The sequence below is a fragment of the Rhizobium sp. 01T417 genome, assembly GCF_056398905.1.
Genome location: NZ_JBFTQH010000011.1, coordinates 113,108 through 160,114 on the forward strand (window position 1 = coordinate 113,108; position 47,007 = coordinate 160,114).

Here is a 47,007-nt window from a genome sequence, read left to right on the forward strand (position 1 = left end):
GCCGATCGCCCCGCCCAGATTACGCATCAGATTGAAGAGGCCGCTTGCGTCGGGCACCCGCGATGCCGGCAAGGTTCCGAGGGCGAGGCGTGTCGGCGGCAGGAGGCAGAACATGATCGCGGCACCGCGCACGACCTGCGGCCAGAACATGGCATCGAAGTCGGAGCGCGGATCATGGAATGCGCTCATCCCCAGTCCGATCGCAAACAACCCGAAACCTGCGGCCGAGAGCAGACGCGGATCTGTCCGCTTTTCCAGCGCAACGGCGATCGGTGCGGTGAACAGCTGCGTTATGCCTGTGACCAGCATCGTCATCCCGATTTCCAGGGCATTGTGCCCTCTGACGAAGGCAAGGAACACCGGCATGAGATAGACCGAGCCGAACAGGCCGATCCCGAGCACGAAGCTGAGGGCGGATCCGACCAAGAAATTCCGATCTCGGAAATGATGCAGGTCGACGATGGGACGCGTTCTGCGCAGCGACCGGGATGCAAATGCAGACCCCGATACCAGGCTGAATGCTAGCAAGCTCAGGACGTACGGCGAGATCCAGCCGCTCGTCGGCGCCTCCTTCAATCCCAGTTCCAGGCTCGCCAGCGCCAGCGCCATCATAAGGAGCGACAGACCATCGAGGTGCCGCAGTTCGGACACGTCGCCCTTCTGCCGGGGCAGGAACTGCCACGCCACCAGCGCCGAGACAATGCCGGGAACGATATTGATGAGGAACAGCCAATGCCACGAATAGGTTGACGTCAGCCAGCCGCCGATGATCGGTCCAACCGTCGGTGCCAAGACAGCCAGCACCCCAGCGATTGTCGTGGCGAGTGCCTGCCGCTCATTGGGAAAGAGGATGAAAACGGCCGAAAAAACCGCCGGGATCAGCGTTCCACCTGAAAAGCCCTGAACGACCCTCCAGGCAACCAGTTCGCCAAAGTCGTTGCTTGCCGCACAGCCAGTGGAAGCGACGACAAACAAGCCTATGGAGGCGACGAACAGCCATCTCATCGTCAGGACACGCGTCAGCAAGCCGGTCAACGGTATCGCGATCACCTCTGCGATCAGATAGACGGTCTGGATCCAGCTCATCTGGTCAGGATCGATATTGATGGCCTGCTGAATTGTAGGCAGGGATGTCGCGACCACCTGGATGTCCAGGATCCCCATGAACATCCCGATGCACATCGCAATGAAGCCCACCCAGATCACCGCCGAAGGCGGATGAGAGGAGGCGGGCTCAAGGTGTTGCGACATGCGGTTGCCCTGCGATCGGGATGGTTCAAGACGGCCCGCGCTGCGGGCCTTCACTCAGGACGGCGGAAAAACGCTTCCAGGCGATAGCCGTCCGGATCGATGACAAATGCTGCGTAATAGAACGATCCGTACTCGGGGCGTATGCCCGGTTCGCCGTTGTCAGTCCCGCCGCCTGCCATTGCGTTTGCGTGGAAGGCTCTGACGCCTTCCTCGTTGGGGGCAACAAAACAGAAGTGCAGTCCCGACTCCATGTCGGGAACGACAGGCCGCTCGGCGAGCTTTATCCAGAGCTGGGGCTGTTCAGCACCGTAGCCCAGCCACCTGTCACTCGTTGAAAGCCTCGTATAGCCCAGCGGCTCAAGTGCTGCGTCGTAGAATTTTCGTGCACGCTCGAGATCGGACACGCCGATAGAAACATGATGAAACATCATTCCTCCTTCTATGACGGCGCTCGTGTTTGATGAGCCGCAGCCAATCGGGCCGCTCGCGACTGTACAGCGTCGCATCAGTAAAGCAAATGATGGAGCTCAATTGTCGATCCCGGTTTTGCCCCGAGGACTGACGGCAGCCAGGAACATTGCCAAAGCAGGCTGAAGTCTTTGAAAAGAAACTGATGGATTGTGGCGCCAAGCGAGTTTGATAGGCCCTCAGGAACGCGCAGCGTCGGGCTCAACGACCGAGGCCCACCGCTTGCATTAGTGCAAAGCGGTAGGCCCCGGACACGCTGAAGAGATGCTGGCATTTCGCGTTCAGGTGGTGCTGCACGCGAAAGGTACTCGATGCTAGTTCGCCTTAACCCTTCGCGCGAGAGCCATTACGTAATCGTCGGCGATATCGGCCAAGGTCAGAGCGACCTCGGGTTCCTTCCATCCCGCAGCAACGGCTCGTTGCACGAAAGCTCGAAAAGCCTGTGCAAGGACTTCCTCACGCTCGACGACGCGGTACGGATCATTCGTAGAATATTGAGGGTTGCTGATCTGGATCGTAGGGTTGGTCGGTTCCATGATATGCCCCTGAAAGTTGCCCCATCTGATGACGGCCGCATTTCCTTGTGCGTTCCGTCTCACTGCCTGCACTGCGATTATTCTTCTTTATTAAGGGGTTACTGGGATCTTGTCGTTAGCTACGCATCCGGAAACTTGCAGCAGCGTACATTTCTGCGGCTCCAGGGACGGCCTTGGTGCTCTCGCTGTTGAGCGATATTGGCACAGCCGTGGGTGCTCGCCTTGCACGAGGCATGACCCAAAAACGCGGGAACTTGCGGTGGCGGGCATTCAGCGCGAAAGGGGAGGCGACCGACGCAAGGCGTTAGCGCAATGACCGCGTTCAGGCTCGACGGTTGTGCCCAAGCGTTCTCAGCCATGTGTCGAAGGACTGACCACTCTCAGCCTCGGCTACCGGCTCGACGGAATAGCCAATATTGGACGGCATGCCCGAAGTCCTCGCCTCACGCGGGCTGTAGCCGAATTCCTTGCTGAAGGCGCGGCTGAAATGTGCGGCTGAGGAAAAGCCGGCCGCGAAGGCGATATCGGCGATTTGTTGCCGGTTGGAGGTATCGCTCAATGCGGCGTGCGCGGACAAGAGCCGGCGTCGCTGGATATAGTGATGCACACCGCCGTCTGTCTCGAAAGCCTGGTAGAGCCGCGTGCGGGAGACGCCCAGTTCCCGGCACAAACGGTCGGTCGTCAGGTCGGGTGACATCAGATTGTGCTGGACGAAGCGGTGGACGCGTTCCTTCAGTGGCAAGGCGCTGCTTTGTTCTGGCGACGAGACATGTGCTGACGATGATGAAACACAGGCCAGGATCAGATCGCGGACGGTCTGTACCACATGAGAAAGATCCGCCTCAGCCAGCAGTGCCAGCTTCGTTTCGACGCCATCCAGATAGTCGATCAGCAGTTTGGCGCGTGTTCCGACGAGCGCGATGTTGTTCTTGATGTCGACAGCGGAGGTGGGATGGAGCAATTCGCGAGGCAGGTAGAGGGACAGGGTTTGGGTGTCCGTCGATCGACCACGAAAGGGCTGCCCCAAACTGCGCAATTCGACATTTCCAGGCTCTCCCTCGGAAACATGTCCGCCAACTTCCGTCCATGTTCGGCCGCCGCGCAATACAGAGATATGCCAGTGATCGATCGGGCTTGATCGAACCTTCGCTTCCGAACGCATATAGCTATGGGCGGGCGTGCTTTGCTGAACGACAAGCATGCCGCCGAGGTTCCAGACTGCATGGTCGGCCACAAAACCTGTATCCGCGGGAATGCTGTCCGGGCGCCTGATATCGACAAGTGGCGCGACATAAGACTGCCAGGCGGAAAATTGCTGTGCCGGCTCCAGGTCGCGCGTGGAAAATCGCAGAGGTTTCAATGCCGGAGGAGGCGCAGGGTGCTCGTCCGACGGTTTGGTTTCGCGAGGAAAGCGACGGCGTTCCACCTGCACGGTCTTGCTATCGTCGCGCTTGCCGCCATCAGGGTGTGGAGGGGAGGGGCGAGATCGTTCATCGTCCGGCAATTCGGTCTCCATAGCGGATCAGGGAGCACGGCCTAGCTATCCCACCAGTATTGAATCAGCTTATGTCAAAGCTAGCGCATGTCGCGTTGCAGTCAATGAAAACGCTACCATAGGACGCCGTTATGCACACTCGCGCGATTGTGGATGCGTGCTGCATGCAACGGTGCCGTTTGGGTGATAAGTGGGGCACGCCAGTCGAGCTCACAGCGCGCGGCTATTTGCGAGCCGCCTGCGCTATTCCCGCCAGCCCTCCAGGGTCTGAACGAAAGACGTCAACCAGGCATTTGTCTGGTGGGCGTCCAGCGCGCGATGATCGATCGTCAACGAGACATATGCCATTGGTCGAATCTGGATGGTGTCGACGCCGTCGATCTCTCGTACGACGACGCGCTTCTCCATTTTTCCGACGCCAAGAATTGCCGACTGCGGCTGGTTGATGACGATGGGCGTAGCGACCAGCGAGCCAGACACGCCATGGTTTGAGATGGTGAAGGTGCCGCCGCGCATGTCGGCGTTGGCCAGGCCACCCGAACGCCCGCGATTGGTCAGGTCTTGAAGTCTGGCGGCGACAGCGGGTAACGCGAGGCTCTGCGCTTGCTGGATCACCGGGACGACCAGGCCCCTGTCGCCGAGGGCCATGCCGACGCCGATGTTGATATCGTCGAAGACCTCCAGATGATCCTCATGCCAGCGGCTGTTGATCTCCGGTACTGCCCGCATCGCCACGACGCAAGCGGCGATGATATAGGCCGTATAGGAGAGATTGATGCCGTCGGCGGCCAATGCCGCCTTGTTCCTTTCGCGATGCCTGATGACTGCCGTGAAATCGGCCTCGAAGATCGATGTGACATGAGGGGCAGCCGTAAGCGACTCCAGCATGTGCCGGGCGATGGAAAGCCGCATGGGCGTATGTGCGACCATACGCGACCCGTGACTGATCTGATCGCGGGCGAGAGTGGCCGGCTCGGAGCCGGTCGGCCTGCTCACGGACGACGGTACCCCGTCGCGTCGCTGCTTTTTTTCGAACGCGGCATCCATATCCAAGCGCGTGACACGTCCGTCCCTGCCGGTGCCAACCACCGCAGCCGGGTCGATGTCGTATTGCTCGCCGGCACTGCGTACCGCCGGCGAGAACCGGTCCCCGCCTGCATCGCTTGTCTCGCGGGACGGCAAGGGGAGAGTATCCCGCGCATGGTTGTCACCAGCGGCGGCGGCTTTTAGGCGGATACGGCCAAGAACCGCGCCAGGCGTCGCATCCGTGCCCGACGCCATGACGATCTCGTCAAGTATCCCGGCCGCGGGTGCGGAAATCTCCTGCGTCACCTTGTCCGTTTCAAGCTCGACGAGGGGATCATCAAGGGCGACAGTCTCGCCCGGTTGCTTCAGCCAGTTGCGAACGACCGTCTTCGTACCCTCCTGTTCGACGGGAACGAGGACTTCGGCGAAATCGACCATGATCTAGTACTCCACCAGGGCGGTGATCTTCTGCCGGATGCGGTCCACGGACGGCAGTGCCCATTCGAGCAGGGACGGATTGTGCGGGCTCGGGATGTCAGGCATCGTCAACCGCGAGACTGGGGCGTCGAGATCCAGGAAGGTCTCGTCAGCAACGACGGCGGCGATCTCCGCGCCGAAGCCGGCTGTCTTAAGGTCCTCATGGACGATAAGGCAGCGCCGTGTGCGACGAACCGACGAGATGACGCTCTCGCGGTCCCACGGCATCAATGTTCGCAGATCGATGACATCGGCGGAGATGCCTTCTGCCGCTTCCTCGCAGCGCGGAACCATGGCACCCCAGGTCACGATCGTGATTGCGTCGCCCCTGCGTGTAAAGCGTGCCTTGCCAAAGGGAAGCGCGAAGTTGTCGCCGGGGTAGGGGCGACGGGCCCATGGATGGTCGAGCATGGCGCGATGTTCGAAGAAGATCACCGGATCGTTCCCGCGCAGGGCCGTTCGCAACAGCCCGACTGCGTCTTCGGCGTTCGAGGGAACGGCAACCTGCCAGCCTGGTTGATGGATAAAGGCGACCTCGTTCGTCTGGCTGTGCCACGGATCCCCGCATTTGAAAAAGCCGCCGGGCACGCGCAGCACGACCGGCGCGGCGAACCGGTTGTTGGTGCGCCAGCGGATCGTACCGCAATCGTTGATTTGTTCGGTTGCGGGCTCGGCGTATTTGCGGAACTGGATCTCGGGAACGGGAACGAGGCCCGCGAGCGCCATCCCGACGGCGCGACCGACGATGCCTTCTTCCGACAGCGATGTGTCAAAGACACGGTCCTTGCCGAATTTCTCCTGGAGTCCAAGCGTGACCGCGTGAACGCCGCCCTTCGGGCCAATGTCCTCGCCAAACAGCACCACGCGTGGGTTGGTGGCCAATTCGTGGTCCAGTGTGCGCCTGATCGCCGTGACCATATTGATGCGTTGGCCATCTGGCGCGGCCTCGTTGCTGCATTCCGGAGCCTGGTAGCCGTCGCAGTGCTGACCGCCCATTGACTGCATTTCCCCGTCGAAGAACACATGGCGGGTGACGGTTTCGGGAGACGAGAAAGCTCGACTTTCAGCCTCCGCGCGTGCCTTTTCCGCAGTGTCGCCGGCCTCAAGCCTGCAGGCTTCCCACTCGTCCGCGCTGATTGCCAGGGGGACCAGGTAGTCTCGCAGACGAGGCAGCGGATCGCGGGCCCATTCCGCCTTTACGAGCTCTTCACTCTTGTAGGACTGGGTGTCCTGGAAGCTATGACCCTCCAGCCGCGGAACCGTCAGCCGCAGGAGAGCCGGCATTCTCTGCTCGCGGACGAAACCGACGGCGTTTTGCGTGAGGCGAGCCACGTCAGCGGGATCGCAGCCATCACCTTCAAAGATGGCAAGGCCGCGCCAGCTCGCGAGATTGGCTGCAATGTTTCCGCCCGGCGTTTGCATATCGGAGGGAACTGAGATCCCGAAGCCGTTATCCTCGACGTAAAACAACATCGGCAGCTTCTGCGTTGTGGCGATTGTCAGCGCCGACCAGAAGCCATTCGATGCGACCGAGCCATCTCCACCAAGGACGACCGCTATCGCGTCACTGTAGTCATGCTCCCCGAGGACCGTTGCATGGTAGTGAATAGCCTGGGCCCAGCCCGCGGTCGGGGTGTACTGGGCGCCGACACCGCCGCACATCGGCAGGGCTGAGGCGCCGTCGCGGTTCGGATAGTTGAAGACGACGCCAATATCGCGACCGTCCGAATAGCCGCCGGCGCGCGCCATCGCCGAGCCGAGCGCATCGGCCGGATCGACGCCGAGCGACAAAAGCAGCGGGCGTGACCGATAGTAGCCGCAGGTAGCATCGTGGCGGTTCGTCAGCTGCAGCCCGAGCATGATCTGCGCCATGTCGTGGCCGCGGGCGGAAAACTGATAGAGGATCTTTTTCTCGGGGACGAGCCGCGTTTCTTCCATCTCGTCAAGGACGCGCGAGAGATGCAGGAGATAGGTAACGCGCTTCCAGTCTATTCCCTCATCGGGTGCGTTCCTGCCACGCATTATAAGCGCGGTCGCCTGTGCCATCTTCGATCCTCCCAAATCTCTGATCCACGAGGAGGTTAGTACAGCCTTGGAGAAATTTCGTTTCAGTTTTCCGCGAAAGGCGCGGTGGTATGAAACGTTCATTTCACCAGACGGCGATATTTCACACCATCAATTCGGCATTCTCGATAAGGTTCCAGTTTGGCCGGTATTGCCGGTGGCTGCCTATCGAATCGTCGTGCAGATCCGCGTGTCGCCGAGGGGATCGTGCAGGTTTCCTTCGCAACCTGCATCTTGAGGCTGCAAATTCCAGATGCCTCATATGCGCTTTTCGAAATGCTCATTCATAAAGCAATGCGCTATATAATTGTGCATCGCACAAGGAGATATGACATGAAAATCGGCAACAAGATCGGAGAGTTCCTTCAGCTCCGCAAGGCATACAGAGATCTTTCCAGACTTGACGACTCGGCGCTGAAGGACATCGGCGTCAGCCGTGGCGACATCAAGCGGCTGGTTTACGGCCGCTAAGGCACCGAACGAGACCCAGACCTCAAGGCCCGCCCAAGCGGGCCTTTATTGTTTCAGGGACTGCCTGGCAGGTTCTTGGCGTCCGCTGCCAGCGACACCAGCCCCTTTATGAGAAGGCATCCTACCCCAGAGTGGCGATCCAAGATGCCTGCTGTCAGCGCATTATGGGCTAGTGGCTTCGAATTTGCAGTGAGAGGATTTGCGATCTGTTAATGATCTGGGCGCCCGAAATTAACTATTTGTTAACCAAATCAGACATAGAAATAGTCAACGATTTCTTAACATAGATGACCAAAGTGCTAACTGACGCTCGCTCGATCCGTATCAAGGGCCGCTCTTTTCTGGCGGTCATGCTTTCGCCAGATCTTCCCTTCGATGACTGGCTCGTAAGACTAGACGATCTTGCCGCGCGCTCCGCCGGCTTCTTCCTGGGGCGACCGGTCGTGCTCGACGTCGGCGATCTCCAGATCGACCGGGCGCAGCTGAAGGGCCTGATTGCCGAGCTGGCGCAGCGCAACGTCAGCATCATGGGGATCGAGGGCTGCCGCCCGTCGCTGATCGGCCCCGGCATGCCCCCAGCCCTCAAGGGCGGGCGCCCGGTTTCGGATTTCGAGGTTCCGCAGCAGGAGCCGGTCATCGATGTTCGCGCCGCCCAGCCAGAGGCCGTCGAGGCCCGACCTGCGTTGCAGTCGATCGTCATCCGCGAGCCGATCCGTTCAGGCCAGTCGCTGATCTTTCCGGAAGGCGATGTCACGGTCATCGGGTCCGTCGCTTCAGGTTCGGAAATCATCGCCGGTGGCTCGGTTCATATCTACGGGACGCTGAGGGGGCGGGCCATGGCGGGCTCCGTCGGAAATACATCGGCGCGGATCTTCTGCCGCAAGCTTGAGGCAGAGTTGGTGGCGATAGATGGCATCTACAAGATGGCGGAAGACATAGCGCCGAACCTTCGCGGACAGCCCGTTCAGCTTTGGCTGGAAGGCGAATCGATCAAGGCAGAGAAACTTATCTAGGCCCGAAGCTGGCTATCACACAGGAGAGAAAGATGGGGAAAGTCATCGTCGTCACTTCGGGCAAGGGCGGAGTGGGCAAGACCACATCCACCGCAGCCCTCGGAGCAGCCTTGGCTCAAAGAAACGAGAAAGTCGCTGTTGTCGACTTTGACGTCGGCCTGCGCAATCTCGATCTCGTCATGGGCGCTGAGCGAAGGGTCGTGTACGATCTGATCAACGTCATCCAGGGGGACGCGAAGCTTTCGCAGGCGCTGATCCGTGACAAGAGACTTGAGACGCTCTTCCTGCTGCCGGCATCCCAGACGCGCGACAAGGACAACCTGACGGCCGAAGGCGTGGAGCGCGTTATCAACGACCTGAAGCGTCATTTCGACTGGATCATCTGCGACAGCCCGGCCGGGATCGAGCGCGGTGCCACGCTTGCCATGCGCCACGCCGACGTCGCCGTCGTCGTCACCAATCCCGAAGTCTCTTCAGTCCGTGATTCCGACCGTATCATCGGGCTGCTCGACTCGAAGACCGCGAAGGCCGAAAGCGGAGAACGGATGGAAAAACATCTGCTCCTGACGCGCTACGACCCCAACCGTGCAGAACGCGGTGACATGCTGAAAGTCGATGACGTGCTGGAGATCCTCTCCATCCCACTTCTCGGCATCATCCCAGAAAGCTCGGATGTGCTTCGCGCATCCAACATCGGTGCCCCCGTGACCCTGGCCGATAGCCGCAGCGCGCCGGCGATGGCCTATTTCGATGCTGCGCGCAGGCTGGCGGGTGAGGAGTTTCCAGTCGTCGTTCCGGGAGAAAGGCGGGGCATCTTCGGTAAGATCTTCGGACGGAGGGCCGCTGCATGAGCATCTTCAGCATCTTTGGCAAGCAAAGGACCGCGCCAGCGGCCCGGGAACGACTACAGATTCTACTCGCGCATGAGCGCGTTTCGGCAGGATCCGATCTCGTATCGTTGCTGCGCGAGGAGATCCTCGCCGTGATCGCCAAACACGTGCAGGTCGATAGCGAACGGGTTCGCGTGACGATGGATCGCGACGAGCATATGTCGATCCTCGAGATCGACGTCGAAATCCCACTGGGCGCGACCGTCCGGGCAGCATGAGCAAGGGGCGGCGCCACGAGCGCCGCCTCCCGCTTGGCGCAAAGCCTGGCGATGGCGTTACTTCTTCGTCCGCAACCCATCCATCAAGAGACCGATCAGCCGGTTCGAGCGATCCCGCCACTCCGCAGATGCCGGTAGCGAATAGATGCTCGAAAGGGCGTGCAGAAGGTCGCTCGTGTCGATATCGTTTCGAATGAGGCCCTGATCGGCTGCCGCTCTCAGGAGCCGTTCAACGGCGCCGCGCAGGATGCCGCTGCCTTCGGCAAACAACGAGGCGTTGGAGTCCATCAGGATTTTCAAGCTGCTTGCCATCCCCCGCTTTGCGGCAATGTAGCCTACAAAGCGGCGCATCCATTCTTCCAGCGCAGCGTCAGGCGCGTGACTTGCCGCGAGATCCGCCGCCGCCGCGGCGAGGCTTTCCAGTTCCCGCCGATAGACCACCTCAACCAGATGCTCGCGCGTTGGAAAATGCCGGTAGAGCGTTCCAATGCCGACGCCGGCCCGGCGGGCAATGTCTTCCAGCGATGTTTCGACGCCAGCTTCCGCAAAGACGGCGGCGGCGACTTCGACGAGCCTCTCACGATTACGACGGGCGTCGGCGCGCAGTGGCGGCGGTGTCGACTGTGCTGTGTTCGGCGGTGCCGAGGCCAAAATAAGCTCCAAGCGCATTCCGGACTTGACGGCAACCGGCAAGTCACTAGATTAAACGGAGGCGCCTCCGTTTGTGAGGAGGTGCCTTTTACCTCTTAATCCAGAAGGGGGCAGGATGTCATGTCGAAACGTGCCCAGACTTGCTTCCCGTGAGTTTAGGTAGCGCTCCTATTCCCGGCGGCCACCCTCTTTCTGGATTTACCTCCAATCTCGTGACGATAGCAGGAGCTTATCATGACACGAACGGTTCATCTTTCCCTGGACATCAACGGACGGCGGCATGATCTCGATGTCGAACCGCGCGTGATGTTGCTCGACGCACTGCGTGAGCAACTTGGCCTTACTGGCACGAAGAAGGGTTGCGACCAGGGGCAGTGCGGCGCATGCACCGTCCACGTCGACGGCAAACGCGTACTCGCCTGTCTGACGCTCGCCGCCCAGGTCGAAGGGCGAAGCATCACGACGATCGAAGGACTTGCGGCCGAAAGCGGCGACCTGCATCCGGTACAGACCGCCTTCCTGGAACATGACGCCTTCCAGTGCGGCTACTGCACGCCGGGCCAGATCATGTCGGCCGTCGCCTGCATCCGCGAGGGGCGAGCGGGCTCGGACGACGAAATCCGGGAATACATGGCCGGAAATCTCTGTCGGTGCGGCGCCTATAATCATATCGTGGCGGCGGTCCGCGAAGCGGCGGAGATGGCGTGATGAGGGACTTCAGCTATTTCCGGGCGGGTTCGCTCGACGACGCCCGCCAGCATGCCACGCAGCCAGGCGCGATGCTGCTTGCCGGCGGCACGACGCTTCTCGACCTGGCAAAATGTGGTGTTGCGGAACCCGATTCAGTCGTCGATATCAGTCACCTCTCGGGCCTGTCGCAGATTGCGGCGGATGCTGATGGCGTTACTATTGGCGCGCTGGCGAAAATGGAAGATGTGGCCCGCAGCCCAGGAATACGGGCCGACTATCCGGCCGTTTCGCAGTCGCTCTTGCTGGCGGCCTCTCCTCAGTTGCGCAATATGGCGACGATAGGCGGCAATCTTCTGCAGCGTACGCGGTGCCCCTATTTCCGTGACCCTGCGACGTTTTCTGCCTGCAACAAGCGCAACCCCGGTTCCGGCTGCTCGGCGATCGGGGGTGTGACCCGAAATCATGCCGTGCTGGGTACCAGCGAGGCGTGCATTGCTGTCTATCCGGGGGATCTCGCCGTTGCGCTGGTTGCACTGGACGCCACGATCGACCTCGGTGGCCGAAAGGTGACAGCTGACGAATTCTTCGTGCTTCCCGGCGACACACCCGATCGTGAAACCATCCTTGAGCGCGGCGAGATGGTGGTTGCGGTCCTCATTCCGGCTTCGCCAATCGCGAGACATTCGACCTATCTCAAGATCCGGGACCGCCAGTCCTATGAATTCGCAGCTGCAAGCGCTGCCGTCGGTCTCGAGATGGAGCCAGACGGCAGGACGGTCCGCGACATCCGCGTCGCGTTGGGTGGCGTTGCCACCAAGCCCTGGCGTGCACGAACCGTCGAGGAGGCTCTGATTGGGAAGCCCCTCGATGCCGGTATCATCGAGAAGGCAAGCAGACTGGCGATGGATGGCGCCATCGCGCATGGCGCCAATCGCTACAAGATCGAACTCGCGCCGCGCGTCATTGCGCGCGCCATCCTCAATCTGGGAGGTCTTGCATGACCATCATGGAACCCCGAAACAAACGTGGTGATGCTTCCGACGGTACGATCGGCGGTCGCCTCTCGCGCTTCGATGGAAAGCTGAAGATCACCGGCAGCGCTACCTATGCTTTGGAACAGCCAGTCGAGGGCTTGGCCTATGCTGTCCTGGTGCAGAGCCGGATTGCTGCCGGTCGGGTTGTAACGGTCGACACGACGCGGTCAGAGGCTGCTCCAGGCACGCTACTGGTGCTGACACCCGATGTCGATCTCGGCCTGAAGGTGGCGTCCGACTGGTACGGAAACCGGCCGGACAACCAGCCCTACCATCCCCTTTCGCACAATGTCAGCTTCAACGGTCAGGCGGTTGCTGCCGTGATCGCGGAAACACTGGAGCAGGCAACCGAAGCGGCAAGGTTGGTCGACATCACCTACGAGGAAGGGCCGGCGGTCGTCGATCTCGATGACCCAGAAGCCGGAGAAGGAAAGCTGCTCGATGCGCTAACGGTGAGCTGGGGCGATGCCGAGGCTGCGCTCGCCGCCTCCGCGGTGCGTGTCGAGGCACAGTATCGAACGCCACGCGAATATCACGTGACGATCGAGCCGCATGGCCTGATTGCCAAATGGGACGGTGATCAGCTGACCATCTGGGAACCGAGCCAATGGACGCACGGGATGGCCCGCACCTATGCCGAGTGGTACGGACTGCCCCCTGAAAATGTGCGTATCGTCTCGCCCTTTATCGGTGGTGGCTTCGGCTCCAAGGCAACAGCCTATGCCTATGGCGCCGTAGCAACGGCGGCAGCGCGCAAGCTTGGGCGAGCGGTAAAGCTCGCTGTTGCGCGCCCGCAGACTTTTACGGCCTATGGTGGTCGTGCCGCGACCAGGCAGACAATCGCTCTTGGCGCCAACGCCGATGGCGTGCTGCAGTCCATCGTGCATCGGGGTGCCAGCGAGACAGCGACTTACGCCGATTTTCCCGAGCAGACAAACGCGGCGACGCCACTGATGTACGCTGTGGAGAATTTCAGCGCGAAACACAGCATCGTTCCTGTCAATACGGTTGTGCCGGGAGCTCTGCGCGCTCCTGGCAAGAATCCAAGCGCCTTCGGCCTGGAAAGCGCCATGGATGAGCTCGCCTACGCGGTCGGGATCGATCCTGTCGAACTCAGGTTGCGCAATTACGCCGAGGCGGACCCACAGTCCGGCAAGCCGTGGTCGACCCGCCGCTTGCGCGAGGCGCTTGCCGAGGGCGGCAAGGCGTTCGGATGGTCACGCCGCAGCTTCGAGCCACGCTCGATGCGAGATGGCAGACAACTGATCGGCTGGGGGGTGGCGTGCGGAACGTTCCCGGTTCTGCGCGCTTCGAGCGAGGCACTGATCCGAATTCTCGCCGATGGTTCGGTGGAAGTCGTCAGTGGCGCGATCGACATGGGACAGGGCACTTACACGATCCTCGCCCAAACCGCGGCTGAAGTGCTCGGTGTTCCGGTCGAAAGCATCAATGTCCGGCTTGGCGACTCATCGCTTCCCGGCGCTACGGTTGCTGGCGGCTCGATGCTTGCCGGTGCAATCACCGGGGCCGTCCACAAGGCAGCATCGGCTGCCCGCGACGAACTGATCGAGCTTGCCCTCAACGACAGTGCCTCTCCTTTCCGTGATACCGGCGCCAATACGTTGACACTCGCGAGCGGTCGGATTTCAGTTCCTAGAGACGGGGGGCTTTCGGTCTCCATCCCGGAGCTGATGACAGCTCTTGGCCGCGACAGCGTTGAGACACGGCGAAACACTCTTCCTGACGGAGAGCAGGGGCCGGAAGGTCACCGGAAAGCCTGGACCACGATGACAAGCATCAAGGGGCCGACTGCGGGCGAGTTCGCCATGCACAGCTGGTGCGCGCATTTTGTGGAAGTGAAGGTGGATGAGGATTTCGGTACCGTCCGTGTCTCCCGCATGGTCTCGGCCTTCGATTGCGGCAGGATCTACAACCCCAAGCTTACCGAAAGCCAATGGCGTGGTGGGATCATCATGGGGATCGGTCAGGCGCTGCTCGAGGAAGGCCTGGTTGACCCGCGCAACGGGCGCGTCATCAACAACAACCTCGGTGACTACCTCGTTGCGACCAATGCCGACATTCCGCCGATCGAGGTAATCTCCGTTGGCATCCCCGACCTCAACGCCTCGGTGCTCGGGGGCAAGGGTGTCGGCGAAGTCGGCATTGTCGGCGTTGCGCCGGCAATCGCCAATGCCGTCTTTCACGCCACCGGCAGGCGGGTTCGCGACCTGCCGATAACGCTTGAGAAGCTGCAGTGACGAGTGGCTTCGTCGGCTTGCGTTCTGCGCAGGCGACGGGCCGTGCAGCGTAAAGCGCGTATGGCGAGTTCCCGCGCATCCGTGATTGGATTGCGCGGGAATGATTCCCTTATGGAAAAATACATCCGCGACCGTGCCTGGTGCCTGGCCGGTCGTGATTTCGCACCTACCGGAAGGATGTCGAATCACAAGGCGTCGCTGATATCTCAGCATCGACGGCAGCCATTGGCATTCAGGCACATGAAGCCGCTTCAATGCCGCTAACCGCACCGCAAATTTTGAACCCGATCAGCGCCGTGTTCCCGGAATTGAGCATTTGCTCATTCGTGGAGGTAGATGTCACGCAACGGTTATCTGCACTCACTATACCGGGCCGCTAACGCTGTCCGTTAGGCGGCTAAAGCGCAGACCGAGGGCCCCACGCGATCCCAGCCTCTGGAAGCGTCGGTACTTCGCTCCTGTCGCCTTGGCCGCGAGACGTGACGGTGCCTGTCACATCGCTGGCAGACAAGCGTCGCTTCCGGAAGGCGGCACTTTCGACCAGTAGATCTTTACGGAAGGTATTTCCCATGACGAAAATCGTTGGCCATCGCGGAGCACGAAACAAATGGGCCGAAAATTCGATTGAGGGTTTCAGAAAAACCTTGGAACTCCCTGTCGATGCGATCGAATTTGATGTGCATTTGACCGACGCCGGTGAACTCGTCGTCATTCACGACGCCACGCTTGAGCGTACGACCGAGGGAGCGGGCAAGGTCCGGGCTTTGTCACCTTCCGATCATCAGGCGACCCGCCTCAAAGGATCGCAGGAGTCAATCCCGACCCTTGACGAGGTGCTTGCTCTGTTTGCTTCCTCGAGACCCGTCGAACTTCATGTCGAGCTGAAAGCCGACGCGGATGGAGCGCATTACGAAGGGCTTGAGGCCCTGGCGGCAGCGGCCATTCGACGTCACGGGCTTGCCGGGCGCAGCCTGCTGACAAGCTTCAATCTGGGGGTTCTCGCACGGTGCCAAGAGGTTGCTCCCGAAATCGGCCGCCTGTGCTCGATCAATGCCAAGTCCGCCGAGGCGCTGGGTGCGGCTGCGACCTTCACCAAAGCTGCGGAAGTCGCCGGCCTCGTTGCCATCGAGAAGTCGCTGCTGGCCGCAACCTTTCACGAGGTTGCCGCGATCATTTCACGCGATCGTCTCTGCTGCTGGGTGTTGAATGAGCAAGAGGAGATCGAACAGTGGCTCGGGCAGGGCGTCGGCTGGATCACCAGCGATGATCCAGCCCTGGCCCTGGCGGTGCGCGCCGGATCGCGGCATTCGGCCGCTTGATCACCTGGGCCTCCCAGCAATGGCCTGTGCACGCAGACATGCGAACCACGGAATACCCTGAATAGCGAACCTATGAGTAATTTGGATCTTCTGATTTTTGATTGCGACGGCGTGCTGATCGATAGCGAACCGATTGCGGCGCGCACGCTTGCGCATGCCATAACCCAGGCCGGCATGGAGATGACGCCGCGCCAGGTGCTTGTCGAGTTTACCGGAAAGTCGGAGGCTGACTTGCGGCAGATTCTGGCCAGCCGCATCTGCGCCGACCTCGATACCGTTTTTGCCGGATGGCATGCCGAAATATTTGCTGCCTTCCGCCGCGACCTCCTGCCGATGGAGGGCATCAGCGCTGTTCTCGATGGGCTCGACGTTGCAAAATGTGTCGCATCGAACAGCACGGTCGAACGCCTCAAAAAGAGCCTGGGCCTTCTCGATCTGTGGTCACACTTTGCCCCGAACATATTCAGCGCCGAGATGGTCGCCGCCCCAAAGCCCGCGCCGGATCTCATCCAGTTCTGCCTCTCCAAAATGAACGCGAGCAGCGCGCGCAGCATCGTCATCGATGACAGCGCAGCGGGTATTCAGGCGGCAGTTGCTGCCGGTGTGCCGGCAATCGGCTTCGTGGCGCCAAACGATCCGCGTTCGGGCAGACGCGAGGCGTTGTTTGCGGCAGGAGCCGAGGAGGTCGTTCTCGGTGCCAAAGAGCTGCTGCATGTCTTGCGGCGACGAGTCGGCAACCAGCACCAGGCCCGGCCATCGGTCGAGGTGGGTGCGTGACGTCGATCGACGCCGTGACGCAGATGAGGATGAACCAGCGGGGAGAGGGGCGACATGATTGCAAGGCGAGATGACCATGGCAGCCGGCTCGATTTCACGGCCAAGGCTGGCTGGCTTTATTACATAGGGGGGCACAGCCAGGATGAGATCGCACAAAAGCTCGGCGTTTCCCGGCAAACTGCCCAGCGTCTCGTGTCGCGCGCTGTCTCGCAGGGCTTGATCAAGATCCGGCTTGATCATCCGGTTGGCCACTGCATGAGTATGGCAGCAAGGCTGAAGAGCAAGTTTTCGCTGCAGTTCGTGGAAGTCATTCCGTCTGGCGACCAGGCTCAGGGCTTGAGCGGTGGCCTTGCCCAGGCGGCGGCTGCCGAAATCGAGCGCCGGTTGGCTTGCAACAAGCCTGCCGTGATCGCCATTGGTACCGGTCACACATTGAAGGCCGCTATCGAGGAAATGGTGCCCATGGAAGCACGCCAGCACAAGATCGTTTCCTTGACCGGCAATATCACCCGCGAAGGCTCGGTCTGGTTCTATAATGTGGTCTTCAAACTTGCCGACCTGATCACGGCGAAATGCTTTCCAATGCCGGTTCCGGTTATCGCCTCGTCGCGACAGGAACGGGTGGTCCTTCACAACCAGCCCGTAGTCCGCCAGACAGTATCGCTTGCCGCACGCGCTGACGTTGCCTTTGTCGGCATTGGGGACGTTGGCGTTCAGGCGCCTCTTTTCCTTGATGGTTTCATCCTGAAGGACGAACTGAAGCTCCTGCACCAGGCAGGCGCAGTCGGAGAGATTGTCGGGTGGACGTTCGACAAGGACGGCAAGCTAATTGAAGGCATTACCAACGATCGCGTCGCGAGTGCGCCCATTCCATCCTGCAGCAGGACATTGGTGATCGGTGTGGCGAAGGGTCAACAAAAACTGGCGGCGATCCAGGCTGCCCTGAAGGGACGCCTGATCAACGGTCTGATGACCGACGAGATTACTGCGCAGAGCCTGCTGGGATCATAAGGGTCGGGGCGCCCGAAGGGGCGACTTGATCGGCGAATTGTGCATCGCTCGCCTTGGCTCGACGAAGAGCCCGTGAACCAAAATCCAGACGGATTGGGGGCGGAATTCGATGCCTGGGTAAATCGAGATAAGTTAACAAATACAGCACCTTAAATGTCACGTAAACTTCATCGTTTCATCAAGAAACCGACATGCAGTCTGCCATAAAACACCGCGACATTATGACCGATCCATTTCCGTCAAAACTTCGTCAAAGGGAGACCTTCGTGCTTTCTATCAATCGACGCAACGTCCTGGGGCTGCTTGGCGCAACTGCAGGCACCGCGATTTTGCCACGCTTCGCGTTGAGCCAAGGCAAGCGGCCGTCCGTGACGATCGCCGTGCAGAAAATCACCAATAACAACACGCTTGATATCTGGAACGAGCAGTCGAATGTCGGCGAGCGAGTTTTCTTCCCCAACCTCTGGGAAGGTTTGATCCTGCGTGACTGGATGGGCAATCAGGGTCCAGTTGCCGGTCTCGCCACAGAGTGGAAGCGCATCGACGACAAGATGCTGGAACTCAAGCTGCGTCAGGGCGTGAGGTTCCACAACGGCGACGAGTTGACTGCTGACGATGTCGCCTTCAGCTTTTCCTCCCAGCGCGTGTTCGGCAGCACGCAGCCGGCAGGCGGCAAGACGATCTTCGAAAACGACAACAAGCCGACGTCCGTCAAGGAATTGCCGGCAGCGGTACCGGGCGTCGGCCGTCGTCTGTGGCCGGCGCTCGCTGGCGTCGAAGCCGTCGACAAGTACACGGTTCGCTTCCACAACGCGACGCCTGACGTGACGCTCGAAGGCCGCCTCTACGCTTTCGGCAGCCAGATCGCCAATCGTCGGGCCTGGGACGAAGCTGGGACCTATGTCGATTGGGCCCGCAAGCCGGTCACGACAGGTCCCTACATGGTCGCCGAGTTCAAACCCGATGTGTCGCTGACACTCGTGGCCTTTGACGAATATTGGGGCGGTCGCCCGCCGCTCGAACAGATCCGCTTTGTCGAAGTTCCCGAAGTCGCCTCGCGCGTCAACGGTCTGCTTTCCGGTGAGTATGATTTCGCATGCGACCTTCCTCCCGACCAGATCGCAGCCGTTCAGGCGGCTCCTGGCTTCGAGGTGCAGGGTTCGACGATCAACAATCACCGCATCTCGGTCTTCAATATCCAGAATCCGATCCTGCAGAACCCGCTGGTCCGCCGCGCCATGACGCATTCGATCGACCGCCAGGCGATCGTCGACGCGCTGTGGGCTGGCCAGACGAAGATCCCGGCAGGCCTGCAGTTTCCGTTCTACGGCGACATGTTCGTCGAAGGCTGGTCCGTTCCGGAATACAATCCGGCTCTCGCCCAGGACCTTCTGAAGCAGGCGAACTACAAGGGCGACGCGATCCCCTTCCGCCTGCTCAACAACTACTACACCAACCAGACCGCCAACGGTCAGATCATGGTGGAGATGTGGAAGCAGGTCGGTCTCAACGTCGAGATAGAGATGAAGGAAAACTGGGGCCAGATCCACGATCCGGCGGGCGTCAAGGGGGTACGCGACTGGTCGGCCTCAGCCAACTTCAACGATCCCGTCTCCTCGATCGTTGCCCAGTTTGGCCCGAACGGCGAAGTCCAGCAGAAGAAGGACTGGTCGAATGCCGAGGTCAACCAGATGTCTCAGATCCTGGAAACCAGCACCGACCGCGCGCAGCGCAAGAAGGCCTTCGCCCGCATGCTCGAGATCTGCGAGCGCGAAGACCCCGTCTACCAGGTCTTGCATCAGAACGCTGTCTTCACCGGCATGAAGTCGTCGCTCAAGTGGAAGGCCGCTCCCGCCTTTGCAATGGACTTCCGCGCCAACAACTGGCCGAGCTGATCTCAGCGATGAACCGGATCCGGCGGCGACCAACCGCCGGATCCATTTGGTTCGTTACGAACGCAACCGCCGACAGGAAGGGTGAGCCGATGAGCACAGCTGCCGCCAAGCTCGTGGAAATGCGCGGGCTGAAAGTCGCTTTCGATAGCGTGCAGGTACTGCATGGGATCGATCTCGACATTGCAAAAGGAGAGGCCGTCGGCCTGGTCGGTGAATCGGGCTGCGGCAAGTCGGTGACATGGCTTGCGGCGCTCGGTCTGTTGCCCGGCAAGGCGAGCGTCATGGGATCGGTCAAGATCGACGGGCAGGAATTGCTCGCCGCGCCTCGTTCCGCGCTGGAGCAAGTCCGAGGCGGACGCGTCGCGATGATTTTCCAGGACCCGTCAAGCTCTCTCAATCCGGTTCTGAAGATCGGGCGCCAGATCACCGAGGCGCTTGTCATTCATCGCGGCCTTCGCGGCGAGGCGGCAAAGACTGAAGCATGGCGGCTCATGGATATGGTCGGCATCCCGGATGTGCGGCGCCGTTTTGACCTTTATCCGCATGAATTCTCAGGCGGACAGTGCCAGCGGTTGATGATTGCGATGGCCCTTGCCGGCGAGCCGGATCTGCTGATCGCCGACGAGCCGACGACAGCGCTCGACGCGACAATCCAGGCGCAAATCCTGGACCTGTTGACCTCTCTCAGGACCGAGACGGGCATGGCGACCGTTTTCATCAGTCACGACCTCGGCGCGGTGTCGCAGGTTTGCGAGCGAGTCTGCGTCATGTATGCCGGGCGCATTGTCGAGGAAGGGATGGTGGACGAGCTTTTCGCTGAGCCACGCCATCCTTATACCCGCGGTCTCTTCGACGCCATTCCAGGTATCGATGGTCCGCGGCAACGTTTGATCCCGATTGCAGGGACTGTACCGGATCCACGGAACCTGCCCAAAGGATGCTCCTTTTCGCCGCGCTGTCCTCGCGCTGTCGAGGCATGCAATCACGAGTTGCCGCGGCTTGTTTCGATCGGCCGTGGACGCCAGCTCGCATGTGCTCGGCCGGTCCCGCCAGCGGCGATTGCCGCCGAGACGAGAGACCGCATCGCAGAGGGGATGATGCATTGACGCCGTTGATCGAAGTCCGCGACCTCGTTCGCATCTACCATGTCCGCCGTGGACTGTTTGGTCGCCCGACACCGGTGCGCGCCGTCGACGGTATCTCGCTTGCCGTCATGCCCGGCGAGACCCTTGGCATCGTCGGAGAGTCTGGCTCGGGAAAGTCGACGCTCGGACGCATGCTGCTCGGGATCGACGCCGCACAGGAAGGCGAGGTCGTGTTCGATGGCAAGCCAATGCCGGTAAGCAGAACCCCGGAGTGGCGCAAGCTGCGGGCAAAGATGCAACTTGTCTACCAGGATCCGCTCGCAGCCCTCGACCGACGCCTGACGATCGCAACGCAGCTGTCCGAACCGCTGGAAATCCACCGGCTGATCCCAAGGGAACATCGCGCCGCACGGGTTGCGGAACTGATGAACGCGGTTGGCCTTCGGCCGGATCAGGCCACACGCTTCCCGCACGAATTGTCAGGTGGCCAACGCCAGCGCGCCGTGATCGCGCGCGCAATCGCTTCCCGCCCGAAGCTTCTGGTGTGCGACGAACCGGTTTCGGCACTCGACGTCTCCATCCAGGCCCAGATCATCAACATGCTTCGCGATCTTCAGCAGCAGCACGGCATCGCAATGGTATTCATCAGCCATGACCTCAAGGTGGTGCGCAACATGGCCGATAAGGTTGCCGTCATGTATCTCGGCCGTGTCGTCGAAGAGGCATCGGCTGACGTGATCTTCCATTCGCCGATGCATCCCTACACGCGTGCACTGGTATCGAGCGTACCGCGTGCAGGCATCCCGCTGCAAGGACGCACGATCCTTCAGGGCGAGCCGCCCAATCCGGCAAATCGACCGTCAGGCTGCGCCTTTCATCCGCGCTGCCCGCTGGCGCGCGATCTCTGCCGTATCGACGCGCCTCAGCTGAAGACCGTCGGGCACGAGCGGACAGTGGCGTGCCACGTGACAGCGGGCGAAGACGCCCGGACTGCAGCATAGGGAAGGCTCAAATGATCCGCTTCGTTCTCGTGCGGTTGTTCCGGGCGCTGATCACGATCCTCGCTGTCGTGACGTTTGCCTTCGTCGTTTTGCGCATGTCGGGCGATCCGGCGCAGGTCATGCTGGGACCCGATGTGCCGCAGGATTCCGTCGACGCCTTCAGAAAGGCGTGGGGCCTCGATCAGCCGCTCTGGATCCAGTATATCGCTTATCTCAAATCGATATTCACCGGCGATTTTGGCGTGTCGATGCGCGATAAGGCGTCAGCGCTGCGTCTCGTCATGGAGCGCGTTCCGGCCACCCTGCAACTGACGGTGCCGGCGTTGATCCTGAAACTTGTGATCGGCATTCCAGCGGGCGTCTACGCCGCGCTGCATCGGCAGAGTTTTGCCGATCGTGGGGTCATCCTTCTGGCGATCCTTGGCTTCACAATTCCCTCCTTCGTGATGGGGCTCGTGCTGGTTCTGATTTTCTCCGTCATGCTCGGGCTTCTGCCATCCGGCGGTCAGGACACGTGGATGCACGGCATCCTGCCGACGATCACGATGAGCATTGGGGGGATCGGCATCCTTGCCCGCTTTTCGCGCAGCGCGATGATCGAGGTGATGGGGCAACCCTATATCCGGACGGCGTCCGCCAAGGGGTTGAAGTGGAGCGACGTCGTCTGGAGCCACGCGCTGCCCAATGCCGCCGTCCCGATCGTTACCATCGTCGGCTTCATGGTCGGATCGCTGATCGCGGGTGCCGTTGTCGTGGAGTCGATCTTCTCCTGGCCGGGCATCGGTCGTTTGCTAGTCGTGTCTGTCAGCAATCGAGATCTTGCGGTCGTTCAATGCATTCTCCTGATCATCGCAGCCACGATGGTCGTCTCCAATCTTGTTGTCGATCTGCTCTATGGCTGGCTCGATCCGCGGTTGCGCTCTCACACAGGACATTGAGGAAAGAAGCATGGCTAATGTCGAACTTGGTGAGGCGCGGACCGTCCGAATGGCAAATGGCAGGACGTCGCGGCTGCTGCAAACCGTACCGCCGCTCGTTTTCCTTGGTATTCTGTGGCTTCTCACAATGGTGGTGGTTGCTGCCTTCGCCGACCACATGCGGCCCTACAATATTACCGCCATGGACCTCACCAGCCGGCTTTCCGCACCCGGTTCCACCAAACATTGGCTTGGCACAGACGAGCTTGGTCGCGACGTTCTCTCGCGCCTGATCCAGTCGATCCGCCTCTCGTTGATCATCGCCTTTGGCGCGACGCTTCTATCAGCAGTCTTTGGCACGCTTCTCGGCTTCGCCGCTGCCCGTTTTCGCGGCGCAGTCGAGCACGTCGTGCTCGTGCTGGCGGATTTCCAGGCGGCCTTGCCTTTCCTGATTATGTCGCTTGCCGTGCTCGCCTTTTTCGGCTCATCCATGGTGCTCTTGGTTTGCCTCATGGGCTTCTATGGCTGGGAGCGTTATGCCCGCATTGCTCGCGGCCTGGCCATTGCCGCTGGCGCGCAGGGCTATGCGGCGGCAGTTGTGCAGCTCGGCGCGACCCCGACGCGGGTCTATTTCCGCCACATCCTGCCCAATGTCGCTTCGACCCTCATCGTCTCGATGACGCTGACCTTTCCGGAGATCATCCTGATGGAAAGCGGCCTGTCGTTCCTCGGGCTGGGGGTCCAGCCGCCTGAGACCAGTCTTGGCAACATGGTCGGCTTCGGACGGGAATACCTGACGCGTGCCCCCTGGATCATGTTGGCACCAGCCACGGTCATCATGCTGACGACGCTTTCGATCTCGCTTGCCGGCGACTGGCTTCGCGACAAGCTGGACCCGACCGTCAGCTGAGGCGGACTAAGGGCTCACGTGTCGCAAGCCAGACCTCTCCATTCGACACCGCCGAAGTTCACGCACCCTCAACAAAGGACATGCCCATGAGCAATATCATCTCGACCGGCTTCAATTCCGGCTCCACCGACGGAGAACTCGACAGCCTCGAAGCCGATCTGCGCCGCCTTGCTGGCCTCGGTGTGGAGACCGTCGAACTCGGCCTGACGACCATCGACCTGATCGCCGGTGGCCGCGTCGTCAAGGATCGCGCAGAACGCCTGGCCGCACTGACCGCCCAGTTTCCATTCCGCTACACGGTCCATGGGCTCGTATCGTCCAACTTCATGGATCCGGCAACCGCACGCTATCAGATCGATGCCGCCAAGGCGCTTGTCGAGGTCTGCGATCGGATCGGTGCAAGGGTGATCGTACAGCATGGCGGCCACTTGCGCGCCGACCAGCTGTTCGAGCGCGCCACGGCTGATCAGCGCGAACGCGAGGCTCTGTTCGAGCTGGCTGAACATGCCAAACGCTACGACGTGCGCATCGCCTTGGAAAACATCTTCACCACGGAACCGGGCCAGTACCGGCAGACGCCGGCCGAGGTTGCCGAGACGGTCAAGGCGGTCGGCCATCCGAACATGGTGGCGCTGATCGACTTCAGCCATGCCTATATAGAGGCGACCTATCGCGGCCTGAACTTCCGCGAACAGATCCGCGCCATGGCGCCCGTTGCCGGCCACCTGCACGTCCATGATTCCTTCGGTCGGCCGCAGGCCTTCTACAAGCCCTATCATCTTCAGGAATCGACCGCGCTCGGCATCGGCGACCTGCACATGCCGCTTGGCTGGGGTGACATTGATTGGGAGGACATCTTCAGCGAGCTTGAGTTCCTGCCCGGCACCGTTCTGATGATGGAAATCGGCGCCCGCTATCGCAACGAGCAGAGCGCGTCGCTTGAGCGCGCAAAGGGTCTCATTGCGTTGAATAGCAGCCGGACTGCCGCAGCTGCGGAATAACGGCCGTGTCATTAGAGACTACCTACATTGACTGGCGCAGTAAGCATCGCATTTCACAGACGCAGGTGCTCGGCTTCTGCGTGTTCCGGTTTCCACCCATCAAGGTTGGGAGCAGGGGCGACCAACGCCTTACGCCTACATCATTTACTTGGCGACCCAATCCTTGAGATCGGATCAGCGCTAAGGAGCGCCCGAGCATTCGCCACAGCCCCGCTGCCTTAACCGGTGGCGGGCTTTTTGTTCTTAAGGTAGTCGTGAACATCCCGCGGATATTCAGCTGATGCTTCCAAAGGGGCAGATGCTCAGACCGAAACTGCCCTGTGTTATTATGGCCGTTGTTTATCTTGCGCTTTTCATTATTGCGAAGTGGAACTGACTACTTCTGACCAGCCGCCTCTCCTTAGCCGGGGAGGCCGTTTTTTTGTTGTCTGGAAGTAGTCATCGCTGGAGCCGGTTCCGACGCTCTAGAAGAAGCTCATGCGAGACCAATTGCTTACCCGCCGGACTGAGGCTGATTCCGTCTACCACTTCCTCTGTGACGCCTGCTTCTTGGAAGCTGCGGAGCCGATCATTCGGGATGTCAACTGTTTCGTGGCGATAGAGATGCAAGAGGCAGCTCCATTCTTCGAATGTGAAGTCTCTCCGAGCGATCATGCTGTGTCCTCCTACCTGACAGATCAAGCGATAGCACAGTTACCAGTCGTCTGGCGGTCGGGGAACACGCGTGCGGACGATATAGATGCGAACCGGGATCAACAGCAGGCATGCGCCGAAGAAGCCGAGCAGCAGGAACGTCACCCAGCCGCCCCAATGATAGCCCGCTCTCTCGGCTATGGCGTTTAGAATAAATGCCCCCGACATTCCAATAACTGCCCATCCAAAGGGCAGATGGGTATGCATAAAATGGTCCGCCATCCACCCTGCGAAGAAGCCCACGATGATCGCAGTAAGCCAGCCAATCTCTCCTTCGGTCATAAATGCTGTCTCCGATTGCATCCAGACTGCGCCACGGATGAATTATTAGCAGAACCCGAAGGAAATGTTGCTCGCGATTCGTGGTCAGCGTTGCCGTGTGGCCGTCGTACTCGGCGCTCCGAGACCCTTGGGCTCGTCAGGATATCGCCCGTTTCCCATCCACGGGATCATCAGACGTCGGAACGAAACCGAGCCCTACCCGTTTTGGGTCGGGCCTCGCGTAACTTTCTCCCAGCGAAGCCTCAATGCTCTATTGCCCCGCAACCGCGACTGCCGGGGTTCAAAACAAACTCCCCGCTTCCTTCAGCGGGGTTTTTTCTGAGAGGTAGAGTCGTCAATAGCAAAGTGTGCGGAGCATCCCTGCATAATTGGGCTTGGACTTGCAGTCGCTTACGCCTTGAACACGCCTAGCGTCCTTGTTCCTGTTATTTGAATGTTTCGTGGCGAGCATAGCATTACTGTTACGATCAACTGGCTTCGGAGGAGTCGTGCACGCTGAAAGCGATGCTGCAATGCTCAGACCAATGACCAGAAGCGATACGCGTAACATGATCGTGTTTCTTGCGTCGAGCCAGGCCAACCACAGCACCTCCTTGTCTCTTCATGGGAGGCAGACACAGCAACATTACACCAACCACTAATATTAGTCAGCGACAAAATACACGCCGGTGAATGTCTCGAAGGAACATCAAGGCTCACAATCACTAGGGGTGGCCGTGCGTGACGGGAAGCCGCACTGGCCGGATGCCATGACGCTTCCCATCTTCAAACGATGAACCAGAAGCATTTCATCGCTCTCGGCGTGACGGCCTTTATCGGACTGGTTCGCGTTCTGTTGTCCAGCGTCGCCGCCTGATGTCACCGATCATCAGATCAACCTGTCGAAACTCGTTAGACGTAAGCCTATCCTCAAGCCTGTGCTTGAGCCTTTCTGCTTATGCTGAGTGTCCGGTCGAAAATGGGGGCAGTTCAGTTAGCCTAGACAACACCGCTGACTTTGCGGCCCGGCGCGAGGGGTTAGGCGCCGGCATCTTCGCGACTAGGAACCTTCCGCCCATTAGTCAGTCCGGCGAGAGATGCCTCACCGTCAGTCGCGCGGCCACGCTTGCAGCGCATGAGGCGGCGAGTGTGGCCTGGCATTCGCCATCAATCAGCTCGACGGCACGGAATGAGTAGACCAGTGGCTGGTCCAAAAGGCCGAATAGGCGACACCATACGCAGAAGGAGTCCGCTAAGGGGTGCAGAGCGGACTCCAAAAAGCTCAGAGGTCGATCCCAGGAACAGAACTACGACCGGGCAACAAGCACTTGCTCACATAAGCAAGACGATAGCGAGTCAATTCGACTCACGCCCCGCCCATCATCAAAGGCTAGAGATATTGCGAAGGAGCGCAGCATGATTAAAGGTGCCCATTCGTTCTGCCGACTAATAATGTAGATAGGCATTGCAATCGTTCTGTTGGCACACCACCTACAACTCATCGGCAGCTTCTAAAACGGGCGCTGCCGGGTGCGGGCGCTGAAAGCGTTCCAGCCCCAACAAAGGAGGACGGCATGTCTTCCGCCTCTATTATCTTCTCCAAGGACAATCTCGTGCGAGCCGCGCTACGGTTTCGCTACGTGGACTTTCTCGTCAAATCGACACCAGCAATAAGCCTCGCGTTCATTGTATATGTCACGTTCAAGGGTGTCTTCTGGTAGGCGCAAGGCTTTAAAAATGCGGGCAGCATGCAGCAGCCTCGGGTCTGAAGTAGTTGTTGGCACCTCGTCGACAGTGCCTGTTTCGCGACCAGGAGATTGGGAGGTCTTCCATGGCAATTGTGTTTCCCAACCGAGCCAGAAGCTATGACGGGTCCACGAGGCGGGTTCGCTTCCTCGGCCACGATGGCATGTTCGAAATTCGCTTCTTTGTCGATATCGACGTATTGGCAAATGGACCGTGCGAGATGGCGACGTCGGAACGCGACTGTCTCGCGGCATTTGACAGGCTTCGAGTTAGAATCCTTGGGGTGGCGGAGCGCATATACATGTCAAAACCAAAAAACCTGATCGTTCTTACGCTGGCGGACTTTAAATAGCAGCCGGAAGGACAGTGGTTTCGTAACTTCCCAACCGTAGGAATCCAGTAATGAATGAACGGATGAGCAAAACCCGAGAACGCGCGGAAGCCGAATTCGGGTTGACCCAGACACAATTTCTTTCCCGCACTGGTATGGACCCGAAAATCGACCCCGTCGTCAGAGCGAGGAATGAGAAGACCGCGCAGCTAAAGGCCATGCGCCTTCAGCAAGAGGCCGATACGGCGGCCAAGACACTCAAGGACTGAGGCAATGGCCGCGAGCCTTGCGAGGTCATAGCGAAGATCCGACAGCGCCTTGTTGCCATAGTGGGCGGGGGCGTCCGTCTGCATAGATCCGCTGCGTTGGCATCTCGTGCAGAGTACCGGAGTTCATGCTCGGTGAAATCGGACGGGTGATAGGCCATGCGCATAGCGCCTCTCATTGAAGAGGTTGCCCGCAGCCGCATGCCGATAGGTTGGGGTTCGCACCCGCCCGAGCGCGGAGATGAAATGGCGTTGAGCGCTCGCCGCGTCAAGTTCATCTCACCATCTGTTCCCAGCGCCAGCACAAGAAACCAGCCGGAGTTCAACGTGCAGCCGTTCATCGGAGGTTAATGCCCATTGACCCAGACTAGCAGCCTGAAAGGATGTTCCGATGATGAAGAAGCTCTTGCCCGCACTCGCCGCCGTGGTCCTGGCCGGGTCTTTCGCCCTTCCGGTTGACGCGGCGCCGATCGTTGTGCCAAACGCAGTACCTACGCACGCCACTGACGTCGAGCAGGTCAAACACCGCGGCCATGGAAATGGATATGCGTATGGCCACTATAAGAACCGGCGGTACGCCTATCGCGATTGCCGGTATTACGGCTCGTGCTACCGTCCACGCTACTACGGCTATCCGCGGTATAACGGGTATCCGCGATACGGCTATCGCGACTACTACCCCTACCATCGCAGATCCGGTGTGGGCGTGTATTTTAATTTCTAGCTATCGAAACCCGTCGGGCGCGAATGCCGGCGGGTTTCCTATGCGATGCGCGCAAAAGATAGAGCCCCAGGGATGTTCCTTCTGGCTCTAGTATTCAGCCGTTTCGGCCACGGCAACAATAGGATCACAATTGCAGCTCTTATCGCCGGCGCCGGGCCCCTTACACACAAACTCCGGGCTGCGACCAGCGACAGGAACATAGCACGCCTGCATCACTCCACATCAGCTTCCGATTGGCGTCTAAGGGGATTTGGATCCTCGCCCTTAGCGGCACCGATACCTCGACATATTGGTTTGCAGGATCAAAATCTCCGGTGTCCAGCTTGGCTTGAGCGGCTGACATGCCACCTTCTATGATTTCACTTGAATAGTAGTTCGCCAATCGGGCGCCCATGGCAGCGCATGTCGAACGGTCTCATGCTTACGTTCTACGGCCATTGCGAAATTCCCCTCAAAGTTAACGCGTTCTGAATGTCACGTTTTGGTTGCTTAATACAGCTTTGCTTAATTAGCATAAGAATAGAAAAAGCCCGACGGGACAGGCGTCGACGTCGGGCCTTGAGAGCGGATCCGCCGGCGGGCGAATCCGACCACAGCGTACTTCTAGCGCTGCATCCTATGAACTAGCGGCATGGAGGAAAGTTCCCATGCTGGCCTACGTCCGATGGAAGACTTCGTCTGTTAGGAGCAGGAGAAAGTTGTCGTCGTCGATCTTATTAGCGACTTGGCCGTCCTCAGTCATGTAGTCGATGATGGGCGCTTGAGGCTTCCCGTTCGGCGGAGATGACGGAAATTTTCGTTGTTCGATAATAACGAGGCGGCGTCCAGAGGTGTCTGCACAGTTTATCCGTGCAGTATTTTCAAAGATAGGCATTTGGGATCACGAGAGTTGACATCGATTGCGCCTCGCAGGTGGGGTTCGTGCTCGTCACGATCAATGGCCGGGTTGTTTTGTCGCGGTTAAAGCGCGCCGGATACATTCATGGCAAAAGCTCGGCGCGCTGGGGGCGGGCGCCGGGTATGCTCCGGACCAGCATTAGGCGATGCGTTGGTCCTTGCAGTGTGTGTGGGTGCTGCAATTGAGAGAACTGATGGTGGAGAGGAATGTTTGCGCTAGCTACGAGAAGCTCAATGAGCGGTTATGACACTGGCGATAAAAATCAAAATAATTGAATTAAAGCAATTGGATGTTGCGGACGAGGTGTCGACCGAATTGGTGTCCGCGACAGTTCGCAGGCTTCGTTATCGCTTTGATCAAGGAAATTACAATGAGCCTGACCCCAAGCAAGGCTCAGCGGGACAAGGCGCGGTCCGCGGCTCGTCTCGGCCGGAAGTCCATCATGGACCAGCTGAAGGATATTCGGATTTGACCAGAAGCAGGAGCGCGAATGACTCAGTGCACAGCAGCGAGCCTAACCGCGGACTTGGCGTCTTCAGCGTTCATCCGGCCCTCTACGACGGCCCGGCACGCTTTCCATGCTCGTTGCCATTTGGCAGTGTCCTGGTTCGGCTCATGGATGAGCCATGTCAATGCCTCCTCTGCGGAGCCGACGACAATGCGAATGCGGCTGTCTCCCAGCACAAGGGGCTTTTCCCATCGGTGTACCAACATGGCCGCTCTCCAATCATGAGGGGGTATCGCGGTATCGGGCATCCGCTCCGCCTCCCGATAGATGGGTAGCGGCCACCTTAGTTCAATCGTCGACAAGCTGAAGGATATCAAGATTCGAACATGCAGACCCTCAATCGAGCCTTCAACCCGTACAAGGAAGACAGTTGGCGAAGGAGACGCGTGCCGAGGAACTGAGGTTCCGAGCGGCGCGCCGTGACGAAGGCAAGTCCGGCCAGTGGAAGCCAGAGGCCGACCTGTGGTTTGCGATCAAGGCCGCGCCAGGATCCCGGCGCTCGCCATCCGCACCTGTCATTGAGGAGAGGGCGCCTAGCCTGAGCCTTATCGAGCGCAATCTTGCCAATGCCGGCTTCGAATCCTTCATGCCGACCTACCGGATCGTCGTGAAGCATCATCGGAACAGGAAGTTTATCGAGCGCCCCTTCCCGATCTTCACCGGCTATGTATTCGTCAACCTGCCGACACAGCGGTTCGGCCCGGTCGAGTCCGTCGAGGGTGTCGGGAAACTTCTGAAGTGCAGCCGGACCTACGGCGAAGCCCCAGAGCCGTTCAGCTTCCGCAAGGAGTGATTGATCGCCTCCGATACATGGTCTGGGAGGACGACCAGGAGTACCTGCTGGAAAAGGCTTCACGCATGCGACAGGAGGAAGTTGATCGGGAGATGATGGATGGCAAGACGGCTGCATCAAGAGCTAGCCGCAAGATCCGGAACGCCGCACTCGACCCTCGGTCGGCCGCAACGCCTATCCCGCTAGAGTTTTCTACTAGCGGTAGGTTCTGATACCACTATTGCAGTACGTGCGATGGATGGTTGGTTGTGCTCTTATGGGCGTGGCCCAAATTCGGCCTCTGTAACAATGCTCGGGGGTCCGCGAACCCCTGCGGACCTCTTAATTCCCCCAAATTATTTAGCCGCACTAATGCAAACGAGGCGTCGCACTTTCATCGCCGAGCGATATTTTTCGCATGGCTTGCAAAGTCGCTCGCAAGCAGAGAGGCGCACTGCCATGCGGAACCCCAAACAAGGCCAGTGCGCCTCTCCCCCACATGTCTCAAAGCGACGCAGCTGTAGTGAAGAACGCGTCGATCTGCTCCTCTGTGAAGCCCATGGTAGCCAAACCCGCTGCCATCATCGGCTCAGTCCGGACGAACGATCCTGAATACGCATAGGCGATCTGAATTGCCTTGGACTGCGAAGCGCTCCACGCGTCGACTTCCTCCAGGAGGCGGCGGCTAGAAACTGTAGCTTGAACTGCCCAGCGGAAACGCTTTCTGCTTTCCGCTCCATGACAGGCCCCGAGGCGCTGAATTCCGCCTCTTCCTCCGGGGTCATTTCATGCTCGACACCATTGACGATTTTCTTCATCCGCGTTGCGCCGTTGTCCGCGAGAACCGCGGTGTAGTTCCCCGATTTCGTCGCTTAGGTCGACCCCACGACGGGAGAACCGTTTCTCGCTCAGGCCGCTGGCGTCGAACACGGAAACCTCGTTGGCCGCAGATACCCCATTCCACATACCTTCGATGGATTTGCAACGACCGGCACTACGGGGTGGCATCGTTCCTCGTCCAAGACATGGGCCGCTTCGAAGAATTCAAGGGCCGCCCCTTGAACTCTCACAGTCAAAGCAGCCTGCCGAAGTACAGAAATATGCTTCCGGCAAATCCGCCCTCCAGCGCGCAGGGTTTAGCACGAAAGCCCTACCTGCAGGCGAGATACTCGACATTATCAAAGCCTGGTTTTTGTTAGCTGTGCGGGTGGGAATGAACCTCACCCGCCTAGCAGTTTTTGCACCTGCCGCGCCTGGCATGCCGACAGACCGGCGGTGAGAATGATGGCGACTACCTCTTGGCACCAGCCGACAGCACCCGGTGTGTTGCATCGTCGAGCGCATGGCTTGTTTGGACCCCATCCTGCTTCAAGCCACACGCGGTGCTAGCGCAGCCGGCCAGGCTAAATTAGGAAGGCAATGCAGATCGCGATGGTCTGCTTCATCATCGCTTTCTCACGTTGGTCCTTTCGACGCAGCAAAAGGCGAATTCAACGGAACTCCCGATATCTCTTGCTATTCACCGGCCAATGATAGCTAGGTCTGTTTTCACGAGGAGACTGCGCAAATGGCCAAGGGTCAGGTACGAAGCAACAAGGAAGTTAGGAAGCCCAAAAAGGACAAGGGTGCCCCCAAAAGCGCCCCGCCCACGCTAGGTTCTCAGGTCAAGGATAGCCAAGGCGGCTTGAAGAAGAAGTAAGGTATGCAGAGGCGAAATACAGTCGCCTGTTCTACGCCACGCAATAAGGAGACCGTAGTGTCAAACCAAAGACCGCGACGCGGCAAAGGCGATCCGGGGTTCTCGGGGCGTGAACCATACCACGTTGCAACCTTTGCAGAGAAGCACGGCATCGCCACGTCCGATGCACAGCGCATCATCAAAATGCATGGATCTGACCGTGATGCTTGTGACAAGGCCGCTAACCGGCTGAAATAGCATAGATAGCCGAGGGCGGCGGGTGAAGGGTCGATTGTGGCTGTACCGTTCGGCTCGCTACAGGAGTTGCCGGAACGCCACGTCTTATTGCTGTGGCCGGACGCGCAGAAACTAACGCCTGATCTCCAGACCAATCAATGTCGCTGCAGCGGGAAACGCCACTTGCAGAGCATAGTAGACGAGCCTTCCCGCGTTTGAGAGACCGAGGTCATAGTACTGCTCGATCCATCGGAAAACGGCTTCTGCCACTTCCCTCCGGCCCTGCCCGGACTTTGTCGGAACCCCGCTCTATATCAACGTTGATCAGATCGTCTCGGTCAGCCAGCCGGGCAACCAAACGGTGGTCGTCGTATCTGCCCCAGGACGAGACGGAGCCCTTGCATACGCCGTTGACGAACCCTGGAGTGTGCGGAGGGGGAGGTTCCGGGAAGGGGTCCAGCCGACCGCAGAACCTCCCTGTCGCTCCATGGGAGGCAGACACCGGGATTTTACAAGCAACCCATAATATTAGCCAGTGGAAAAATGCACGTTCTCGGGATACTGGCGAGTCTCGGGGAGGATGTGGGCCAACGCGTCAGTAATGACAACTTGAAGGAGCGCGAGGCTCAGAAGCGATCTGATGACGCCGTTCTGGCATCCCCCATCCACTGTTCGCGCTGTGACTGCCCTCTCCAAAGGGGACGAGATGGATTGCGCAGCTGTGCAATATTTCTCCCATATCGGCCCTACTGTCATGAGTCTGTGACGCGCCGGGCGTAGCACGGCCTTCTACACGCGAGCCAATGGAGAGGGCTATGAACAGACGCGACTTCCTTGTCACCACAACCGCCGCCGCCGGCATGCTCATGCTGCCACGCCTGGCACGGGCCGCGACAAAGACGATCGATCTCTATAGCGGATCGGACGCGAATATCATCGACTTCTGGAACAACATCGTCCGCCCCGCCTTCGAAAAGGCTCATCCGGATTTGGCCGTGAAGATTACCGATGCCGGTGACAATACCGGTTTGCGCGCGATTGCAGACCGCGGTCTGGCAGCGCTCAAGACGAAGACAGACCCGCAGGCCGATATCTTCGAAACCTTCGATCCACGTCTTCCGCCGACAGGCGCTGAAGCTGGTCTCTGGGTGGAGTTCTCGGCGCAGAACGTCGAAGGCTTCGACCACGTCAATCCGCTCGCATTCGACAGCAAGTATTCGCTTCCCTATCGCGGTTCGCAGGTCTTGCTTGCATATGACAAGACCAAGCTCGACCCGAAGGATGCACCCAGGAGCTGGGAACAGCTGACGGCCTGGATCAAGGCCAATCCGGGCCAGTTCATCTACAATCGTCCCGACAAGGGTGGCTCCGGCGGAAACTTCGTCCGCCGCGCCATCCATGAAGCCAACGGTCGTGACCCGAAGAAGTTCACGATCGACAACTTCACGGCCGATTACGCCAACCAAGCCGTAACGCCGGCCTGGGCACTTCTCAACGATCTGGCGCCGTCCCTCTACGAGAAGGGCGCCTATACGGCCGGCAACACGCAGTCGATCCAGCTTCTGGCGCAGGGCGTCGTGACGATGACGCCTGTCTGGTCCGACCAGGTGCTACAGGCGATCTCGCAAGGTGTTCTGCCGGAGACGACCGGTCTCGTTCAGCTGGGCGATCTCGCATTGTGCGGCGGCTTCTCCCGCATGACCGTGTTCTCGAACGGTGCCAACACGGACGCAGCAATGAAGCTCGCCGCCTTCCTGCTGACCCAGGAAATGCAGGAAGCGATCATCACCGAGATCGGCGGTTTCCCGGGCGTATCCTGGGAGCACATCTCGGACGAGCTACGCCAGAAGTATGCCGATGTCATCCCGGCGACCATCCCCACCTTCCCGGGCGGTGATTGGGAAACCACCATCAACGACGGTTGGTATCGCAACGTCGCACCGGGTATCAGCCGCACCTGATGCGCAGGTCAATGTCACTTCCGCTGCTGGCGCGATGGTCCGCGCCGGTGAGAAGCCAAGGTTGGGTGGGGCTTGGTTTGGTAGCCCTGCCTGTGCTTCTCCTGGCTTGGCTGATCATCTACCCGATCCTGTCGGCGGTCGCGAGCACGATCTTCGTCGCGCAGCCGGGTGGCGCATCGGGGATATCCTTCGCCTCCTACCGGTTCTTTTTCAGCGACCCCTACAGTCGTGCCAACCTTTGGATCACGCTTTGGACGACGCTGGTTTGCGGAGTGCTGCTTCTGGCAATCAGCCTGCCGATCGCGCTCTATCTCCGGTTTTCCCGTGGGCCGCTCTCGGCCTATGTGCAAGGGCTTGCCATCTTTCCGATGTTCGTGCCCTCGATCATTCTGTCCTATGCACTGATCCGCACGATTGGTCCCAATGGCGCCGTCGACGTGTTGCTGAATGCCGTTGGGTTGCCGAAGCTGCCGTCGCCCTACCTGACGCCGTGGGGGCCGGTGATCGGTCTCGTCTGGGATAACCTGCCGCTCACGGTCCTCATGCTGACGGCCGGACTGGGAAATATTCCGAAGAGCTCCATTGAAGCCGCACGGGACGTCGGCGCTTCGCCGCTGCGCGTCTTCCTGTCGATCATCATGCCGCGGATGGGCAATTCCCTGCTCGTCACCACGTCTTTCGCAATCCTCGGCATCTTCTCGTCCTTCACGCTGCCTTATCTTCTCGGGCCGGCATCGCCGGAGATGATGGGGCCCTTCATGCAGCGGACGTTCTCGGACATGAACGACCCCGTCAACGCTCTGACGCAGGCTGTCATCGCCTTCGGCTTCTGCCTTGTCTTCGGAGTGCTTTACGTGCGTTCGATCGCCCGAAACAGGGGAGGCGTGTGATGCGGCACGGAAGGCTTGTCATGGCGGAGATGGATTGGATCGGCGCCTTGCTGGCATTGCTGCTGACGCTGTTCATCGCTTTGCCGCTTGTTGTCGTCGGAACCTGGGCTTTCAGCGAGGTCTGGCGCTACCCGGCTGTGATCCCCCAGCAGTTCGGACTGCGCTACTGGTCGCTGACATTGTCGCGAACGGATGTGTGGGACGCCCTTTTTCTGAGCCTTCGTCTGGCGACGACGGTGACCATCCTTTCAGCGGTAATCTGTCTCCCGGCCGCCTATGCCTTCGCACGCATGAAATTCCCGGGCAGGGACGTTCTCTTTCTGTCGTTCCTGGCGTCGCATGCCTTCCCGAAATTCGGGCTTCTGGTGGCGATCGCCGGGATCTTTCTTCAGATCGGATTGATCAGCACGTTCTGGGGCGTGGTCCTCATTCAACTGGTCGGAACGCTGATGCTGATGATCTGGATTCCCGTGGCGGCCTTCAAGAACGTCGATCGGCGAATGGAAGAGGCCGCGCGCGATGCCGGGGCAACCCCTTTGCGTGTCTTCTGGTCGATTACCCTGCCGCAGGCGGCGCCAACGATCGCTGCGGCCCTCCTGCTGACCTTTGTCGGGACGTTCTACGAAACCGAAGGGGCGTGGCTGATCGGCGCGCCGCAGATCCGCACGATGCCGGTCCTCATGGTCACCTTCATCAACAACCAGATCGTCGTCCAGTATGGCGCCGTCCTATCGGTGATGCTGTGGGTTCCCTCTTTCGTCGCACTGATGTTTGCCCGAAGAGTGGTCGGCACAGGTGCCTTCGCAAGGGGGCTGGGAGCATGATGTTCATTGCGGCGGATGGCACCGGGAAGGGCTTCAGATGGCACGCTTGACCATAAAAGGGATATCCAAGAGCTTCGGCGCCACCTATGCGGTCCGCGATGTCTTCCTCGATGTCGAGGATGGTGAACTTGTCTGTTTGCTTGGTCCTTCCGGATCGGGCAAGTCGACATTGCTGCGCATGATCGGCGGCTTCGAAAGACCGACCGCGGGAGGCATTCTGATAGATGCAAAGGATGTTACGTCACTGCCGCCGGAAAAACGTCCGACAGGCATGGTGTTCCAAAGCCATGCCCTGTGGACGCATATGGACGTCTTCAACAATATTGCATTCGGCCTCAAGCTTCGCCGCCTTCCCAGAGCCGAGATAAAAGAGCGCGTCGAAAAGGCGCTGGCGCTCGTTGGTCTTGCCGACTACGGCAGGCGCATTACCACGCAGCTTTCCGGTGGCCAGCAGCAGCGTGTGGCGCTGGCCCGCTCGCTGGTGCTCGAACCCAAGATCCTCCTGCTCGACGAGCCCTTCGCCAGCCTCGACCAGCACTTGCGTGAGCGGTTGCGTGAGGAGGTGCGCGACATCCAGCAGCGGCTTGGCATCACGACGCTCTTCGTCACGCACGGACAGGACGAAGCGTTGGCGCTCGCCGACCGGATCGTCGTGTTGCGCGATGGCTGCACCGAGCAAATTGCGCCGCCCGATCGCATCTACCGCGAGCCAGAGACCGAGTTTGTCGCTGGGTTCATCGGTTCGATGAACTTCATTCGCACCACGGTCAGGAATGGCATCAGCCAACATGCAGCCTTTTCGCTTCCTGTTCCCGTTGCGGACGGAGAAATCATACTTGCGATTCGACCGGAAGCATTGTCGCTTGTTGCCGCGAAGGAGATGGGTACCGGCATCGTTCACCGCAGCATCGATTTTGGCACCCATAAGATCGTCGACGTCGATCTCAGCGACGGAACAAGAATGAAAGCGATGACATCAAGCAACAGTGACTGGACCATGGGCACGTCGGTGGAACCGGTGGCGGCCGCCTTCAGGGCGTTCCGAGACAACCGGCTCGTTCACGAGTCCGTCGCGGTCCCGACACAGGAGAACAATCGGGTGTTTGGTCATGCTTGAGGGCCGTGGAATTGCGATCGACAGAGCAGGGCATCGTACCTGGCTGAAGTGGCACCGGGGACATCGATTTGCCGGCGACATCTCCTTTTCCGGCGCGCGCATCGTGGAGGGCATGGAACTCGGCGCCAGCGTCGAGGTCGATCTGATGCGCTTTGCCGGTGATGGTTTTGCGGTGCTGCACGACGAGACGCTTGATGCCGCGACAACCGGCACCGGGATGGTTCGATCCGCATCCGAGGCTTACCTGCGTGGCTTGCATCTTCGCGATCCTTTCGGGGCGCCGAGCGAACACAAGGTCATGATGCTTGCGGATCTCGGGCACCTGTTGGCTCAGGTCGGCCGGGATCCGAGGGCGGGCTTGCAGCTTGACCTGAAAGAAAATTCCGACGTCATTCGCGACGCCGACATCGCCGCATTCGCGGCGGCTATTTCGCCTGTTGCCGACTCAGTTATTCTTTCAGGCGGTGACTCGCTTGCCGTCGAGCGGCTCTCGCATGCAGTGCCTGACATGGCAATCGGCTACGACCCCTGCCACGACGGCGCCATCGAGCGGCTGATGGAAACACGCGATTTCGTGGGTTTTGTTGCCGGTGCGCTACGAGCCGTGCCGCGCGCGCAAATGATCTATCTCGATCGCCGCCTGGTGCTATTTGCGGATCAGGCTGGCTACGACGTGATCGGCGCATTTCAGGGGGCAGGGCGGCTCGTCGACGCCTATACGATCAACTCCGCCGTCCCTTCCGCTTTGCCCGGCGTCAAACGGCTCCTGGAACTGAAGGCTGACCAGATCACGACGGATGATCCGGTCGGGCTGGAACGGCTTCTGATCGAAGATCAGGCCTGAAAGCCTTTGACAAGCCAGGGATGGAGGACAGGATTGCCGGCAACGATGTCTCCGTTCGCGGTGAGGGGTCCACCATCAAACGCCGAGATTTTGCCGCCTGCCTCGCGCACCAAAAGGGCGGAGGCGCCGTAGTCGTGCAGTGACAAGCCATCCTCAAAAAAGCCGTCCAGGCGACCACAGGCGACATAGGCGATCGACAAGGCCGCCGAACCCAGCCGCCGCACGCCCGCGGTTGTGGCCATCAACCGCTTGACCGCGTTGAAATACACGTCTTCCGGCACGGCCTTCAGTTGTCCGGGAATCGGCAGGCCGGCCCCTACGAGCACGTCTTCAACTCCCTTCGAGCTCACACACCGGATCCGCTCGCCATTCAAATAGGCTCCGCCGCCGAGCTCCGTGCTGAAAAGCTCATCCAGCATCGCGTCGTAAACGACGCCGGCGACAAGTTCGCCGTCCTCTACGATCGAGATTGTCATGCCGAAATGCGGAATGCCCCAGGCGAAATTTGTCGTCCCGTCGATGGGATCGATATAGATGACAGGCACGCCGTCCTTTGCGTTCCGGTTGCCGGCTGCTTCTTCGCCTTTGATCGCGTAGGCGGGAAAGGATCGGTTCAACTCATCGACGATGATGCGCTCGACGGCAACGTCGATCTCGGTCTGATAGTCCCTCGGCGCTTTTGCGACCAATTCGCCATCAAGGCGGCGACGCAGCGATGTTCGCGCTTTAGCGCCTCCAAGGAGAACGGCTTCCGCCAATGCCGCAAGGCGCGGCGAGGCAGTCGGTGAGATGCGGGATGACACGGGACGGATTTCGGCGAGATTTGGATTCGACATCGTCATGAGGTGATGGCAGAGCCGCATGAAGCTTTGATGACGGGACGTCGACGCCAGCGTTGGCGGCGGTGCCAAGGCGCGTCCAAACGCCAGACGTGGACCCTTGAATAGGTTTTGTGTGGCCGACACCCGAACTGAGCGATTATTATATCACCGCCGGACGATCACGCGTGTTCCCGGACGGACCATCTCGTAGAGCTCCTCGACGTCCTCGCGGTACATGCGAAAGCAACCGCTTGACGCATTCGTGCCGATCGAGGACGGATCATTGGTGCCATGGATGCGCAGCAGGCCGTCCGCAAGATAAATGGCCCGTGTACCCAGCGGATTGGAAGGGCCGGGGCGCACGACCATTGGCAGTCTCGGATTCTTCTGGCGCATGCTGGCCGTCGGTCGCCACTCGGGATATTTGCGCTTCGACGTGACATGGGTCGTGCCGTACCATCGTTTTCCCTGGCGCCCGACCGCAATCGGATAGGCGAGCTGTTCACCTTGAGGCGTCGTATAGACAAGCGTGTGCTCGCGTGTGGCGATGACGATTGTCCCGCCCCTTTCCGTTCGGGGTTGGCGCTGCGGCACCGGCTCGCCATAGTCGGGCGGCGGTCCATATGGACCATACGGATCATAGTAGCCGTAGTCGCCATAGTCACCGTAGTCGTCATAAGGTCCGTAAATCTGCGCCTCGGCCTGAAAGGCCGCAAACAAAAGCACTGTTGCAAATAGAACCAGGAACTTCATTGTCCGCTATCCGCTTGTTTTGATGCAAGATAACCGCGAAATTCTGTGGCGCCATTGTGGCGGCCGATGTTCCGACGCTACACGCGACGTCGATGCGGAATTTAGGCTTCTTATCATGTCCCAGCCTTATTCCCAGCCGACGTTGCCCCACTGAGAGCTCACAGCAGCCTGCTGATCGATGGCCACGGAAGGAAGAACTAGAAACCTAATTCCGCATTATGACCCTCTGCCGCTGGAGTCCTCGCTTTTTTGGTTCGCGGCTCTTTGTTTTTCCTAAGTCAGACTAAGTATTTTCTGCTTTTTTCAAACTGGCTTCGGTTTGATCACCGCCCCAGATCTGACCGGGATTGCGCACAAGCGAATTGTTCCCCCCCAAAAAACCTGATCCGGATTGGTTATGACAGAGTTCGGCCGCTCCAGTGTCGCTGGATTTGTCCAATCGATTGGTGCCCACACTTGCTACCACCAATTAGATGCACAGCGCAGATCATTTGAACGTGGATCGTACCGGTGAGACTTGCGGAGGCTTCGAGCACGCGGCTGGAAACGCAAATCCGGACACAAATTGCAACCGGGATCTTATATAAGTCATAAAATGCTCTCACAAGTACTGCCGAATCGCTCAGCAATCGCGCTGTCGCGGTTCGAAAGAAGACAGTCATTCGACGACGTGACTGGAACACGACTTCGCGCTTAACGCCTGATTTGGCGATTTAGCGCGGAATGAAGAGACGCCGCTGTTTGCGGTCGTCATTCGGTCTCTTTTGCCTCAGTCTAGGCAAGCGATCTCGATTTCTCGACCACCGAAGCCTCGGCGATGGTGTGTCTGCGCTACGACCACAAGGAGTCCATTTGTCTGAAACCGGATCCCTCTCGCAGCCGCGACCCTTCTTTGGGCTTTTCTCGTCGTTGCGTGTTGGCGCTCTGGGGCTTGGTGTAACCAGTTGCCTCGTCAATATCCTGGCGCTCAGTGGCTCGTTCTTCATGCTCCAGGTCTATGACCGCGTCATTCCCAGCCGCAGCCTGCCGACCCTCGCCGGTCTGGTCATCATCGTTGTGTCCCTCTTTGCGTTCCAATGGCTTCTGGATCTGACGCGATCCCTGCTTCTCGGGCAGATCGGACGGGCGGTGGATGAGCGGTTCTCAGGGCGGGCCTTCCTCTCAGTCGCGCTGTCGGCATCGCGCAAGCCGGCGCCGGGAGACGGTCTGCAGACGATCCGCGATATCGATACAGTGCGTGGATTTCTGTCCGGCCCTGGCCCGGGAGCGTTGTTCGACCTGCCCTGGATGCCCTTCTACCTCGCCCTCTGCTTCCTGTTTCATCACTGGATTGGCCTCACGGCCGTGGCTGGCGCGCTTCTCTTGACGGGGCTGGCGCTGCTTGCGGAGCTGAAGTCACGCGGTCCGACGAGGGAGACGGCCACCATCCTTTCTGAGCGAATGGCTTTCGCCGAAACCGCGAGGCGCAATTCGGAAGCGGTCGTCGCAATGGGCTTTGGTGGGACGCTCTCGGCGCGCTGGGCCGAAGTCAACCGGCGCCACCTCGACAGTCACTTGCGCACGGCTACTTTCGTCAACTCGCTTTCAACCCTGTCGCGCTCCGCGCGCATGTTGCTGCAGTCCGCCGTGCTGGCCGTGGGCGCTATACTCGTCATTCGACAGGAAGCAACTGGCGGCATCATGATTGCGAGCTCCATTCTCGTGAGCCGCGCGCTCGCCCCGATCGAGCTTGCCATCGCGCACTGGCGAGGATTTGCGGCTGCCCGCCAGGCATGGTCGCGCCTCGACCGCGAGGTGCAGCTCTCCGACGGGCGGCTTCATGACGTCGCGCTGCCGGCGCCGCGGCAATCACTGGCCGTGGAGAACCTTCATCTGGCGGCTCCGGGCTCGAAGATGCCGATCATTCGCGGGCTGTCCTTCGAGGTCCAAGCCGGCGAGGCAGTTGGCATCGTCGGTCCGAGCGCCTCGGGCAAGTCTTCGCTGGCGCGGGGCATCGTCGGCCTATGGCCGGCCCTTGCCGGGGATATCAGGCTGGACGGAGCGTCGCTTTCACAATGGACTGCGGAAGCACTCGGCCGCAGCATCGGTTACCTGCCGCAGGACGTGTCGCTGTTCGACGGAACCATCGCCGACAACATTGCCCGGTTCGATCCGGAGGCCTCTTCGGAGTTGATCATCGCGGCTGCCAGGGCCGCGGGTGTCTACGATATGATCGTGAGCTTTGCCGATGGCTTCGATACGCGGATCGGCGAGCAGGGCAGAACCCTGTCGGCGGGCCAGCGGCAACGCATCGGGTTGGCAAGGGCCCTCTACGCGGATCCGTTCCTCGTTGTGCTCGACGAGCCGAATTCCAATCTCGATGTTCAGGGCGAGCTGGCACTCTCGCAGGCAATCGAGGCCGTTCGGTCGCGGCAAGGGGTGGTGTTGATCATCGCTCACCGGGCGAGCGCGCTTTCCGCGGTCGACAAGGTGCTGGTTCTCGAGGGCGGCCGGGGCAAAGCGTTCGGCCCTAAGAACGAAGTTCTCAAGACAGGACCAAAGTCAGTCGCTGCGACCGGTTCCTTCGTCCGACTGCTTCGCGCCGGCGGGGAGTTGTCGTCATGACCGGGGCTGTGACATCGACGGAACGAGCGATCCGCCGACTTACGTTGCTTGCCCTTGCGACAGCTGCCCTGCTCGTCGGGGTTCTTGGCGGGCTTGCCTCGGCGATCCGTATAAACGGCGCGGTGATTGCCCAGGGGACGCTGGTCGTCGACAGCTATGTGAAGCCGGTGCAGCACCAGAAGGGCGGCACTGTGGGACAGGTCTTCGTCCGCAACGGCGATCGCGTCACGGCTGGCCAGATACTCGTTCATCTCGACGACACCCAGACGAAAGCGAATCTTGCGATCGTATCGCGGCGGCTGCGAGAGCTTGCAGCGCGATCAGCCAGGCTTTCTGCAGAGCGTGACGGCGGGAACGCCATTCTTTTTCCAGCGGTCGTCAGGGATGCCGATGCCACTCAGGCTCCCGCCCTCATGAGCTCCGAACAGCGGCTGTTTGATGACCGTCGCGCATCGCTCAGCGGAAGGACGGCGCAACTGCGCGAGCGCGTCCGCCAGCTCGACCAGCAGGCCGAAGGACTGTCGGCCCAGCAGGAGGGCAAGCGTCGCGCCATCGGCATCATTGGCAAGGAGCTTGCAAGCCTGGAGCCGCTGCTTCGGCAGGGAGTTATTCCCGCAACCCGCGTCTACACCCTGCAACGTGATGCGGCCGATTTGACGGGAGAATTCGGCAGCCTCGTTGCCTCGACCGCGGAGATCAAAGGAAAGATCGCCGAAACGGAGCTGCAGATTATCCAGGTGGGTGACGATCACAGAAGCGAGGTCTCCGAACAGCTGAGGCAGGCGGAGGGCGACAGTGGCGAATACGCCGAGCGGCGCGTTGCGATAGAAGACGAGTTACGACACGTCGACATAAGGGCGCCGCAAGACGGCATCGTCCATCAACTTGCTGTCCATGCGAAGGGTGCCGTGGTCACGCCAGGTGAGGCCGTCATGCAGATCGTGCCCGATCACGACATGCTCACGCCCGAGCTGAAATTGTCGCCACAGGACGTCGACCAGGTCGCAGTCGGCAAGGAGGTCAGCCTGCGGTTCTCCGCGTTCAGCTACAGGACAACACCGGAATTGAAGGGACGCGTTGCATCTGTCTCCGCTGACCTGACAACGGACACGCATTCCGGCCAATCCTACTACACGCTCCGGGTCGCGGTGCCCGAGAGCGAATGGCAGAGGCTTGGCAAGCTGGCACCGGTTGCCGGAATGCCCGTCGAAGCCTTCATCGAGACAGGCGAGCGCACGGCGCTCGGTTATCTCGCAAAGCCGTTTACGGACCAGTTGGTCCGTGCATTTCGGGAGGAATGACGACAGCCATCGGAGGAGGGAGACCATGAGAAGCACAAAAACCCGAAGGAGTTGATAATGGCAAAATCAATACAAAATGCTGTCGGCCAACCGCTGTTCTACAGTGGCGCCTCGACCGCATGGTTCTCCGCAACCGGTTCCGGCCCTGTGCTGAATGGCACATCCGGCAACGACTCCATATGGGGTGACAGTTCCGTCAACGTGACCATGCACGGCGGAACCGGCGATGACATCTACTATCTCTATTCCGCCATCAACCGTGCTGCGGAGGAACCTGGCGGAGGAACCGACACCATCAACACCTGGATGAGCTATACGCTTCCCGAGAATTTCGAGAACCTGACCGTAACAGGCGCCGGGCGCTATGCTTTCGGCAACGCCCAGGACAACATCATCTCCGGAGCCTCTGGAACCCAGACGATCGACGGAGGTGCAGGCAACGACGTGCTGATCGGCGGAGGCGGAGCCGATACATTCCTCGTCACCAAGGGCCACGGGAGTGATCTGATCGTCGATTTCAGCAGCGACGATACGGTGCGCCTGAACAGCTACGGGCTTTCGTCGTTCGAGCAGGTGCTGGCTCATACGACGCAGGAGGGCGCCAACCTGCGGCTGGATCTCGGTGGCGGTGAGAGCCTCGTCTTTGCCAATACCGAGGTGTCGGATCTGCAGGCGAGCCAATTTCAACTGACGCTCGACCGCTCGAAGCTGGCGCTGAGCTTCGATGACGAATTCAACAGCCTGTCCTTGCGCAGTGGCGATCAGGGCACGTGGGATGCCAAGTTCTGGTGGGCGCCGGACCGCGGCAGCCCGTTGACCGGGAACGGTGAGCTGCAGTGGTATATCAACCCGTCCTACGCACCGACTGCAGCGGCAAATCCATTCTCTGTGAGCAACGGCGTATTGACGATTTCTGCAGAACCCGCTTCGCAGGCGATGCAGGCGCAGATTGACGGCTACGACTACACATCTGGTCTCCTGAACACCCATTCATCCTTTGCCCAGACCTATGGCTATTTCGAAATTCGTGCCGATATGCCGACGGAACAGGGCGTCTGGCCAGCCTTCTGGCTCCTCCCGGAGGACGGCTCCTGGCCACCAGAACTCGACGTCGTCGAGATGCGCGGTCAGGAGCCGAACGTTGTCAATGCCACAGTCCATAGCGACCATGGTGGCGCACATACGATGACGTCCTTTCCGGTCAAGGTGGCAAGTACTGAAGGCTTCCACAACTACGGCGTTCTCTGGGACGAGGATCACATCACCTGGTACTTCGATGACGTTGCAGTCGCGCAGACGGATACACCCGAAGACATGCACGATCCCATGTACATGCTAGTCAACCTCGCTGTCGGCGGTACGGCTGGAGCGCCGTCCAACGGTCTGGCGAACGGATCGGAAATGCACATCGACTATATCAGGGCCTACACCCTCGCGGACAGCCCATTGCACGCTGCGACGGAAGCCACTGCGAGCAACGATTGGCACATCTGACGAGGTGAAAGCCAAGCGGGATGAGGTCGGAGGGTCATGATGGCGCCAGTCATCCCGGGCCCCTTGAGCATCGTTATCCGTTAGCTTGCTTCGACGATGCTTTGATATCGCGTGCGCCGATCCCTCAGGCGTTCGCGATATCGCTCCTGGCTTGCAGACAGATGAGCGCGCATGGCGTCGCGCGCACCGGTAGCGTCGCCTGCAGAAATTGCATTGAGGATGGCAAGATGTTCCCGCTGCAATCCGGCCTGGTAGCTTGCCGAGAGAACCTCTTCGGTGGCGTAAGGAGAGGTGACGTCACAAGGGATGGTTCGCGCCCCGAGGGCGTCGAGGACTTCAACATAGAAAGGGTTGTTGGTTGCCTCGGCGATCGATCGGTGGAATGCAAAGTCGGCCTGGCCGGTGGGCTTGCCAAGCTGCAGGAGCCGATCGAACTCGAAAAAGCTCTCCTGAATCTGCGCCTCCTGCGAGGCGTTTCTGCGGGTGGCGGCCAGCGCCGCACCTTCAGCTTCAAGCGCGATGCGAACTTCAAGCACGTTCAGGGCGTGCGATATGTTGCTTGATCGGTCCTGTCTTATGATCGGAGCGGACGACTGGTGACCAATCACGAAGATGCCTGCCCCTTGTCGCGTTTCCAGCAACCCATCGGCCGAGAGAGCCGCGATCGCCTCGCGAATGACGGTCCTGCTGACGTCGAAGGATTCAGCGAGTTGGGCCTCCGTCGGCAACTTCTGTCCGACGGAGATCTGGCCTGAAAGGAAGTCCTGTCGGAGGGAGTTGGCGATCCGTTCAGAGAGCTTCTGTCGTCGTGATGGGCCACCATCGACCGGGGGAGGAATTGCGTTCAAGGGTGTTTTCGCCTCTGCAAATGATGTCCGAGCATACCGCCAGTGCCCCATTAAGACAACAATTGTGGATGTTGTCATACAAAATCTCAGACTCCGATGCGTTCGATGATAATTCCTTACAATTCAGAGCTTTGACATATCAAGGCTATCGATAGGTGATCCGAATGAAGCGATTGCGGTTGCTCAAGTATGATCAATATGTATGATGACTTGGAAGGACATGGGAGGCAACGTGACTCACACTGACTACACCAATCGCTATGCGATTGATCCTCGGGCCGCAGCGGGATTTGGGACCGCCGAGCTTCGCGAAAACTTCTTGCTGCCACCGCTGTTTCTGGCCGGCCGCATCCAGCTTCACTACACCAATTACGACCGGATGATCGTCGGTGGTGCCATGCCGACTTCTGCGCCGCTTTCACTGGAAACGATCAAGCCTGCCGGGACCGACACGCTTCTGGCCCGGCGCGAGCTGATCGCTGTCAACATTGGTGGTGCCGGCATCGTCGTCGTCGATGGCGAAGAGTTTCAGGCCGGTACCCGCGACATGGTCTATGCCGGCATGGGGGCTTCGGTGACATTCCGGTCCGTATCGGCCGAACAACCGGCAAAATTCTACCTGCTCAGCGCCCCCGCGCATGTCCGTCACCCTGCAAAGCATATCGGCATTTCAGATGCCAAGCGCGTCGATCTCGGCTCTCAGGCAACCAGCAACGAGCGCTCGATCTTCCAGTTCATCCATCCGGACGGTGTCAGGACCTGCCAACTCGTCGTCGGCATGACGACGCTTGCCGAAGGCTCTGTGTGGAACACCATGCCCTGCCACGTCCACGACCGGCGGATGGAGGCCTATCTCTATTTCGATCTGCCGGAAAAGGCCCGCGTCGTGCATCTGATGGGAGAGCCGAACGAAACGCGCCACCTCCTCGTCAAGAACGAGGAGGCGATCCTGTCGCCGGGTTGGTCCATCCATTCCGG

The 47,007-nt window shown here is 59.8% G+C and carries 42 protein-coding genes and 1 pseudogene (1 of these 43 running past the window's edge); 30 read left to right on the top strand and 13 right to left on the bottom strand.

Translation table 11 applies throughout. From position 1 onward, the window contains the following. The 6 genes from AC1DPR_RS13830 to AC1DPR_RS13855 all read right to left on the bottom strand — a co-directional run. On the bottom strand, nucleotides 1–1,251 hold the 5' portion of the coding sequence (locus AC1DPR_RS13830; RefSeq protein ID WP_477816527.1) for a DHA2 family efflux MFS transporter permease subunit. It extends 297 nt beyond the left edge of the window; only the first 1,251 of its 1,548 coding nucleotides appear in the window; its start codon is at nucleotides 1,249–1,251; the stop codon falls past the left edge of the window. Nucleotides 1,252–1,301: 50 nt separating this feature from the next. Beyond that, nucleotides 1,302–1,679: a VOC family protein gene (locus AC1DPR_RS13835; RefSeq protein WP_477816528.1), complete on the bottom strand. Its 378-nt coding sequence runs from the start codon at nucleotides 1,677–1,679 to the stop codon at nucleotides 1,302–1,304. A gap of 354 nt (nucleotides 1,680–2,033) precedes the next feature. Beyond that, complete coding sequence (locus AC1DPR_RS13840) at nucleotides 2,034–2,255, bottom strand: hypothetical protein (RefSeq protein ID WP_477816529.1); 222 nt, start codon at nucleotides 2,253–2,255, stop codon at nucleotides 2,034–2,036. 322 nt (nucleotides 2,256–2,577) lie between these two features. Then, the gene (locus AC1DPR_RS13845) at nucleotides 2,578–3,759 is read right to left on the bottom strand and encodes a helix-turn-helix domain-containing protein (protein WP_477816530.1); all 1,182 of its coding nucleotides are present in this window, start codon (nucleotides 3,757–3,759) and stop codon (nucleotides 2,578–2,580) included. A gap of 234 nt (nucleotides 3,760–3,993) precedes the next feature. Next, nucleotides 3,994–5,214: a dihydrolipoamide acetyltransferase family protein gene (locus tag AC1DPR_RS13850; protein WP_477816531.1), complete on the bottom strand. Its 1,221-nt coding sequence runs from the start codon at nucleotides 5,212–5,214 to the stop codon at nucleotides 3,994–3,996. Nucleotides 5,215–5,217: 3 nt separating this feature from the next. Beyond that, nucleotides 5,218–7,299, bottom strand: a complete 2,082-nt coding sequence (locus tag AC1DPR_RS13855; protein WP_477816532.1) for an alpha-ketoacid dehydrogenase subunit alpha/beta — start codon at nucleotides 7,297–7,299, stop codon at nucleotides 5,218–5,220. Between the two features lie 351 nt (nucleotides 7,300–7,650). Here AC1DPR_RS13855 and AC1DPR_RS13860 point away from each other — a divergent pair, with 351 nt between their 5' ends. The 4 genes from AC1DPR_RS13860 (at nucleotide 7,651) to minE (ending at nucleotide 9,909) form a co-directional block, all read left to right on the top strand. Next, entirely contained in the window at nucleotides 7,651–7,788 is a 138-nt protein-coding gene (locus tag AC1DPR_RS13860; protein ID WP_018858054.1) for a DUF1127 domain-containing protein, read from the top strand. A gap of 287 nt (nucleotides 7,789–8,075) precedes the next feature. Then, entirely contained in the window at nucleotides 8,076–8,801 is a 726-nt protein-coding gene (minC, locus tag AC1DPR_RS13865) for a septum site-determining protein MinC (protein ID WP_113471831.1), read from the top strand. Nucleotides 8,802–8,833: 32 nt separating this feature from the next. Then, nucleotides 8,834–9,652 carry a septum site-determining protein MinD gene (gene minD / locus AC1DPR_RS13870; protein ID WP_477816533.1) on the top strand — a complete coding sequence of 273 codons (819 nt, stop codon included), beginning with the start codon at nucleotides 8,834–8,836 and terminating at the stop codon, nucleotides 9,650–9,652. Further along, nucleotides 9,649–9,909 carry a cell division topological specificity factor MinE gene (gene minE, locus AC1DPR_RS13875; protein ID WP_018858057.1) on the top strand — a complete coding sequence of 87 codons (261 nt, stop codon included), beginning with the start codon at nucleotides 9,649–9,651 and terminating at the stop codon, nucleotides 9,907–9,909. Before minD ends, minE begins: the two co-directional genes overlap by 4 nt. Nucleotides 9,910–9,966: 57 nt before the next feature. Here minE and AC1DPR_RS13880 read toward each other — a convergent pair whose 3' ends face one another. Further along, on the bottom strand, nucleotides 9,967–10,560 hold the full coding sequence (locus tag AC1DPR_RS13880; RefSeq protein ID WP_477816534.1) for a TetR/AcrR family transcriptional regulator: 594 nt from the start codon (nucleotides 10,558–10,560) through the stop codon (nucleotides 9,967–9,969). Nucleotides 10,561–10,794: 234 nt separating this feature from the next. Between AC1DPR_RS13880 and AC1DPR_RS13885 the strand changes: the two genes are divergently transcribed. From AC1DPR_RS13885 to AC1DPR_RS13940, 12 genes are all read left to right on the top strand, one after another. After that, a complete protein-coding gene (locus AC1DPR_RS13885; protein ID WP_112647604.1) occupies nucleotides 10,795–11,268 on the top strand; it encodes a 2Fe-2S iron-sulfur cluster-binding protein in 474 nt (157 codons plus the stop codon). Further along, nucleotides 11,268–12,251, top strand: a complete 984-nt coding sequence (locus tag AC1DPR_RS13890; RefSeq protein ID WP_477816535.1) for an FAD binding domain-containing protein — start codon at nucleotides 11,268–11,270, stop codon at nucleotides 12,249–12,251. Before AC1DPR_RS13885 ends, AC1DPR_RS13890 begins: the two co-directional genes overlap by 1 nt. Next, nucleotides 12,248–14,542, top strand: a complete 2,295-nt coding sequence (locus tag AC1DPR_RS13895; protein ID WP_477816536.1) for a xanthine dehydrogenase family protein molybdopterin-binding subunit — start codon at nucleotides 12,248–12,250, stop codon at nucleotides 14,540–14,542. The genes AC1DPR_RS13890 and AC1DPR_RS13895 overlap by 4 nt, the downstream gene beginning before the upstream one ends. Before the next feature lie 569 nt (nucleotides 14,543–15,111). Then, nucleotides 15,112–15,861: a glycerophosphodiester phosphodiesterase family protein gene (locus AC1DPR_RS13900; RefSeq protein WP_477816537.1), complete on the top strand. Its 750-nt coding sequence runs from the start codon at nucleotides 15,112–15,114 to the stop codon at nucleotides 15,859–15,861. A 72-nt stretch (nucleotides 15,862–15,933) separates the two neighbouring features. Next, nucleotides 15,934–16,638, top strand: a complete 705-nt coding sequence (locus tag AC1DPR_RS13905) for an HAD-IA family hydrolase (RefSeq protein ID WP_018858063.1) — start codon at nucleotides 15,934–15,936, stop codon at nucleotides 16,636–16,638. Nucleotides 16,639–16,692: 54 nt separating this feature from the next. Continuing rightward, nucleotides 16,693–17,649, top strand: coding sequence for a sugar-binding transcriptional regulator (locus AC1DPR_RS13910; protein WP_477816538.1), 957 nt, complete (start codon nucleotides 16,693–16,695; stop codon nucleotides 17,647–17,649). Nucleotides 17,650–17,915: 266 nt separating this feature from the next. Next, complete coding sequence (locus AC1DPR_RS13915; RefSeq protein WP_477816539.1) at nucleotides 17,916–19,544, top strand: ABC transporter substrate-binding protein; 1,629 nt, start codon at nucleotides 17,916–17,918, stop codon at nucleotides 19,542–19,544. Between the two features lie 89 nt (nucleotides 19,545–19,633). After that, on the top strand, nucleotides 19,634–20,650 hold the full coding sequence (locus tag AC1DPR_RS13920) for an ABC transporter ATP-binding protein (RefSeq protein WP_477816540.1): 1,017 nt from the start codon (nucleotides 19,634–19,636) through the stop codon (nucleotides 20,648–20,650). Next, entirely contained in the window at nucleotides 20,647–21,630 is a 984-nt protein-coding gene (locus tag AC1DPR_RS13925; RefSeq protein ID WP_477816541.1) for an ABC transporter ATP-binding protein, read from the top strand. Before AC1DPR_RS13920 ends, AC1DPR_RS13925 begins: the two co-directional genes overlap by 4 nt. An 11-nt stretch (nucleotides 21,631–21,641) precedes the next feature. Further along, entirely contained in the window at nucleotides 21,642–22,568 is a 927-nt protein-coding gene (locus AC1DPR_RS13930) for an ABC transporter permease subunit (protein WP_112824927.1), read from the top strand. A 49-nt stretch (nucleotides 22,569–22,617) separates the two neighbouring features. Continuing rightward, nucleotides 22,618–23,457, top strand: a complete 840-nt coding sequence (locus AC1DPR_RS13935; protein WP_477816559.1) for an ABC transporter permease — start codon at nucleotides 22,618–22,620, stop codon at nucleotides 23,455–23,457. Between the two features lie 86 nt (nucleotides 23,458–23,543). Continuing rightward, nucleotides 23,544–24,458 carry a TIM barrel protein gene (locus AC1DPR_RS13940; protein WP_477816542.1) on the top strand — a complete coding sequence of 305 codons (915 nt, stop codon included), beginning with the start codon at nucleotides 23,544–23,546 and terminating at the stop codon, nucleotides 24,456–24,458. 693 nt (nucleotides 24,459–25,151) lie between these two features. Here the strand turns inward: AC1DPR_RS13940 and AC1DPR_RS13945 are convergent. Next, nucleotides 25,152–25,433 carry a GlsB/YeaQ/YmgE family stress response membrane protein gene (locus tag AC1DPR_RS13945; protein ID WP_018858072.1) on the bottom strand — a complete coding sequence of 94 codons (282 nt, stop codon included), beginning with the start codon at nucleotides 25,431–25,433 and terminating at the stop codon, nucleotides 25,152–25,154. A 1,553-nt stretch (nucleotides 25,434–26,986) separates the two neighbouring features. On the opposite strand from AC1DPR_RS13945, the gene AC1DPR_RS13950 reads away from it, so the two are divergent. The 4 genes from AC1DPR_RS13950 to AC1DPR_RS13965 all read left to right on the top strand — a co-directional run bounded on the left by AC1DPR_RS13950 (nucleotide 26,987) and on the right by AC1DPR_RS13965 (nucleotide 28,479). Then, nucleotides 26,987–27,133 (top strand): hypothetical protein, encoded by a 147-nt coding sequence (locus AC1DPR_RS13950; RefSeq protein WP_018858075.1) that lies wholly within the window; start codon nucleotides 26,987–26,989, stop codon nucleotides 27,131–27,133. Between the two features lie 110 nt (nucleotides 27,134–27,243). Further along, entirely contained in the window at nucleotides 27,244–27,510 is a 267-nt protein-coding gene (locus AC1DPR_RS13955; RefSeq protein ID WP_477816543.1) for a DUF1488 family protein, read from the top strand. Nucleotides 27,511–27,560: 50 nt separating this feature from the next. After that, complete coding sequence (locus tag AC1DPR_RS13960; protein WP_192303624.1) at nucleotides 27,561–27,758, top strand: hypothetical protein; 198 nt, start codon at nucleotides 27,561–27,563, stop codon at nucleotides 27,756–27,758. 391 nt (nucleotides 27,759–28,149) lie between these two features. Then, nucleotides 28,150–28,479 (top strand): hypothetical protein, encoded by a 330-nt coding sequence (locus tag AC1DPR_RS13965; RefSeq protein WP_112647719.1) that lies wholly within the window; start codon nucleotides 28,150–28,152, stop codon nucleotides 28,477–28,479. A gap of 1,393 nt (nucleotides 28,480–29,872) precedes the next feature. Here the strand turns inward: AC1DPR_RS13965 and AC1DPR_RS13970 are convergent. Next, complete coding sequence (locus AC1DPR_RS13970; RefSeq protein WP_018858081.1) at nucleotides 29,873–30,091, bottom strand: DUF982 domain-containing protein; 219 nt, start codon at nucleotides 30,089–30,091, stop codon at nucleotides 29,873–29,875. A gap of 164 nt (nucleotides 30,092–30,255) precedes the next feature. On the opposite strand from AC1DPR_RS13970, the gene AC1DPR_RS13975 reads away from it, so the two are divergent. Continuing rightward, nucleotides 30,256–30,678 (top strand): transcription termination/antitermination NusG family protein, encoded by a 423-nt coding sequence (locus AC1DPR_RS13975; RefSeq protein WP_477816544.1) that lies wholly within the window; start codon nucleotides 30,256–30,258, stop codon nucleotides 30,676–30,678. Between the two features lie 1,270 nt (nucleotides 30,679–31,948). Here the strand turns inward: AC1DPR_RS13975 and AC1DPR_RS13980 are convergent. After that, nucleotides 31,949–32,105 (bottom strand): annotated as a pseudogene (locus AC1DPR_RS13980) (entericidin). Between the two features lie 1,282 nt (nucleotides 32,106–33,387). On the opposite strand from AC1DPR_RS13980, the gene AC1DPR_RS13985 reads away from it, so the two are divergent. The 5 genes from AC1DPR_RS13985 to AC1DPR_RS14005 are packed head-to-tail and all read left to right on the top strand — an operon-like array spanning nucleotide 33,388 to nucleotide 38,208. Then, nucleotides 33,388–34,533 carry an extracellular solute-binding protein gene (locus tag AC1DPR_RS13985; protein WP_477816545.1) on the top strand — a complete coding sequence of 382 codons (1,146 nt, stop codon included), beginning with the start codon at nucleotides 33,388–33,390 and terminating at the stop codon, nucleotides 34,531–34,533. An 11-nt stretch (nucleotides 34,534–34,544) separates the two neighbouring features. Next, complete coding sequence (locus AC1DPR_RS13990; protein ID WP_477816546.1) at nucleotides 34,545–35,423, top strand: ABC transporter permease; 879 nt, start codon at nucleotides 34,545–34,547, stop codon at nucleotides 35,421–35,423. Further along, nucleotides 35,423–36,247, top strand: coding sequence for an ABC transporter permease (locus AC1DPR_RS13995; RefSeq protein ID WP_477816547.1), 825 nt, complete (start codon nucleotides 35,423–35,425; stop codon nucleotides 36,245–36,247). The genes AC1DPR_RS13990 and AC1DPR_RS13995 overlap by 1 nt, the downstream gene beginning before the upstream one ends. Before the next feature lie 37 nt (nucleotides 36,248–36,284). Beyond that, a complete protein-coding gene (locus AC1DPR_RS14000; RefSeq protein WP_477816548.1) occupies nucleotides 36,285–37,364 on the top strand; it encodes an ABC transporter ATP-binding protein in 1,080 nt (359 codons plus the stop codon). Beyond that, the gene (locus AC1DPR_RS14005; protein WP_477816549.1) at nucleotides 37,357–38,208 is read left to right on the top strand and encodes a glycerophosphodiester phosphodiesterase; all 852 of its coding nucleotides are present in this window, start codon (nucleotides 37,357–37,359) and stop codon (nucleotides 38,206–38,208) included. Before AC1DPR_RS14000 ends, AC1DPR_RS14005 begins: the two co-directional genes overlap by 8 nt. On the opposite strand, the gene AC1DPR_RS14010 is transcribed toward AC1DPR_RS14005, so the two are convergent. Continuing rightward, on the bottom strand, nucleotides 38,199–39,044 hold the full coding sequence (locus AC1DPR_RS14010; RefSeq protein WP_477816560.1) for an inositol monophosphatase family protein: 846 nt from the start codon (nucleotides 39,042–39,044) through the stop codon (nucleotides 38,199–38,201). The two genes, AC1DPR_RS14005 and AC1DPR_RS14010, sit on opposite strands and share 10 nt — an antisense overlap. Before the next feature lie 150 nt (nucleotides 39,045–39,194). Further along, nucleotides 39,195–39,782, bottom strand: coding sequence for a L,D-transpeptidase (locus AC1DPR_RS14015; protein ID WP_477816550.1), 588 nt, complete (start codon nucleotides 39,780–39,782; stop codon nucleotides 39,195–39,197). Nucleotides 39,783–40,634: 852 nt separating this feature from the next. Between AC1DPR_RS14015 and AC1DPR_RS14020 the strand changes: the two genes are divergently transcribed. From AC1DPR_RS14020 to eglC, 3 genes are read left to right on the top strand one after another with little or no spacing between them, the layout of a single operon-like run. Further along, nucleotides 40,635–42,386: a type I secretion system permease/ATPase gene (locus AC1DPR_RS14020; protein WP_477816551.1), complete on the top strand. Its 1,752-nt coding sequence runs from the start codon at nucleotides 40,635–40,637 to the stop codon at nucleotides 42,384–42,386. After that, entirely contained in the window at nucleotides 42,383–43,687 is a 1,305-nt protein-coding gene (locus AC1DPR_RS14025) for an HlyD family type I secretion periplasmic adaptor subunit (RefSeq protein ID WP_477816552.1), read from the top strand. The genes AC1DPR_RS14020 and AC1DPR_RS14025 overlap by 4 nt, the downstream gene beginning before the upstream one ends. Before the next feature lie 57 nt (nucleotides 43,688–43,744). Next, nucleotides 43,745–45,181, top strand: coding sequence for an endo-1,3-1,4-beta-glycanase EglC (eglC, locus tag AC1DPR_RS14030; protein ID WP_477816553.1), 1,437 nt, complete (start codon nucleotides 43,745–43,747; stop codon nucleotides 45,179–45,181). 80 nt (nucleotides 45,182–45,261) lie between these two features. Here eglC and AC1DPR_RS14035 read toward each other — a convergent pair whose 3' ends face one another. Beyond that, entirely contained in the window at nucleotides 45,262–46,029 is a 768-nt protein-coding gene (locus tag AC1DPR_RS14035; protein ID WP_192303604.1) for a FadR/GntR family transcriptional regulator, read from the bottom strand. 232 nt (nucleotides 46,030–46,261) lie between these two features. On the opposite strand from AC1DPR_RS14035, the gene kduI reads away from it, so the two are divergent. Further along, nucleotides 46,262–47,007 (top strand): 5-dehydro-4-deoxy-D-glucuronate isomerase (gene kduI, locus AC1DPR_RS14040; protein WP_477816554.1); only part of this gene is annotated, 746 nt, incomplete at its 3' end.

Coding starts and splice junctions, on each gene's coding strand:
- AC1DPR_RS13835 (WP_477816528.1), bottom strand. CDS start 1,679: ATGTTTCATCATGTTTCTATCGGCGTGTCCGATCTCGAGCGTGCACGA.
- AC1DPR_RS13850 (WP_477816531.1), bottom strand. CDS start 5,214: ATGGTCGATTTCGCCGAAGTCCTCGTTCCCGTCGAACAGGAGGGTACG.
- AC1DPR_RS13995 (WP_477816547.1), top strand. CDS start 35,423: ATGCGGCACGGAAGGCTTGTCATGGCGGAGATGGATTGGATCGGCGCC.
- AC1DPR_RS13920 (WP_477816540.1), top strand. CDS start 19,634: ATGAGCACAGCTGCCGCCAAGCTCGTGGAAATGCGCGGGCTGAAAGTC.
- AC1DPR_RS13935 (WP_477816559.1), top strand. CDS start 22,618: ATGGCAAATGGCAGGACGTCGCGGCTGCTGCAAACCGTACCGCCGCTC.
- minC (WP_113471831.1), top strand. CDS start 8,076: ATGACCAAAGTGCTAACTGACGCTCGCTCGATCCGTATCAAGGGCCGC.
- AC1DPR_RS14000 (WP_477816548.1), top strand. CDS start 36,285: ATGGCACGCTTGACCATAAAAGGGATATCCAAGAGCTTCGGCGCCACC.
- AC1DPR_RS13965 (WP_112647719.1), top strand. CDS start 28,150: ATGAAGAAGCTCTTGCCCGCACTCGCCGCCGTGGTCCTGGCCGGGTCT.
- AC1DPR_RS14005 (WP_477816549.1), top strand. CDS start 37,357: ATGCTTGAGGGCCGTGGAATTGCGATCGACAGAGCAGGGCATCGTACC.
- AC1DPR_RS13945 (WP_018858072.1), bottom strand. CDS start 25,433: ATGACCGAAGGAGAGATTGGCTGGCTTACTGCGATCATCGTGGGCTTC.
- AC1DPR_RS13855 (WP_477816532.1), bottom strand. CDS start 7,299: ATGGCACAGGCGACCGCGCTTATAATGCGTGGCAGGAACGCACCCGAT.
- AC1DPR_RS13970 (WP_018858081.1), bottom strand. CDS start 30,091: ATGTTGGTACACCGATGGGAAAAGCCCCTTGTGCTGGGAGACAGCCGC.
- AC1DPR_RS13950 (WP_018858075.1), top strand. CDS start 26,987: ATGTCTTCCGCCTCTATTATCTTCTCCAAGGACAATCTCGTGCGAGCC.
- AC1DPR_RS13985 (WP_477816545.1), top strand. CDS start 33,388: ATGAACAGACGCGACTTCCTTGTCACCACAACCGCCGCCGCCGGCATG.
- AC1DPR_RS13885 (WP_112647604.1), top strand. CDS start 10,795: ATGACACGAACGGTTCATCTTTCCCTGGACATCAACGGACGGCGGCAT.
- minE (WP_018858057.1), top strand. CDS start 9,649: ATGAGCATCTTCAGCATCTTTGGCAAGCAAAGGACCGCGCCAGCGGCC.
- AC1DPR_RS13940 (WP_477816542.1), top strand. CDS start 23,544: ATGAGCAATATCATCTCGACCGGCTTCAATTCCGGCTCCACCGACGGA.
- AC1DPR_RS13955 (WP_477816543.1), top strand. CDS start 27,244: ATGGCAATTGTGTTTCCCAACCGAGCCAGAAGCTATGACGGGTCCACG.
- minD (WP_477816533.1), top strand. CDS start 8,834: ATGGGGAAAGTCATCGTCGTCACTTCGGGCAAGGGCGGAGTGGGCAAG.
- AC1DPR_RS14025 (WP_477816552.1), top strand. CDS start 42,383: ATGACCGGGGCTGTGACATCGACGGAACGAGCGATCCGCCGACTTACG.
- AC1DPR_RS13890 (WP_477816535.1), top strand. CDS start 11,268: ATGAGGGACTTCAGCTATTTCCGGGCGGGTTCGCTCGACGACGCCCGC.
- AC1DPR_RS13905 (WP_018858063.1), top strand. CDS start 15,934: ATGAGTAATTTGGATCTTCTGATTTTTGATTGCGACGGCGTGCTGATC.
- AC1DPR_RS13860 (WP_018858054.1), top strand. CDS start 7,651: ATGAAAATCGGCAACAAGATCGGAGAGTTCCTTCAGCTCCGCAAGGCA.
- AC1DPR_RS13895 (WP_477816536.1), top strand. CDS start 12,248: ATGACCATCATGGAACCCCGAAACAAACGTGGTGATGCTTCCGACGGT.
- AC1DPR_RS13910 (WP_477816538.1), top strand. CDS start 16,693: ATGATTGCAAGGCGAGATGACCATGGCAGCCGGCTCGATTTCACGGCC.
- AC1DPR_RS13930 (WP_112824927.1), top strand. CDS start 21,642: ATGATCCGCTTCGTTCTCGTGCGGTTGTTCCGGGCGCTGATCACGATC.
- AC1DPR_RS14010 (WP_477816560.1), bottom strand. CDS start 39,044: ATGTCGAATCCAAATCTCGCCGAAATCCGTCCCGTGTCATCCCGCATC.
- AC1DPR_RS13900 (WP_477816537.1), top strand. CDS start 15,112: ATGACGAAAATCGTTGGCCATCGCGGAGCACGAAACAAATGGGCCGAA.
- AC1DPR_RS13840 (WP_477816529.1), bottom strand. CDS start 2,255: ATGGAACCGACCAACCCTACGATCCAGATCAGCAACCCTCAATATTCT.
- AC1DPR_RS13990 (WP_477816546.1), top strand. CDS start 34,545: ATGTCACTTCCGCTGCTGGCGCGATGGTCCGCGCCGGTGAGAAGCCAA.
- eglC (WP_477816553.1), top strand. CDS start 43,745: ATGGCAAAATCAATACAAAATGCTGTCGGCCAACCGCTGTTCTACAGT.
- AC1DPR_RS14015 (WP_477816550.1), bottom strand. CDS start 39,782: ATGAAGTTCCTGGTTCTATTTGCAACAGTGCTTTTGTTTGCGGCCTTT.
- AC1DPR_RS13960 (WP_192303624.1), top strand. CDS start 27,561: ATGAATGAACGGATGAGCAAAACCCGAGAACGCGCGGAAGCCGAATTC.